General features: G+C 68.9%; 53 protein-coding genes and 2 tRNA genes (2 of these 55 only partly in view). 19 read left to right on the top strand and 36 right to left on the bottom strand.

All coding sequences use genetic code 11. The features are described from left to right. The 4 genes from rsmA to metG form a co-directional block, all read right to left on the bottom strand. A protein-coding gene (gene rsmA, locus FGL98_RS02415; protein ID WP_222431983.1) for a 16S rRNA (adenine(1518)-N(6)/adenine(1519)-N(6))-dimethyltransferase RsmA crosses the window boundary here: on the bottom strand, positions 1-636 show its 5' portion. It extends 237 nt beyond the left edge of the window; 636 of the gene's 873 nt are visible here — the first part of the coding sequence; it begins with the start codon at positions 634-636; the stop codon falls past the left edge of the window. Between the two features lie 195 nt (positions 637-831). Then, positions 832-1,668 carry a resuscitation-promoting factor gene (locus FGL98_RS26680; RefSeq protein WP_146315058.1) on the bottom strand — a complete coding sequence of 279 codons (837 nt, stop codon included), beginning with the start codon at positions 1,666-1,668 and terminating at the stop codon, positions 832-834. A 244-nt stretch (positions 1,669-1,912) separates the two neighbouring features. Further along, positions 1,913-2,770, bottom strand: coding sequence for a TatD family hydrolase (locus FGL98_RS02405; protein WP_146315057.1), 858 nt, complete (start codon positions 2,768-2,770; stop codon positions 1,913-1,915). Continuing rightward, positions 2,767-4,668: a methionine--tRNA ligase gene (gene metG, locus FGL98_RS02400; RefSeq protein WP_146315056.1), complete on the bottom strand. Its 1,902-nt coding sequence runs from the start codon at positions 4,666-4,668 to the stop codon at positions 2,767-2,769. Before metG ends, FGL98_RS02405 begins: the two co-directional genes overlap by 4 nt. 430 nt (positions 4,669-5,098) lie before the next feature. On the opposite strand from metG, the gene FGL98_RS02395 reads away from it, so the two are divergent. Then, entirely contained in the window at positions 5,099-5,698 is a 600-nt protein-coding gene (locus FGL98_RS02395) for a DUF4126 domain-containing protein (protein ID WP_146315055.1), read from the top strand. Then, a complete protein-coding gene (locus tag FGL98_RS02390) occupies positions 5,679-6,029 on the top strand; it encodes a hypothetical protein (RefSeq protein ID WP_146315054.1) in 351 nt (116 codons plus the stop codon). The genes FGL98_RS02395 and FGL98_RS02390 overlap by 20 nt, the downstream gene beginning before the upstream one ends. A 9-nt stretch (positions 6,030-6,038) precedes the next feature. On the opposite strand, the gene rsmI is transcribed toward FGL98_RS02390, so the two are convergent. Next, positions 6,039-6,911, bottom strand: a complete 873-nt coding sequence (rsmI, locus tag FGL98_RS02385) for a 16S rRNA (cytidine(1402)-2'-O)-methyltransferase (protein ID WP_146315053.1) — start codon at positions 6,909-6,911, stop codon at positions 6,039-6,041. Between the two features lie 128 nt (positions 6,912-7,039). On the opposite strand from rsmI, the gene FGL98_RS02380 reads away from it, so the two are divergent. After that, positions 7,040-8,692 (top strand): dolichyl-phosphate-mannose--protein mannosyltransferase, encoded by a 1,653-nt coding sequence (locus FGL98_RS02380; protein ID WP_146315052.1) that lies wholly within the window; start codon positions 7,040-7,042, stop codon positions 8,690-8,692. A 129-nt stretch (positions 8,693-8,821) separates the two neighbouring features. On the opposite strand, the gene FGL98_RS02375 is transcribed toward FGL98_RS02380, so the two are convergent. Beyond that, positions 8,822-10,444 (bottom strand): PH domain-containing protein, encoded by a 1,623-nt coding sequence (locus FGL98_RS02375; RefSeq protein WP_146315051.1) that lies wholly within the window; start codon positions 10,442-10,444, stop codon positions 8,822-8,824. A gap of 13 nt (positions 10,445-10,457) precedes the next feature. Beyond that, the gene (locus FGL98_RS02370) at positions 10,458-10,940 is read right to left on the bottom strand and encodes a PH domain-containing protein (RefSeq protein ID WP_146315050.1); all 483 of its coding nucleotides are present in this window, start codon (positions 10,938-10,940) and stop codon (positions 10,458-10,460) included. A gap of 154 nt (positions 10,941-11,094) precedes the next feature. Here FGL98_RS02370 and FGL98_RS02365 point away from each other — a divergent pair, with 154 nt between their 5' ends. After that, the gene (locus tag FGL98_RS02365) at positions 11,095-11,553 is read left to right on the top strand and encodes a DUF2269 family protein (protein WP_146315049.1); all 459 of its coding nucleotides are present in this window, start codon (positions 11,095-11,097) and stop codon (positions 11,551-11,553) included. A 39-nt stretch (positions 11,554-11,592) separates the two neighbouring features. Here the strand turns inward: FGL98_RS02365 and lhgO are convergent, their stop codons facing one another. Continuing rightward, a complete protein-coding gene (lhgO, locus tag FGL98_RS02360) occupies positions 11,593-12,852 on the bottom strand; it encodes an L-2-hydroxyglutarate oxidase (RefSeq protein WP_146315048.1) in 1,260 nt (419 codons plus the stop codon). Positions 12,853-13,062: 210 nt separating this feature from the next. Between lhgO and FGL98_RS02355 the strand changes: the two genes are divergently transcribed. The 3 genes from FGL98_RS02355 to FGL98_RS25730 all read left to right on the top strand — a co-directional run bounded on the left by FGL98_RS02355 (position 13,063) and on the right by FGL98_RS25730 (position 14,992). Continuing rightward, positions 13,063-13,491: a CBS domain-containing protein gene (locus FGL98_RS02355; protein WP_146315047.1), complete on the top strand. Its 429-nt coding sequence runs from the start codon at positions 13,063-13,065 to the stop codon at positions 13,489-13,491. A 227-nt stretch (positions 13,492-13,718) separates the two neighbouring features. Then, positions 13,719-14,717, top strand: coding sequence for an ABC transporter substrate-binding protein (locus FGL98_RS02350; RefSeq protein ID WP_222431975.1), 999 nt, complete (start codon positions 13,719-13,721; stop codon positions 14,715-14,717). Then, positions 14,714-14,992, top strand: coding sequence for a hypothetical protein (locus FGL98_RS25730; RefSeq protein ID WP_222431974.1), 279 nt, complete (start codon positions 14,714-14,716; stop codon positions 14,990-14,992). Before FGL98_RS02350 ends, FGL98_RS25730 begins: the two co-directional genes overlap by 4 nt. Positions 14,993-15,064: 72 nt before the next feature. On the opposite strand, the gene FGL98_RS02345 is transcribed toward FGL98_RS25730, so the two are convergent. The 13 genes from FGL98_RS02345 to galU form a co-directional block, all read right to left on the bottom strand. Then, on the bottom strand, positions 15,065-15,805 hold the full coding sequence (locus tag FGL98_RS02345; protein WP_146315046.1) for an ABC transporter ATP-binding protein: 741 nt from the start codon (positions 15,803-15,805) through the stop codon (positions 15,065-15,067). After that, positions 15,802-16,698, bottom strand: a complete 897-nt coding sequence (locus tag FGL98_RS02340; protein ID WP_146315045.1) for an ABC transporter ATP-binding protein — start codon at positions 16,696-16,698, stop codon at positions 15,802-15,804. Before FGL98_RS02340 ends, FGL98_RS02345 begins: the two co-directional genes overlap by 4 nt. After that, positions 16,688-17,674 (bottom strand): branched-chain amino acid ABC transporter permease, encoded by a 987-nt coding sequence (locus tag FGL98_RS02335; protein WP_246136332.1) that lies wholly within the window; start codon positions 17,672-17,674, stop codon positions 16,688-16,690. Before FGL98_RS02335 ends, FGL98_RS02340 begins: the two co-directional genes overlap by 11 nt. Before the next feature lie 19 nt (positions 17,675-17,693). Then, positions 17,694-19,082 (bottom strand): branched-chain amino acid ABC transporter permease, encoded by a 1,389-nt coding sequence (locus FGL98_RS02330; RefSeq protein ID WP_246136331.1) that lies wholly within the window; start codon positions 19,080-19,082, stop codon positions 17,694-17,696. Between the two features lie 166 nt (positions 19,083-19,248). After that, entirely contained in the window at positions 19,249-19,902 is a 654-nt protein-coding gene (locus tag FGL98_RS02325; RefSeq protein ID WP_146315043.1) for an FMN-binding negative transcriptional regulator, read from the bottom strand. Positions 19,903-20,137: 235 nt separating this feature from the next. Next, positions 20,138-20,210 (bottom strand) — tRNA-Ala (locus FGL98_RS02320). Positions 20,211-20,282: 72 nt separating this feature from the next. Beyond that, on the bottom strand, positions 20,283-21,248 hold the full coding sequence (locus FGL98_RS02315) for an aldo/keto reductase (RefSeq protein ID WP_146315107.1): 966 nt from the start codon (positions 21,246-21,248) through the stop codon (positions 20,283-20,285). Positions 21,249-21,293: 45 nt separating this feature from the next. Further along, positions 21,294-22,235, bottom strand: a complete 942-nt coding sequence (locus tag FGL98_RS02310; protein WP_146315042.1) for a hypothetical protein — start codon at positions 22,233-22,235, stop codon at positions 21,294-21,296. 141 nt (positions 22,236-22,376) lie between these two features. Beyond that, on the bottom strand, positions 22,377-22,991 hold the full coding sequence (locus FGL98_RS02305) for a GNAT family N-acetyltransferase (protein WP_146315041.1): 615 nt from the start codon (positions 22,989-22,991) through the stop codon (positions 22,377-22,379). After that, complete coding sequence (locus FGL98_RS02300; protein WP_146315040.1) at positions 22,988-23,461, bottom strand: MogA/MoaB family molybdenum cofactor biosynthesis protein; 474 nt, start codon at positions 23,459-23,461, stop codon at positions 22,988-22,990. The genes FGL98_RS02305 and FGL98_RS02300 overlap by 4 nt, the downstream gene beginning before the upstream one ends. After that, the gene (gene moaC, locus FGL98_RS02295) at positions 23,454-23,945 is read right to left on the bottom strand and encodes a cyclic pyranopterin monophosphate synthase MoaC (protein WP_146315039.1); all 492 of its coding nucleotides are present in this window, start codon (positions 23,943-23,945) and stop codon (positions 23,454-23,456) included. The genes FGL98_RS02300 and moaC overlap by 8 nt, the downstream gene beginning before the upstream one ends. Next, on the bottom strand, positions 23,938-25,191 hold the full coding sequence (locus tag FGL98_RS02290; RefSeq protein WP_146315038.1) for a molybdopterin molybdotransferase MoeA: 1,254 nt from the start codon (positions 25,189-25,191) through the stop codon (positions 23,938-23,940). Before FGL98_RS02290 ends, moaC begins: the two co-directional genes overlap by 8 nt. Next, entirely contained in the window at positions 25,191-26,144 is a 954-nt protein-coding gene (galU, locus tag FGL98_RS02285) for a UTP--glucose-1-phosphate uridylyltransferase GalU (RefSeq protein WP_146315037.1), read from the bottom strand. The genes FGL98_RS02290 and galU overlap by 1 nt, the downstream gene beginning before the upstream one ends. 111 nt (positions 26,145-26,255) lie before the next feature. Between galU and FGL98_RS02280 the strand changes: the two genes are divergently transcribed. Both FGL98_RS02280 and FGL98_RS02275 read left to right on the top strand, forming a co-directional pair. Further along, on the top strand, positions 26,256-26,855 hold the full coding sequence (locus tag FGL98_RS02280; RefSeq protein ID WP_146315036.1) for a 5-formyltetrahydrofolate cyclo-ligase: 600 nt from the start codon (positions 26,256-26,258) through the stop codon (positions 26,853-26,855). An 85-nt stretch (positions 26,856-26,940) separates the two neighbouring features. After that, positions 26,941-28,530 carry a potassium/proton antiporter gene (locus tag FGL98_RS02275; RefSeq protein ID WP_246136330.1) on the top strand — a complete coding sequence of 530 codons (1,590 nt, stop codon included), beginning with the start codon at positions 26,941-26,943 and terminating at the stop codon, positions 28,528-28,530. Between the two features lie 13 nt (positions 28,531-28,543). Here the strand turns inward: FGL98_RS02275 and FGL98_RS02270 are convergent, their stop codons facing one another. Together FGL98_RS02270 and FGL98_RS26675 are read right to left on the bottom strand one after the other, a co-directional pair. After that, positions 28,544-28,882 (bottom strand): type II toxin-antitoxin system PemK/MazF family toxin, encoded by a 339-nt coding sequence (locus tag FGL98_RS02270; RefSeq protein WP_146315035.1) that lies wholly within the window; start codon positions 28,880-28,882, stop codon positions 28,544-28,546. Then, positions 28,882-29,007: a hypothetical protein gene (locus tag FGL98_RS26675; protein ID WP_281289141.1), complete on the bottom strand. Its 126-nt coding sequence runs from the start codon at positions 29,005-29,007 to the stop codon at positions 28,882-28,884. The genes FGL98_RS02270 and FGL98_RS26675 overlap by 1 nt, the downstream gene beginning before the upstream one ends. A 102-nt stretch (positions 29,008-29,109) precedes the next feature. Here FGL98_RS26675 and FGL98_RS02265 point away from each other — a divergent pair, with 102 nt between their 5' ends. The 4 genes from FGL98_RS02265 (at position 29,110) to FGL98_RS02250 (ending at position 31,567) form a co-directional block, all read left to right on the top strand. Beyond that, positions 29,110-29,493 (top strand): FmdB family zinc ribbon protein, encoded by a 384-nt coding sequence (locus FGL98_RS02265; RefSeq protein WP_146315034.1) that lies wholly within the window; start codon positions 29,110-29,112, stop codon positions 29,491-29,493. Between the two features lie 98 nt (positions 29,494-29,591). Beyond that, positions 29,592-30,413, top strand: coding sequence for an S-methyl-5'-thioadenosine phosphorylase (locus FGL98_RS02260; RefSeq protein ID WP_146315033.1), 822 nt, complete (start codon positions 29,592-29,594; stop codon positions 30,411-30,413). Then, positions 30,410-31,096 carry an SAF domain-containing protein gene (locus FGL98_RS02255; RefSeq protein WP_146315032.1) on the top strand — a complete coding sequence of 229 codons (687 nt, stop codon included), beginning with the start codon at positions 30,410-30,412 and terminating at the stop codon, positions 31,094-31,096. The genes FGL98_RS02260 and FGL98_RS02255 overlap by 4 nt, the downstream gene beginning before the upstream one ends. A gap of 99 nt (positions 31,097-31,195) precedes the next feature. Then, entirely contained in the window at positions 31,196-31,567 is a 372-nt protein-coding gene (locus FGL98_RS02250) for an MscL family protein (RefSeq protein WP_146315031.1), read from the top strand. 209 nt (positions 31,568-31,776) lie between these two features. Here FGL98_RS02250 and FGL98_RS02245 read toward each other — a convergent pair whose 3' ends face one another. From FGL98_RS02245 to FGL98_RS02230, 4 genes are all read right to left on the bottom strand, one after another. Next, positions 31,777-31,995, bottom strand: coding sequence for a hypothetical protein (locus FGL98_RS02245; RefSeq protein WP_146315030.1), 219 nt, complete (start codon positions 31,993-31,995; stop codon positions 31,777-31,779). Further along, positions 31,995-35,882, bottom strand: coding sequence for an AAA domain-containing protein (locus tag FGL98_RS02240; protein WP_146315029.1), 3,888 nt, complete (start codon positions 35,880-35,882; stop codon positions 31,995-31,997). Before FGL98_RS02240 ends, FGL98_RS02245 begins: the two co-directional genes overlap by 1 nt. A gap of 25 nt (positions 35,883-35,907) precedes the next feature. Next, positions 35,908-36,666 (bottom strand): VWA domain-containing protein, encoded by a 759-nt coding sequence (locus tag FGL98_RS02235; RefSeq protein ID WP_146315028.1) that lies wholly within the window; start codon positions 36,664-36,666, stop codon positions 35,908-35,910. Positions 36,667-36,872: 206 nt separating this feature from the next. Beyond that, positions 36,873-37,097 carry a hypothetical protein gene (locus tag FGL98_RS02230; RefSeq protein WP_146315027.1) on the bottom strand — a complete coding sequence of 75 codons (225 nt, stop codon included), beginning with the start codon at positions 37,095-37,097 and terminating at the stop codon, positions 36,873-36,875. A 197-nt stretch (positions 37,098-37,294) separates the two neighbouring features. Here FGL98_RS02230 and FGL98_RS02225 point away from each other — a divergent pair, with 197 nt between their 5' ends. Beyond that, entirely contained in the window at positions 37,295-38,578 is a 1,284-nt protein-coding gene (locus FGL98_RS02225; protein ID WP_246136329.1) for an AI-2E family transporter, read from the top strand. A 31-nt stretch (positions 38,579-38,609) separates the two neighbouring features. Here the strand turns inward: FGL98_RS02225 and FGL98_RS02220 are convergent, their stop codons facing one another. From FGL98_RS02220 to FGL98_RS02195, 6 genes are all read right to left on the bottom strand, one after another. After that, positions 38,610-40,112: an aldehyde dehydrogenase family protein gene (locus FGL98_RS02220; protein WP_146315026.1), complete on the bottom strand. Its 1,503-nt coding sequence runs from the start codon at positions 40,110-40,112 to the stop codon at positions 38,610-38,612. Continuing rightward, positions 40,109-41,755 (bottom strand): GMC family oxidoreductase, encoded by a 1,647-nt coding sequence (locus tag FGL98_RS02215; RefSeq protein WP_146315025.1) that lies wholly within the window; start codon positions 41,753-41,755, stop codon positions 40,109-40,111. Before FGL98_RS02215 ends, FGL98_RS02220 begins: the two co-directional genes overlap by 4 nt. A 92-nt stretch (positions 41,756-41,847) precedes the next feature. Beyond that, the gene (locus FGL98_RS02210) at positions 41,848-43,002 is read right to left on the bottom strand and encodes an acyl-CoA dehydrogenase family protein (RefSeq protein ID WP_146315024.1); all 1,155 of its coding nucleotides are present in this window, start codon (positions 43,000-43,002) and stop codon (positions 41,848-41,850) included. A 2-nt stretch (positions 43,003-43,004) separates the two neighbouring features. Next, the gene (locus FGL98_RS02205; protein WP_146315023.1) at positions 43,005-43,898 is read right to left on the bottom strand and encodes a CoA transferase; all 894 of its coding nucleotides are present in this window, start codon (positions 43,896-43,898) and stop codon (positions 43,005-43,007) included. After that, positions 43,885-46,071, bottom strand: a complete 2,187-nt coding sequence (locus FGL98_RS02200) for a 3-hydroxyacyl-CoA dehydrogenase NAD-binding domain-containing protein (protein WP_146315022.1) — start codon at positions 46,069-46,071, stop codon at positions 43,885-43,887. Before FGL98_RS02200 ends, FGL98_RS02205 begins: the two co-directional genes overlap by 14 nt. Positions 46,072-46,097: 26 nt before the next feature. Next, the gene (locus FGL98_RS02195; protein WP_146315021.1) at positions 46,098-47,318 is read right to left on the bottom strand and encodes an acetyl-CoA C-acetyltransferase; all 1,221 of its coding nucleotides are present in this window, start codon (positions 47,316-47,318) and stop codon (positions 46,098-46,100) included. A gap of 207 nt (positions 47,319-47,525) precedes the next feature. Between FGL98_RS02195 and FGL98_RS02190 the strand changes: the two genes are divergently transcribed. Beyond that, positions 47,526-49,376, top strand: coding sequence for an AMP-dependent synthetase/ligase (locus tag FGL98_RS02190; RefSeq protein ID WP_146315020.1), 1,851 nt, complete (start codon positions 47,526-47,528; stop codon positions 49,374-49,376). A gap of 71 nt (positions 49,377-49,447) precedes the next feature. Here FGL98_RS02190 and FGL98_RS02185 read toward each other — a convergent pair whose 3' ends face one another. Next, positions 49,448-50,545 carry an alpha/beta hydrolase gene (locus FGL98_RS02185; RefSeq protein WP_222431972.1) on the bottom strand — a complete coding sequence of 366 codons (1,098 nt, stop codon included), beginning with the start codon at positions 50,543-50,545 and terminating at the stop codon, positions 49,448-49,450. On the opposite strand from FGL98_RS02185, the gene FGL98_RS02180 reads away from it, so the two are divergent. The 4 genes from FGL98_RS02180 to dprE2 all read left to right on the top strand — a co-directional run bounded on the left by FGL98_RS02180 (position 50,544) and on the right by dprE2 (position 54,206). Next, the gene (locus FGL98_RS02180) at positions 50,544-51,284 is read left to right on the top strand and encodes a MerR family transcriptional regulator (RefSeq protein WP_222431971.1); all 741 of its coding nucleotides are present in this window, start codon (positions 50,544-50,546) and stop codon (positions 51,282-51,284) included. The genes FGL98_RS02185 and FGL98_RS02180 overlap by 2 nt on opposite strands. Before the next feature lie 162 nt (positions 51,285-51,446). Continuing rightward, positions 51,447-51,519, top strand: a tRNA-Arg gene (locus FGL98_RS02175). 552 nt (positions 51,520-52,071) lie between these two features. After that, a complete protein-coding gene (gene dprE1 / locus FGL98_RS02170) occupies positions 52,072-53,448 on the top strand; it encodes a decaprenylphosphoryl-beta-D-ribose oxidase (RefSeq protein WP_146315017.1) in 1,377 nt (458 codons plus the stop codon). Then, positions 53,445-54,206, top strand: a complete 762-nt coding sequence (gene dprE2, locus FGL98_RS02165) for a decaprenylphospho-beta-D-erythro-pentofuranosid-2-ulose 2-reductase (protein ID WP_146315016.1) — start codon at positions 53,445-53,447, stop codon at positions 54,204-54,206. Before dprE1 ends, dprE2 begins: the two co-directional genes overlap by 4 nt. Positions 54,207-54,251: 45 nt before the next feature. Here the strand turns inward: dprE2 and FGL98_RS02160 are convergent, their stop codons facing one another. Next, entirely contained in the window at positions 54,252-55,172 is a 921-nt protein-coding gene (locus FGL98_RS02160) for a decaprenyl-phosphate phosphoribosyltransferase (RefSeq protein ID WP_186525930.1), read from the bottom strand. Further along, a protein-coding gene (locus FGL98_RS02155) for a phosphodiester glycosidase family protein (RefSeq protein ID WP_186525929.1) crosses the window boundary here: on the bottom strand, positions 55,144-56,170 show its 3' portion. The gene runs 200 nt beyond the window's last position; the window shows 1,027 of its 1,227 coding nt (coding positions 201-1,227); the start codon falls outside the window, past its right edge; its stop codon occupies positions 55,144-55,146. Before FGL98_RS02155 ends, FGL98_RS02160 begins: the two co-directional genes overlap by 29 nt.

Below are 56,170 nucleotides of genomic sequence, written 5' to 3'. Positions count from 1 at the left end.
GACCAGGCCGGAGTCGACCTTGGGCGCCGGCCAGAAGACATTGCGACCCACCCGGTCGGCCAGCCGCACCTGCGCATACCACGCGGCCTTGACGCTCGGGACGCCATAGATCTTGCTGCCCGGGGTCGCGGCGAGCCGTTCGGCGACCTCCAGCTGCACCATGACCAGCACCCGCTCGATCGACTCGAACCGCTCGAGGAACGACAGGACCACGGGCACCGACACGTTGTAGGGCAGATTGGCCACCAGCGCGGTCGGCGGCGGCCCGGCGAGCTCGGTGACCTGCAGGGCGTCGGCGTGCACGAGCTCCAGCCGATCGGCGGACTCGGGGGCGTGCCGGGCGACGGTGTGCGGCAGCTCGCCGGCCAGCACCGGGTCGATCTCGATCGCGGTGACTCGACCCACCCGTGGCAGTAGGGCCAGCGTGAGGGATCCGAGGCCCGGGCCCACCTCGATGACGTGGTCGTCGGAACCGACCTGCGCCGCGCGCACGATCTTGTGCACGGTGTTGGCGTCGATGACGAAGTTTTGACCCCACCCCTTGGTCGGGCGGAGGCCGAGGCGTGCCGCGAGCGCCCGGATCTCGCCGGCCCCGAGGGTCGGCGAGATCCGCGCCGGGTCGCCCGCGTGCGGCATACGGCCCGCCTCGGATCCTTTCGAGGAGTCCGCGGGCTGCGCGCTCGAGGACTCGTCACAGGTCATGACGTGCACCCTATAGCCGCGCCCGCTCTGCCCCAACCCGCCGAGAGGCATACCTCCACACCGAGCGGCCCACCTATTTTGTATGCCGCTCGGTGGGTTTGCTTACCTCTCGGCGGGCGGGTTGCTGGATCAGGCAGCGCCGGCGCAGCCCCACGGGCCCAGCCCACGCTGGTCGTAAAGATGGTTGGCGATCGTGATCTGCTGACCACGCGAGGCCAGGTCGGCCCGCGCCGCGAAGCGCCCGCCGCCGTTGGCGATCCAGGTGCCCAGGTCGAACTGCAGGCCGCCGTAGTAGCCGTTGCCGGTGTTGATGTGCCAGTTGCCACCGGACTCACAGGCCGCGATCCGGTCCCACATCGCGGCGCGAGCAAGATCCAGGCCACCGTTGCCGCTCGTGGGCGGGTTGGACGTCGGGGGGTTCGTGGTCGGCGGCGCGACGGCCTTCTTGGTGCCGATCACGATGATCTTGCTCACCGGCGACTTGGTGGTGACGCGCTTGAGGACGGTGTAGCGCTGCACCTGGTTGTTCACCAGGATCTCGCGCAGGGTGACCGTCTGGGCACCGGTGACGCCGGGGCGCTGGACCTTGCTGGTGCCGTTCGCCATCGATGAGTCGTAGTGGCGCTCGACGCCGAAGTCGAGCAGACGGCTCTGCGTCACGACGCGGATCGTCGCGGTGGGGCGGGCCTCGTCGCGCGAGACCTGCTTCGCCGCTGCCGCGCGGGTCTGCGCCGGGGTTACCTTGTGCGTGGCCTTCTTGGCCGCCTTCTTGGTGGCCTTCTTCGTCGGAGTGGCCGACGTGCTGTGGGTGGTGCTAGGGGCGGCCGAGGCACTCGTCGAGGGTGTGGCCAGTGAGGTGCCGGCTGCACCGGTGCCCGACTGAGTGCCACAGGCGGTCAGGGCGCTGCCTGCGAGGATGATCGCAGCAGCCGCGATGGTCCGGCGGTGCTTGAGCGTTGAAGTCACGGGTTCTCCGATGTCGTGCTGTCCCGGCTCGGTCTCGTGACACGTCAAGCCTGCGCAATGCAGGCTTTCGATGGGCGCTTTCCACAGTGGTCGCGCCGGGCTCCACGGGGTCAGGAGCCCATCCAAGAGTTGACCGCTCTCGGGTTGAACTCACCTACCGTGATGGATCAATACCCCAAAGGTCAAATTTTGGTAACGAACGGGTGTGTCTCCGCTGTGAATGTGCGGACCGCTGTGACCGAGGTCACCAGGGTCCGTAGACCCGCTCACTGTTGTCCGAAAGGGCGGTGCACAGCTGCGGCACGGCGACCCCCAGGACCCCTGCCATTGCCCGCACCGTGACCGGCACCAGGTAGGGCGCGTTGGGGGCGCCGCGGTGCGGTGCCGGCGTGAGGTAGGGCGCGTCGGTCTCCACCAGCAGGTGCTCCAGCGGCGTCACCGCCAGCGCATCCCGCAGACCGCGCGCGTTCTTGAAGGTCACGGTGCCCGAGAACGACAGGTAGTAGCCGCGCGCAACACATTCGCGCGCCATCTGCAGGTCACCGGAGAAGCAGTGCAGGACCGTCTTCGCCGGTGCGCCCTCCTCCCGCAGGATGCGCAGCACGTCGTCGTGGGCGTCACGGTCGTGGATCTGCAGCGCCTTGCCGGTGCGCTTCGCCAGGTCGATGTGCCAGCGGAATGAGTCCTGCTGCGCGGCAACGCCTTCCGGGCCTGTGCGGAAGTAGTCGAGTCCGGTTTCACCGATCACCCGGACGCGGTCGTGCGCGGCCAGCTCCTCGATGCGCGCCCGCGCCTCAGGGACGTCCCCGCGCTCGTCGTGACCGGGTGCCTCGTTGGGGTGGATGGCGATGCCGCCGAGCAGCTGCGGGTGCCGGTCGATCGCCTGCACCGTCCACTCGGCGCCGGCCAGGTCGCAGCCGACCTGCACCATCCGATCGACGCCTACCGCGACCGCCGCCTCGATGGCCAGCGCAGGATCGACCGGGTTGGCGCCGTCGCGGGCGATGTCCAGATGGGTGTGGTTGTCGACCACCGGGATCGGCAGCCGGTCTGGCGCCGGCGGCGGGCTGCGATGCCCGCCGCTGTCACGCTCCGTGCTCACCGATCCACCGTGCTGTCCTGCTCGGAGTCCCCGCGAAGCGAGGACTTCGTGGGGTTTAGCCGTGCACGCTCCTCGTCGACCACCGACGGGTCGAGCTTGGTGAAGACCGGTGTCGGCTTGGCGATCGGTGTGCCGATGATCACATCCACGGGCCCCCAGGCGGGCGTCTTGGAATACTCCCCCGTGATGATCGGGTAGGACCGCGAGTCGTCGTCGAGGTCGCGCACCCGCTCCAGCCTTGGCATCGGCATGAACTGCCCCTCGGCGCCGAGGGCCGCCGCGATCTTGTTGGCGCTGTGCGGCAGGAACGGCGCCATCATCCGGTTGAGGTCACTGACGGCCTGGACCAGCGTATGCAGCACCGTCGCCAGCCGCTGGCGCTGGTCGTCCGCCTTCATCTTGAACGGTTCGGTGTCCGAGACGTACTTGTTGGCCTCGCGCACCACCCGCATCACCTCGGCGAGCGCCGCCTTCTGCCGGTGCCGCTCGATCAGCGCGCCTACGGTCGCGAAGGCGCCGTGCACCTGGGCCAGCAGCGCCTCGTCGATCGGCTCGAGCTGCGCCGGCTGCGGGATCTGACCGAACCGGCCGGCGATCATCGACGCCGTGCGGTTGACCAGGTTGCCCCAGCCCGCGACGAGTTCGGAGTTGTTGCGCTGCACGAACTCGGCCCAGGTGAAGTCGCTGTCCTGGTTCTCGGGACCGGCGGCGCTGATGAAGTAGCGCACGGCGTCCGGGCCGTAGCGGGCAACCATGTCCTGCACGTAGATCACGTGGCCGCGGGAGGTCGAGAACTGCTTGCCCTCCATGGTCATGAACTCCGAGGCGACGACCTCGGTCGGCAGGTTCAGCACGCCATACGGGCCGGGCTGACCGCCCTTGTCGCCGCGGCCGGCGTAGGCGAGCAGCTCGGCAGGCCAGATCTGGGCGTGGAAGGTGATGTTGTCCTTGCCCTGGAAGTAGTACGACCTGGCTACCTCGGGCGTCTCCTCGGGGTCCCCGGGAAGTATCGGAGCGGAGCCTGCGGAGCGGAGAACTTCCTGGGGCGTATTCCACCAGTCGCGCCACCGCTCCGGGTCGCCGGTGCGGCGCGCCCACTCGATCGCCGCCGACAGGTAGCCGATGACCGCGTCGAACCAGACGTAGAAGCGCTTGGACTCCCAGCCGTCCACCGGGATCGGGATGCCCCAGTCGATGTCGCGAGTCATCGCTCGCGGGTGCATGTCCTTGGCGAGGTTCTTGGCGAAGTTGATGACGTGCGGGCGCCACAGTCCGGTGCCGTCGACCTCATCCAGCCAGCGCTGCAGCTCGCCCGCGAGCGCCGGCAGGTCGAGGAAGAAATGCGTGCTCTCGACGAACTTCGGGATCTCCCCGTTGATCTTGCTGCGCGGATCGATCAGGTCGCTCGGGTCCAGCTGGTTTCCGCAGTTGTCGCACTGGTCACCGCGCGCCTCGCCAAACCCGCAGATCGGGCAGGTGCCCTCCAGGTAGCGGTCCGGCAGAGTGCGACCGGTCGACGGGCTGATTGCCGCGAGGGCGGTCCGCTCGACCAGGTAGCCGTTCGCGTGGATCGTGCGGAACATCTCCTGCACGACCGTGTAGTGATTGCGGGTCGTGGTGCGGGTGAACAGGTCGTAGGACAGGCCGAGATCGGTCAGGTCCTGCGCGATGACGGCGTTGTACTTGTCGACGACCTCCTGGACGCTCAGGCCCTCCTGCTCGGCAAGGACCAGGATCGGGGTGCCGTGCTCGTCGGTGCCGCTGACCATCAGCACGTCGTGGCCCGCCATCCGCATGTAACGACTGAAGACGTCGGACGGCACACCAAAACCGGCGACGTGGCCGATATGGCGCGGACCGTTGGTGTATGGCCAGGCGACAGCGGACAGAACCTTCATGACCAGCAATCCTAGGTGCGAGCCGATCGCCGGATCGACCGGATATCCCTCGCACCCCCGAGACGTCACGAATCACACCCGAGAAGTCACGAATAGCACCCGAGCGGGCACAAATAGCACCCGAGTGGTCACGCACTGACTATTCGAGTGCTATATGTGACCTCTCGCGGGTTATCTGTGACCTCTCGCGACTCGGGTATGCAGGTGCGAGCCGATCGCGCAGGCCGCCACGCTCGGTGGGTTCCACGACCAGTCCCATCTGCACCGCCACTTCACTCGGCTGCTGTCGGTGATCCCGGCGACCTTTCGGAGGACGGACAGCCCCTGACCGGTGCCGGTGTCGATAGCTCACGTCTCGGGGGTTCGCACCTCACCTCTCGGGGGTTGGGTCTGCAACGATGCACCTCACCCGACCTGCATGGAGGACACCATGTTCGCTGCACTCACCGGCGCCGGCCTGTCCGCCGCAGCCGGGCTCAACGCCTACATCCCGTTCCTGCTGGTGGCGCTGCTCGCTCGGTTCACCGACGTGATCAACCTGCCCCCGGCATACCACTGGATCGAGTCGCCGTGGGCGATCGGCATCGGCGTCCTACTGCTGGTCAGCGAGCTCGTACTGGATAAGATCCCGGCCGTCGACAGCGTCAACGACCTGGTCGGCACGGCCATCCGGCCGGCGACGGGCGGCCTGATCGGGGCAGCGACCCAGTCCGCGGGCACCTTGGACCACAGCTCGTTCATGCAGCAGCACGTCTGGATCGGCGCCGTCGGCGGCCTCGTCATCGCCGGGCTCGTGCATGGGGCCAAGTCGGCCGCGCGGCCGGTCGCCAACATCGCCTCCTTCGGCGTCGCCGCCCCCATCCTGTCGACGGTGGAGGACACCGCATCCATGGGGCTGAGCCTGATCGCGGTGTTCCTGCCCGTCCTGGTGATCCTCGCCCTGATTGCGCTCGCGTGCGCGTCATGGACCATCATTCGTCGAGTGAGGACCTACGCCAGGAACCAGAGGTATGTCGAGAATCTCCCGTAAGCAGCGCGACTGGATCAAGGCGGCCGTGACGCTCGTCGTGATCGCCGTCGTCGTTGGCTACTGGTGGCACGTCGAGCACCCCGCCGGCATCCAGAGCCCCGGAATGACCGGTGGCACCGTGGTCAAGACGCAGCCATCCGGCAACCGGCTGAAGCTAACCGTCGACTACACGGTCAACGGCACCAAGCACCAGACCACCGGTGAGGTCGGCGCCGTCCGGTTCCACTCCGACGGCAAAGTGGTCTGGGTCTGTTACAACCCGCAGTCTCCCGGCGACACCGGCAAGACCAAGCTGCGACTGCCCACCGACCCGCTCTGCGACCAGACCTAACCGCCGACGTCAGCCCGCCGTATGCCGTGCCGCCAGCGCCGCGTCGTACAGCGTCTTCTTCGCGCATCCGGTCGCCTCCGCGATCTCCGCGCAGACCTGCTTCATCCGCTCGCCGTCGGCCACCCGCTCAAGGACCTGCGGCACCAGCTCCGCCACGGAGCCGCCCGCGGCACTCGCACCCGAGACCACCACGGTGATCTCGCCGCGCGCACCCTGGGCAGCCCACTGGGCCAGCTCGCCGAGCCCGCCCCGGCGCACCTCCTCGTAGGTCTTGGTGAGCTCTCGGCATACGGCGGCTCGGCGATCCGGCCCGAATGCGGTGGCCATCGCCGCCAAGGTGCTCGCCAGGCGATGCGGCGCCTCGAAGAAGACCATCGTGCGCCGCTCGGTCGCCAGAGCGCCCAGCGCCCGACCGCGTTCACCCGGCTTGCGCGGCAGAAAGCCCTCGAAGCAGAACCGGTCCACCGGCAGCCCGGACACCGCGAGCGCCATGAGCACCGCGGACGGCCCCGGCACGCAGGTGACCCGCAGGTCGCGCTCGGTGCAAGCGACCACCAGGCGGTATCCCGGGTCCGACACGGACGGCATACCGGCGTCAGTCACCAGCAGGACCCGCTCCCCCGCGGCAATGCGGTCCGCCAGCTCCGGGGTGCGCCTGGCCTCGTTGTGCTCGTGATAGCTGAGCATCGTCCCGCCCACGGTCACGCCGAGCGCGTCGCAGAGCCGTTTGGTGCGCCTCGTGTCCTCGGCCGCCACCACATCGGCGCCGGCCAGCTCCTGCGCCAGCCGCGGCGCGGCGTCCAAGGGGTCACCGATCGGGGTCGCCGCCAGGACGAGCACACCCTCGCTCGCGGTCGGCTCTTCCAGGCGGGGGTCGGTCATGTCGACACTGTCGCATGCGGCGGCGATCGCCCGCCATCTGACATCCGGGGCGCTGCACGCCGCCGCCACGGGTTGCTCGGATAACCTGAGCCCCGGCCACGACCAGCAGACGCCAGAGGGGGACCCGCGTGACAGCCACGCTGACGCGTTCTGCGTCCGGTGCGCAGCCGGGCGCGGAGACCTCCATCCGCAGCGAGCTGCGGCATCGCCTGCTGGGTAGGCCGCGTTCCGCGCAGGAGAAGCTGTGGGCCTGGCTCGGCCCGGCACTGGTCACCGTGATCGGCGGGGTCCTGCGGTTCTGGGACCTCGGGCGCCCCCACCAGCTCATCTTCGACGAGACGTACTACGTCAAGCAGGGCTGGTCGCAGATGCTCTACGGCTACGCCAGGAAACCGCCGAACGCGGTGGAGAATCCCGACTCGCTGTTCACCATGGGCAACTTCCACATCTATGGCAGTCAGACCGACTTCGTGGTGCACCCGCCGGGCGGCAAGTGGCTGATCGGCTTCGGGGAGCACCTCTTTGGCATCAACAGCTCGTTCGGCTGGCGTTTTGCGGTCGCCGTGTGCGGCACCATCGCTGTATACCTGGTCGGCCGCGCCGCGTGGCACCTGTTCCGGTCCGCGCTGCTGGCCACGCTCGCCGCGCTGCTGCTGTGCGTCGAGGGTGAGGCATTCGTCATGTCCCGCACCGGGATCCTCGACGAAATGGTGATGTTCTGGGCGCTCGCCGCGTTTGTGGCGCTGCTTGCCGACCGCGACAGATCGCGGCGCATCCTCGCCGACAAGGTGGCGGTGCTGCGGTCCGCCGGCACCTGGGCGCGGCATGACCTGGCCGGCCCGTGGCTCGGCATACGGCCCTGGCGCATCGTGGCGGCCCTTTGTCTCGGCGCCGATCTGGGCACGAAGTGGTCCGGCGGCTACTTCATCGTGGTGTTCGGCCTGATGACCGTGTGGTGGGATCTGGGCGCGCGGCGCGCGGTGGGCGCCCGACACTGGATCGCGGCGACGTTCCTCAAGGACTCGCTGCAGGCCCTGGCGACCATCGTCTGCTTGTCGATCGGCGTCTACATCGTGACCTGGTGGGGCTGGTTCGCCAGCTCTGGGGCCTACGACCGCACCTGGGCGAAGTCGCACCCGGCCGTGCTGAGCTCCGGGCTGTCACCGGACAGCTCGTGGTTCGGCTGGCTGCCCGACTCGATGCGCTCCCTGTGGGAGTACCAGATCCAGATGTACCAGTCGGCGGCCAACATCACGTCGACCCATCCCTACATGTCGAACCCGTGGGGGTGGATGCTGCAGACCCGCCCGACGTCGTTCTTCTACGAGAGTCCGACGAAGGGCCACGAGGGGTGCACCGTCGCCCAGTGCAGCAAGGCGATCACCTCGCTCGGCACCCCGTCGATCTGGTGGCTGGGCACCATCGCACTCGTCTTCCTACTCTTCCACTGGGTGCTGCGGCGCGACTGGCGGGCGGGCGCCATCCTCGGCGGGATTGCCGCCGGCTGGCTGCCGTGGTTCGCCTACCAGGAACGCACCATCTTCACCTTCTACACGGTCGCATTCGCCCCGTATGTCGTGCTCGCCTGTGTCTTCGTGCTCGGCCTGACCCTGGGACCGGCGCACGCCACGCCGCGTCGGCGGCAGATCGGCGCCGCTCTAGTCGGGGCGTTCACCATCCTCACCGTCGCGCTCTTCGTGTTCTTCTGGCCGATCTGGACCGCGCAGGTCATCCCCTACAGCCAGTGGCAGTGGCGTATGTGGTTCCCCAGCTGGGTCTAGCCCCACCGAGAAGTCACGAATCGCACCCGAGTAGTCACTAATCGCAGCGTTGCCGTGCGGAAGTGACCTCTCGAGGGTTGCGAGTGACCTCTCGGCGGTTGGGAGTGACTTCTCGGGGGTTGCGAGTGACTACTCGCGGAACTGGGCGACGTAGCCGGGCAGGATCTGCTCGGCGAGGTCGACCGCAGCGTGCGACGGCACGTCCAGCACGTCATACCGCTGGCGGCCCGCGGCGGTCGCCAATTGCACCGTGGCGACCCCCGCACGTCGCTGGAAGAACGAGGCCCGGATGCCGACCGCCACCGCCCCGTCACGCTCCACCACGCTCGTGCGCCGGGTTATCGCGCCGGAACGGGCCACCAGGAAGCGGGCGGTGATCGCGTGACCCAGCGCGTTCGCGCGCGAACGGCCGAGCGCGATGCCGAGCAGCAGCGGCAGCACCGCAAGCGCGCCGATCCAGGCCCGGCCGACCATGAACGCCAGCGCGATCAGCGCAACCGCCGGCACCGCGCACGTCCCCAGTGCACGCGTATACCGCCGCTGTGTCGCCGCCGCACCGTGCGACTGCAGCGGCGTCGCGAGCGCACCCGGGGTGCCGAGCACCAGGTCGGCCGTGCGGCATACGACATCCCGCGGCGACGACGGTGCAAGGGTCGAGCTCATCCCGCGGCCCTCGTCCTTGACGCCGGTCGTGATCGCCCGCAGCGTCGCGCCCCGCGCCCAGCGCAGCGGCACCGCCTCGTGCAGCTCGACTCCCCGCAACCGCCGCTTCTCGAGGGAGGTCGCGCGGGTCGTGAGCAACCCACGGCTGGTGTGGAACGACCCACCGGCCTCGTTGTGTGCCAGCCGAAAACCCCAGAACGACAACACATATCCGCCGACCGACAAGATCACCATGACCAGCAGCAGAACCACGATCCCGACGATCACCGCGAGCGCGACACCCAAGCCCTCCAACGAGCTCCACGTGCTCTGCACCTGCGCGTTGTTCTCCACGTTCAGACCCGAGTCACGGATGATCTGCCCGCCGACCGCAAAGATCGCCAGCGCCGCGATCAGCCCCGCCGGACTGAACGGCGCATATCGGATCCACGCCGGATCCAGCGCATAGATCAGCTCGTCCTGGCTTGCCCGGTTCTTCACCAGCGACACGCCCTCTGCCGTGCCGTCACCGACCGGCGCCGCCGCACCGTCCGCGGCGGGGCCGGGATCGCTTGTGGGGGCGCCCGCTCCCCGTCGATGCAGCAGGTCCTCCCGCAGCGCGGCGGCATGCGGCGCGGACAGCCCGTCGAGCTTGAGCTCGGACTCCCCCGCGCCGGTGCCGATCTTGACCTCCGCCAGGCCCAGCGCACGGTGCAGGATCGTCGCGGTCACGTCGACCGAGCGGATGCGGTCCATCGGCGCCGAGATCGTGGTCTTGTTGAGCAGACCTCGTCGCAGCTGCACCTGCGCCTGGTTGAACCGATAGGTGGTGGTGAACCAGCGCAGCAGTCCGAGCGCCACCGCAACGCCGGTACCGATCAGGCTCCACCAGTTCTGTCCGCCACCAGCGCTTCCCGCGATCAGCAGACCGATCAGCACCGGCAGGAACCGGATGACCTCGCGCACGGGGTGGACCAGCAGCATGCGAGGGCTGAGCCGCCGCCACTGCTCGTCGGCCGGGAAGTCCTGCGCGACCTCCGCCATGACCTCCGCGCCCAGTGCCGGCTCGCCGTCAACGCCGGCCTCCGTCCGCGGGTCTCGATCGTTCATGTCGGGGTGACGTTCATGTTGCGTCGTCCGCACCGGTCGCCGTCGCCGCGGTCAGCTCCTGCACGACCCGATCGGCGGTCTCCCGGTCGAGCCCCTCGATCTTCATCTCGCCCTTGGCGGATGCGGTCGTCACGGTCACGGTGGACAGCTTGAACAGCTGAGCGATCGGGCCGCGCTCGGTGTCGACGGTCTGCACGCGCGACAGCGGGGCGATGCGCAGTTCCTGAACGATCCAGCCTCGCTTGGTGTAGATCGCCGTCGACGTGACCTCCCACCGGTGGACTCGGTAGCGCCAGATCGGGATGACTCCGACGCCGACCACCAGCACCAGTGCCACCGCCAGGAAGGCGAGCCACCTCCACTCGCCGGTCAGCCGGCCGACGCTCGAGCCGGCTGTCGCCGCGGCCAGCAGGATCACGCCGAGCACACCATACTGCGTGGCCCAATACGTCCTGGCCCGTGATGACACCAAATTCGCGGGGTCGCGCAACTCCATAGCGATACCTTCTCACGATGCGCCGACCGAGGGCGTCGTCCAGGAGCATGCCGCGCGGCGGGCGTCGTGCGCACCGCACCTCATGGTCGTCCCGCCGGGCCACGCGGAGCGGGAGACTGCGCCGCCCTCCTCGAAAAGTCCTCAGGATAGCCTCGTGGCCGTGTTCAAGATCATGCTGCTCCTGCACCTGCTCGCCGCCATCTTCGCGATCGGTCCGCTGGTCCATGCCGTGACCACTGCCGCCCGCGGGCTGCGCACCGGCGACGCCGCCGCGACCGCCTCCTCCGCGCGGATGGCGACCATATACTCCTACGCGTCCCTGCTGGTCGTGATCTTCGGCTTCGGGCTGATGTCGGCGAAGACGCCCTACCCGCCACACAAGGCCGTGGCGAGTTTCGGCGAGACCTGGATCTGGCTGTCCGTGCTGCTGTGGCTGATCGGCGTGGCCATCAGCCTCGCCGTGACGGTGCCCAGCCTGCAGAAGGCCACCGTCTCAATCGGCGACGGTCAGGCCATCGACTCCCTCAAGGGCAAGGTCGCGGGCAGCGGCGGCGTGATCGGCATCATCTTCGTGGTGATCGTCGTGCTGATGGTCTACCGGCCCGGCAGCTAGACCCGCCCCGTCGAGGGGTCTCAAACCTGCCCCGTTCGCTTATGGCGACTCCGAGCCGAACGCTTCGATCAGCACGCGTAGGTTGGGCGCCGGCGTGCCGTCGTAGGCTTCCCGCGCCAGCGCGGCGACGTAGCGCCCGATCAGCAGGCTGGACGTGGCCGCGGGTGACGGCGCGTTGAGCACGTGCACCGCCCGCGGCGAGGTGCGCACCACGAAATCGTCCACCAGCCGCCCGCTGTCGTCGACCGCCTGCGCACGCACGCCGGCACCGTCGCGGTGCAGGTCGCCACTGCGCACGCCGGGCAGCATCGCTCGCACGTCCGCGACCAGCATCGGCTTGGCCAGCGAGCGCAGCATCTCGCGGGCACCGTCGCGCCAGTAGGACCGCGCCAGCCTCCGCATCGCGGGATCCCGCACCCACTGGGCGGTCGTCCCCGGATCGATGTCACGCCAGCGGTATCCGGCCCGCGAGAACGCCGGCACCGCGTTCGGTCCGACATGCACACTCCCGTCGATGCCGGGTGTGATGTGCACGCCGAGAAACGGCAGCTCCGGGTCCGGCACCGGATAGATCGGCCGGTGCACGGTCGTGCCGGCGCGCTGCGCGAGGCTGGAGTACTCCCCCCGGAACGGCTGCACGCGCACACCGGGGTCGGTGCCGCTCATCCGGGCCACCAGATCCGACGCAAGCCCGGCACAGTTCACCAGCACCGCTGCCTCGAGCTCGTCCTGTTCGGTGCGTATGACGATGCCGTCGCCGCGGGTCTCGATGGCCAGCACCCGAGCACCGAGCCGGGCGGCCCCGCCCTGCTCAGCCAGCTCCTCGGCATACGACCGGGTCACTGCACCGAAGTCGGTGATGGCGGTGTCGGCGACGTCCAGCGCGGCGATCGCCCGCACACTCGGCTCGAGCTCGCTCACCTCCGCGCCGCCGATCTCGCGCAGCGTCACCCCGTTCTGCCGGCCGCGGCGGGCCAGCTCGGCGATCGGCGCGAGCTGTGAGTCCGCGGTCGCCACGATCAGCTTGCCGGTCCTGGCCACCGGCAGCCCGTGCTCCTGGCAGTAGCGGATCATCAGCTCACCGCCCACGCGCGCCATCGCGGCCTTCAGACTGCCGGGCTCGTAGTAGATGCCACTGTGGATCACGTTGCTGTTGTGCCCCGACTGATGCGCGCCCCACCGGCGCTCCGCCTCGAGCACCGCCACCGAGGTATGCGGGAGCGCGGCCAGCAGCGCGCGCGCCGTCGCCAACCCGACGATGCCGCCACCGACGACCACGATGTCGTGACGCTCAGACACTGGTGCACCTCGACTCACGTGACATGCCGTCCATCTTTCACCCTCGGGTCGTCGACGGCCCGGCGCACCATAGTCCGTGCGTGTACCAAGTCGATGCATCGGAAAGGTTCCCTGCGGTGGTGCCCCCGGTTAGTCTGCGATGACAACGTCCGCACGGCGGGCCGGTGCCCTCATCGGCCGGGAGTGTGTCCGGACGGAAAGGAGACCGACATGCGCCTCAACGAGATCCTCCGCTCCAAGGGCGGCCAGGTGGTCACGATCACGCCGGATGCAGCCATCTCCGAGCTGGTCGACCTGTTCGCGCGACACAACATCGGCGCCGCGATCGTCAGCCAGGACGGCAGCGCGATCGACGGGATCGTGTCCGAACGCGACGTCGTGCGCTCGCTGCGGGCGGGCACGGATGTGCTGCAGAACCGGGTCGACACGATCATGACAAGCACTGTCTTCAGTGCCAAGCCGACAGACACCGTGGACGAGCTGGCGCGGGTGATGACCGAGCACCGCATCCGCCACGTCCCGGTCCTCGAAGGCGATCGGATCGCCGGCATCGTGAGCATCGGCGATGTGGTCAAGTCCCGCATCGGCGAGCTCGAGTTCGAGCGAAACCAGCTCGAGGGCTACATCGCGGGCAGCTGATCGGCGGGTCGCCGGCGGACGTTCCTGTCGTGGGCTCGGCTCGGGCTGCGCCGGGCAGTATGCGCGATGTCAGCCGGACTGGCCCCCGTATTGCGGCAAGTCGCGACTTGCTCAATCCTGCCTACGGGGAGCGGATCTGGCTGCTAGCGTGGCGCGCATCACACTGCCAACGGTATCGGTGGGGGTCGTCACACCCTCATGTGCGTACCCCCTTGGAGGAGGGAATCATGAGAGCAGGCAATACCCTTCGCGGAGTTGGGCTTTTCGCGGCCGCCCTGATGGCTGCCACCGCGTGCGGCTCCGACGACTCCAGTAAGAGTGGTCAATCCGCCGGCGGATCCACCGGATCGGACGGCGGCGGTCAAGAAGCGCTGAAGCTCGGCTACGTTCTGCCGGAAACCGGTGACCTGGCCTATCTCGGACCGCCACAGATCAAGGCGGCCGAATACGCACGTAGCGTGATCAACGACAACGGTGGTGTGCTCGGCAAGCAGATGCCCAAGCTGGTCGGCGGTGACGAGGCCAACGACGCGGCCATCGCCTCCCAGTCGGCCGACCGGGTCCTCGGTGCCGGGGCGGACGCGATCATCGGCGCAGCCGCCTCCGGCATGTCGCTCGCGATCATCGACAAGGTCACCAAATCCAATGTGGTGCAGTGCTCGGGCTCCAACACCGCGCCTACCTTCACCACCTACAAGGACGGCGGCTACTACTTCCGCACCGCACCGTCCGACGCCATGCAGGGACCGGTTCTGGCCAACCTGATGATCCAGGACGGCCATTCGCGAATCGCGCTGATCGGGCGCGGTGACGACTACGGCAAGGGCCTGGTCAACGCAACGGTGAAGGCCCTGAAGGATGCCGGAGCCCAGGTTGCGACCACGGTGATCTACGACCCGAAGGCACCCAACTTCTCCGCAACCGTCGCGACGGCGAAGGCGGCAAATCCGGATGCGGTTGCACTGGTGACGTTCGAGGAGGGCAAGCAGGTCATCAAGGGCCTGATCGAGAGCGGCATCAGGGCCGACCAGCTCTACGGCACCGACGGCCTACGCAGCGAGGAGCTGCCAAAGCTGGTGTCGCCCAAGAACGCCGGCGTGCTCGCGGGTATGAAGGGGACGGCGCCGGCTTCGGCGGACAACCCGGAGTTCATCAAGAGTCTCAAGGCGTTCGCGCCGGACCTGAAGGGGTGCAGTACGCACCGCAGGTCTACGACTGCGTCATGACCACCGCACTGGCGGCCGAGGCCGCGCACAGCACCGACCCGAAGGTGTTCAAGGACAAGATGAACGAGGTGACCAAGGACGGCACCAAGTGCAACACCTTCGCCACCTGCAAGAAGCTCCTCGACGACGGCAAGGACATCGACTACGACGGCGTCAGTGGCCCGCTGGACTTCCAGGAGTCTGGTGAGCCCGGCAAGACCACGATCGAGGTCTTCGGCTACGACAAGCTGGGCAAGCTCAAGACGCTGAGCACCAAGGAGTCCAGCATCAGCTAGGCACCACCGTATGCCGACGGGGCGCCGCACTCACTTGGGTGCGGCGTCCTTCGTGCTGGCGGGTGCGGCACCTCAGCCGGTGCCGGCCTTGGCCAGGGTCCCGAGGTAGAGCTCGATGACCTTGGGATCGCGCAGCAGCTCCTGCCCGGTGCCGGTGTAGGCGTCTCGACCCTGGTCCAGCACGTAGCCGCGGTGGCAGATCTCCAGGCAGCGCGTCGCGTTCTGCTCCACCATCAGGATCGACACCCCGGCCTCGTTGATGCGGCGGATCGCGTCGAAGACGGTGTCCTGCATGATCGGCGACAGTCCGGCCGACGGCTCGTCGAGGAACAGCACCTGGGGGTCGGTCATCAGGGCTCTGCCCATCGCCACCACCTGCCGCTCCCCGCCGGACAGCGACCCGCACTTCTGGGACTTCCGGTCGGCCAGCAAGGGGAACAGCTCGGTGACGACCGCGCTGCGCTGGTCGTACTCCTTCGGGCGCAGATAGATGCCCATTTCCAGGTTCTCGCCGATCGTCAACGAGGGAAACACGTTGTCGTTCTGCGGCACGTAGCCCAGGCCGTGGGCGACCAGGGTGTGCGCGGGCAGCGAAGTGATGTCCTTCTCGCCCAGGAGGACCTCGCCGCTGCGGATGGGCACCAGGCCGAACATTGCCTTGATCAGGGTGGACTTCCCGGCGCCGTTCGGGCCGATGATGCCGATCAGCTCGCCGCGGTGAACCTCGACGTGGCACCCCCGCAGGATGTCCACATCCGGGACATAGCCGGCCACCAGGTCGCGCCCAAGCAGCAGTGGCATGGGATCGGTCATTGCTCGGCCTCCAGCACGTCATGTTGGTCGCCGGTCCGCGACCCGAGGTAGGCGTCGATGACGGCCTGGGTCGACTGGATGTCGCGCGGCCTGCCCTCGGCGATGACCTCACCCTCGGCGAAGCACACCACCCAGTCGCTGATCCCCATGACGACGTCCATGTCGTGCTCGACCAGGATGATGGTCATCCCGTCGTCGCGCAGCGCCTGGATGTGCCCGAGCAGGGACTGGGTCAGGGCGGGGTTCACGCCGGACATCGGTTCGTCCAGCATGATCATCGTGGGATGCACCATCAGGGCGCGGGCCATCTCCAGCAGCTTGCGCTGGCCGCCGGACATGGAGCCGGCGAACTCGTCCCGCATCCGGGTCAGGTTGAACCGATCCAGCAGCTCCTCGGCGCGCCGCTGGACGTCCTTCTCCTGGCTGCGCCAGGACCGCACGATCGCGGGCAGGAACCGCTCGCCGGACTGCCCGGTGGCCCCGAGCATGAGGTTCTCCAGGGCGGTCAGGCGCATCAGCGCCTTGGTGAGCTGGAAGGTGCGCACCATCCCCATCCGCGCGATCTGGTAGGCCGGTTTGCCGGCAAGCGGGTGCCCCTCGAAGGTCCAGCCGCCCGAGTCGGGCCGGTCGAATCCCGAGACCTGGTTGAAGAAGGTGGACTTGCCGGCCCCGTTCGGACCGATGAGCGCCGTGATGGTGCCGCGCTGCACCTCCAGGTGGTCCACCCGGACGGCGCGCAGGCCACCGAAGCTCTTGGTCAGGTGGTCCACCACGAGGATCGGGTCGGGTTTGGCCGACCCCGGCTCCGCCGGGACCGTCGCCAACGGGCCGGGTCGATGCCCGCCGGCCTCGCCCCCGTCGGTCGACCGGACCCGCGCCGCGTTATCGGACATCGAGACGCATCTCCTTGCTGTTGCCGAGGATTCCTGATGGCCGGAACACCATCAACAGCAACAGGCCCAGGCCCACGAACGCGATCACCAGGGCGCCGATCGCCGAGGACCCGAGCACCTCCGCCGGGATCACGCCGGCGTCGCTCGCGGCGCGCAGGAACGAGCCCAGGAAGGCGAGTATCAGCCAGAAGATCAATGACCCCAGCACCGGGCCGAGGACCCGAGCGGCGCCACCCAGGATCACGATTGCGTAGAGGTAGAAGGTGACCTTCGGGTCGTAGGTGTCCGGGTAGGCCGACTGGGTGTTGATCGCGAGCAGCGCGCCGGCGATGGCGCCCAGGACGCCGCCCAGCACGAGGCTCTGCAGCTTGAACCCGTAGACGTTCTTGCCCAGGCTGCGAGCGGCCAGCTCGTCCTCGCGCACCGCGCGCAGCACCCTGCCCCACGGACTGTGGATCAGCAGATAGACCAGCGCGCACGCCAGAGCCACCAGGCTCCAGCTCACGATCATCACCCACAGGTTCCGGGCCGAGAAGGTCGTGATGCCGAGGTCGAAGTCGTGGTCGGGCAGTGGGCTCATCGCATAGAACGGGTCGGCGAACTGGCGCAGGCCGAAGACGCCGTTGGTGACCGGTTCGGCATACCCCGAGCGATAGACATAGCGCAGCACCTCCCCCGCCGCGATCGTGGCGATGGCGAGATAGTCGCCCCGTAGTCGCAGGGTCGGGATGCCGAGGATCAGCGCGAGCACGACCGCACAGGCGATGCCGATGAGTATCCCTGCCCAGAAGGGCAGCCCGAAGGTGACCACGCCGGCCGCCAGCCCGTAGGCGCCCACGAGCATGAAGGCGACCTGCCCGAAGTTGAGCAGCCCGGTGTAGCCGAAGTGGATGTTCAAGCCGATCGCGGCCAGTGCGTATATGGCCGCCTCCGGCCCGAGCATCCCGGCGATCGCGTCGGAAAGGATCTTCATCATGTCCATGGCGCTCCCCTGCCTACCCGGCCCGCTCGGCACGCCCCAGGATGCCCTGGGGGCGGAAGAGGAGCACGACGATCAGCGCGAGCAGCGCCCACGCGCTCTGCAGCTCGGGCGAGAACCACAGGGTCGACAGCTGCGCCACCAGGCCGACCAGCAGGCTGCCGATGATTGCCCCGTATGCGCTGCCGAGCCCACCGACGATGATCCCGGCGAACATCAGCAGCAACAGGTTGAAACCCATGTTCCAGAACACCGCCTCGGACAGACCGAAGAACACGCCACCCAGACCTGCCAGCGCGCCGCCGGCGACCCAGACGACCAGAATCACCCGGTTGACGTCGATGCCGGAGGCCTCGGCCAGGTCCTTGTTGTCGGCCACCGCCCGGGTCGCCTTCCCGATCCGGGTGTGCTGCAGCACCAGTGCCACGCCCACCAGGATGGCCAAGGAGATCAAGGTGATGGTCAGATCGCGCGGAGTGATCTCGATCGCGCCCAGCCGAATCGAGTCCTGCACGGCGTACTGGTCGTACTGTCGGCGACGGCCGCCGAAGAACGCCAGGACCACATGCCGCACGAACAGGGACAACCCGATCGAGATGATGAACATCTGGATCAGCCCGGCGCCCCGCTTGCGCAGCGGACGCCAGAGCACCAGCTCGAAGCCCGCGCCGAGCGCCCCGACCGCGATCATCGCGACCACGGCGGCCGCAGCCAGTGGCAGACCACCCGATCCGGTGGACATGATGAACGCCACGACGGCGCCCATCATGACCATCTCTCCGTGCGCGAAGTTGATCAGCCGGGTGGTGCCGAAAACCAGCGACAGGCCGACGGCGGTGATCGCGATGATCGAGCCGTACTCGATGCCGCCGATGAGCAGCTGCATCGCCCGGGACCCGAATCCGCTGGTCCGATCACCACCGGAGGCCTCGGAGGTCGGTGCGGCGGAGGCGGGCGCGCTGGTCGCACCGGGGGTGGACTTCTCCTGCGGCGCACCCGCGGCGGCGAGCCCGAAGAGGACCGGCTGGTCCTCCCCGGTGCTGACGTCCACGTGACCGAGCGTCTCGCCGCCCTTGGTGCGCACCTGCAACCCCTTCGGCAGCGTGCCGACATCCAGGGCGACCACGTAGGTGCCGTGGCCTGGCACCGGTATCTTCCAGCTGCCCTTGTTGTCGGTGGTCGCCGAGCCCACCTTCTTGCCGCCGCGCGTGACGGTGATCGTGAGCCCGGCCAACGGCTTTCCGGCGGGCGAGCGCACCGTGCCGAAGATCGACTGGCTCGTGGAGTCCTTCGCCGCGACCGGAGAACTCGCGTCGTCCATGCCGGCCGCCGACACGGCAGCGCCCGATGACACGAAGAGTGATGCCATGCACACGGCGACGGCCACCATGAGTCGTCTGAGCACGCTGTCCTCCAAGATCCATTGCGCACGCCAGTCCCGGGAGCCTAACCTCAACGGGCCGTCGTCGCTGCCGCATCACGGATATTCGCCAGAATCGTCCATCGATGGAGGAATGCCTCAACTCATGGGCACGGCAAGGAAACTCGGCGTCGGACACCACGCCGCGCGGCTATTCGACTCGCGACGCCCTCAGGATGTCTGCCATCCGTTCGGCCACTTCGAGCGCCTGGGCGTGGTCTGCGTCGGAGAGGTCCTCAGCGCGTAGGCCGTCGACGACGCCCTGCCGGTCCGCCTCGGACCGGTTCTGGCTCAGCTTGGCCTTTCCCTCGACACGGGTGACCGTGACCTCGATGCCGACGATGCCGCCCAACTGACCGTCGATGTACTGCGCCGGCGCATCGGTCACCTGCCACGGCTGGTCGCGGCCACCCTCATAGGTGTCGGTCAGCTCGGTGACCGCCGCCCGCAACCACTCGCGGTCGTGATGCACCGTGACCGTGCCGGTGAGGTGGACGGCGCTGTAGTTCCAGGTCGGCACGACCTTGCCGTGCTCGGCCTTCGCGGCATACCAGGACGGGGAGATGTAGGCCTGCGCACCACCGACGATCAGCAGCGCCGGGGTGCCGTCGATTATCTGCTTCCAGTGCGAATTGGCCTTTGCCACGTGCGCAATCACCTTCTGGCCGCGCCACATCACGGGCACCGACGTTGCCATCGGCACTCCGTCCTCCCCGGTGGTCACCAGCCACGCAGTGCGGGCGGCGGTCACCATCGCCCGCACGTCGGCTTCGTCAGATACGACGTTGAACGGGGGTGTGTACATATTTTCCAACCTAGCCGGGATCGGCCGGAGGTCAGCGGCCGCCTCGCGCGTGGCGCCGGGTCGTCGACCGCACCGCCAACAGGACTCGACGTGGTGCCGGCCCGCAGATTCGCGACATGTGGCGGCGCCAGGCTGCCGAGTCCTGTTCGCTCGGCGTGGGCCCACTCGATTCGCTGAGTCCCCGTAGATGTCGGGAAGGGCCAGGCAAACTACACCTGGCCCTTCCCGACATCTGTGGAGCTGAGGGGAATCGAACCCCTGACCTTCTCATTGCGAACGAGACGCGCTACCAACTGCGCCACAGCCCCAGAAGCGTGAGCAACAATAACACCGCACCCCGCTCGGCTCCGAATCGGCGTCGGAATGCAGCGCCGGGCGGCTCAGTCGCGCAGGTCGGCGGCCCCGCAGACGTCATCCAGGTCGGCCAGGTCCTGCGCGGTCGGCTGCCACCGCAGGGCCTCGGCGTTCGCGCGCACCTGGTCACCGGACGTGGCGCCGGAGATCACCGATCCCACGGCCGGCTGCGCCGCCAGACCGGCGATGGACACCTCGAGCAGTGACAGCTCACGAGCCGTGGCGTATGCCGTGAGCGCCTCGATCCGATCCCAGTCGGCACCTTCCAGCCATTGGGCTCGGGCCGGGTCCAGCGCGGCCCGTGAGCCTTCCGGCGGCGCCTCACCGCGGCGATACTTGCCCGCGAGCAGGCCGTACTCCAAGGGGAAGAACGGCAGCAGCCCGAGACCGAACGTCTCGGCGGCCGGCACCACCTCTGCCTCGACCGTGCGATCGAGCAGCGAGTAGCGGTTCTGCACCGAGATGAACGACTCCAGCCCCGCGGTCTGCGCCGTCCAGGACGCGTCCGCGATCTGCCAGCCGGCGAAGTTCGAGCACCCGACGTAGCGCACCTTGCCCTCCCGGACCAGGTCGGTCAGAGCACTGAGCGTCTCCTCGATCGGGGTGATCGGGTCGGGGGCGTGCAGCTGGTAGAGGTCGATGTGGTCGACCTGCAGCCGGCGCAGGCTCGCCTCGACCGCGCGGCGCACATACCGCCGCGAACCGCGCACACCGTGATCGGCGCCGAGGGTGCCGCGCATGTCCATGCCGAACTTCGTCGCAACCACGAACTCGTCCCGCTGCCCCTGCAGCGCCTCGCCGATCATGGTCTCGCTGGCACCCGGCTCCACGCCATAGGTGTCGGAGGTGTCCAGCAGCGTCACCCCGACGTCGCGGGCGGCGGCCAGGATGTCGCGCACGCCCTCCTGGTCGACGCGGCGGCTGAAGGCGTTGCAGCCGACTCCAACAGCGCTGACCATGAGGCCGGAGGCCCCAAGCGGGCGATACGTCATCTGCGTCATACCGGCAGGCTATCTCGCAGGTGTGCCGGGTGTGGCTCAGCCGGCGCGGAAAACCGAGGGCAGCTCTTCGAGGTCCTCGTCCAGCGCCAGCCCGTCGAAGGGCAGCTCGTCGATCGGGGTGTCGGCGTGCCGGGCGGCGGTGCTCTGCGAGCTCTCGGGCAGCGACGGCGCGGTGGGCTCCGCCTTCGCCTTCATCGTGTAGGTCGGGCGCGGCACCGGGACGGGCGACCAGGAACCCTCCACCTGCTCGGCCTGCGGGGTCGGCTTCGCGGTGGCGGACGGGGCGGGCTGCGCATTGTCGAAGACCAGGTCGCGGCTGGGCATCGCCACCCGCTGGGCGCCGCCGAGCTGCGGGCCGCTGTGAACAGCCGGGCGTTGGACGGGACGCGTCGTCGACACAGTGGCCTCGCGGTCCTCGCCGCGGGCGGACTGCTCGGCAACGGCCTCCTTGCGCAACCAGGCGAAGACCCCGCCGACCAGCACCAGGCTCACGACCGGGCTCCACCAGGGAAGCATCCCGAACGGCGCAAGCACCACGGCAAACGCCAGCAGCGCGAGCGAGGCGAGCAGCGCGATCCCGCGCACCCGGCGGGAGTTCAGGGCGGCGAGGGCACGGATGACGTGGCTGCCGACACGCACCGGCGCCGAGACGGCGTCGAGCTCATGGACGGGCTCGTCGATGGGGGTGCGGGTCTGCTCTGTCGGGGTGTCGCTTGTCATGACGGATCCTGCTCGCAGAGAGGTACGCGGCAGCGGAGTGCTGACCTGCGCGGGCGTCGTAGTCGAGCTCTTCTTCACGGCGACCGTGTCGTCGTGCGCCGGGGCCGTGCCACGGTGCTCCAGCACCCGCATCGCCTCGGAGAACTGGTCGACCGATCGTGCGGTGACCAAGGCCTCCCTGCGGCGAATCCAGTGCTGCAGCAGATAGGCAGCCCAAACGGCGACAATGAGAACGAAGATCAGGCTGCTCGGGTGCACAGGCAAAACGCTAACCGTTCTCTTCGACGACATGTCGGACGTAGTCGGCGTGTCACGCAAGTGACTCAGGTGAGTTTGGCCCCACGAAGTGCTGGGCCCGCCGTGGACGGCCGCACGCACGACCTCGGAATGCCGCGAATCTCACTCCCGCGTCAGGCGTTCCAACCGCTGCACAGCGCTCTCGCGCTGCAGGTCCTCCACCGTGATCGCAAACGTGCGGTGGTCGTGCCAGGTGCCGTTGATGTGCAGGTAGGCCCGACGCACTCCCTCGTCGCGCAGCCCCAGCTTGTCGACAACGCGCAGGCTCGCCGGATTGTCCGGCCGGATGTTGACCTCCACCCGGTGCAGGTCGCAGCGACCGAACGCGTGGTCGATCAGCATGGCGAGCGCGAACGGTGTGATCCCCTGGCCCGCAAGGCGCTTGCTGATCCAGTAGCCGGCAGCCCCCGACATCAGCGCACCGTGCACGACGCTGAACAGGTGCATCTGGCCGGCCAGTGCGCCGTTGACCTCGACCGCGAACGGCAGGGCCAGACCATCCCGACCCTCTCGGTCCTGCTGACGGACCAGCTGCGCGAACGACAGCCGTTGGCTCGGCGTATGCGGTGAGGTCGAGTCCCAGGGGCGCGTCCAGTCGGCGTTGTCCGCCCGCAGAGCGAGGAACTCCTTGCGGTCGGCGCGAGCTCGCAGCGGCCGCAGTCGCACCGTCGAACCCGCCCACTGTCCTTCGACGCTCACCGGCCAGGTCGCGCTCAATGGTCGCCACCGGCCAGCTGTGAGAGGGCGTGCTCCACGACGGGTTCGAGCACTGCGAGTGCATCGCGCACGCCACCAGTGGATCCGGGCAGGTTGACCACTAGCGTGCGCCCAACGCATCCCGCGAGTCCGCGGGACAGCACCGCGGTCGGCACTCCCTTGGCGGCACCGGCGGCACGGATCGCCTCGGCCAGGCCGGGCACCACCCGGTCCAGCAGCGGCCGGGTCTGCTCGGGGGTCCGATCCGTCGGAGTCAGCCCGGTGCCTCCAGTGGTCAGCACCAGGTCGACGCCGGAGGCCAGCGCCGAGCGCAGAGCCTCCCCCACCGGATCACCGTCGGACACAACGGCCGAATCCTCGACCTCGAAGCCCCACGACCGCAGCGCCGCCACGATCACGGGTCCGGACCGATCGGCATACGTGCCGGCGGCAGCCCGGTTGGAGCAGGTGATGACCGCGGCCCTACGCATGCGGTTCGGCCCAGTCGCCGGATCGCCCACCGGACTTGGCCGTGACCCGCACGTCGGTGATGCGGGCGTGCTTGTCGACGGCCTTGACCATGTCGATGAGCGCGAGGGCCGCAACGGTCACACAGGTGAGCGCCTCCATCTCGATGCCGGTCCGGTCGGCGGTGCGCACCTCCGCCTCGATGTCGACGCCGTCATCGGCGACGGTCAGGTCCACGGACGCCGCGTGCACAGCCACCGGGTGGGCCAGCGGCACCAGTTCGGGGGTGCGCTTCGCGCCCTGGATGCCGGCTATCCGTGCCACAGCGAGCGCATCCCCCTTCGGCACGGTGTCGTCCCGCAGAGCCGCGATCGCCTGCGGCGAGAGCAGCACTCGCCCGGCGGCACGCGCGACGCGGGCCGTGATCCGCTTGGCGCTGACGTCCACCATGTGCGCGCTGCCGTCGCTGCGGACGTGAGTCAGATGATCGGTGGTCTGCTCAGGCATTTCGAGGCCCCCGCGAAGTATCGACGAGAGCTTGCGACCGGGGGCCCTCGTCGGGATGAAACTCGATGACCTCCAGCACCTCGCCCTCGCGCACGACCCTCAGGTCGGCCGGCACGAACGCCAGGCCCTCCGCGGTCGCCAACCCGCCCATCAGGTGCGAACCTGGACCACCCGCCTGCTCGATGCGACCGTCCGGACGCATGCGGATGCGCGCCACCTGAGTGCGCCCCGGCGCCGCGGGCTGCCATCCCCTGGCGACCTCGCAGCGCACCGTGCGCGCATCGACGGGCCGTCCCGCCATCTTGCGCAGGGCCGGAGCAACGAAGACCAGGAACGACACGAACGAGCTCACAGGGTTGCCTGGCAGCCCGAAGACCGGTGTGCCGCCCAGAGACCCGAACGCCTGCGGCTTGCCCGGCTGCATGGCGACCTTGACGAACTCCAACGACTGGTCGTCCTCGAACGCCAGGCGCAGTGGCTCGAACGCGCCGGCGCTCACCCCACCGGACGTGATGATCGCGTCGGCGGCATCCGCGAGCCCGTGCAGCATGGCGCGGGTCGAGGGACCGGAGTCACCGACGTGCTGCACGGCCACGACGTCGAACCCGGCCTGCACGGCGAGCGCGGCGAGCATCGGCCCGTTGGAGTCGGTGACCTGACCGTGCTCGAGCTCGGAGCCTGCCGGTCGCAGCTCGTCGCCGGTGCTGACGACGGCCACCCGTGGCCGTGGCCGCACCCGCACGGACTGCACACCGGCGGACAGCAGCACCGGCACGTGCTGTGCGGCGAGCTGGGTGCCGGCCGCAAGGACCACCTGCCCCGGTTGCACGTCCTCACCCGGATACCGCACGGATGCACCGGACTCGACGCGTGCATCGATGCGCACGTCCGTCGTGCCGCCATCGGTCAGCTCGACCTGCACCACGGAGTCGGCACCGTCGGGCAACGGCGCACCGGTCATGATCCGCCAACAGGTCCCGGGCTCGAGCCGGAGCCGGCGGGTGTCACCGGCCGCGATGTCACCGCTGACCGGCAGCGTCACCGGCGCGTCAGAGACGTCGGCGGCGCGCACGGCATACCCGTCCATGGCGGAGTTGGTGAAACCCGGAAGCATCGCGACGGCGCGCACCTCGTCCGTCGTGACCAGGCCCAGCAGCTGCCCGGCGTCCAGGACGCTCACCGCGACAGGTGTCAGCGGAGCGACTGCCTCGAGCAGCCGCTCCTGGTAGGCGGGGACGGTGAGCACTAGCGCGCCAGATCGGCGTGACGGGTCAGGGTGCCGTCACTCGCTTCCTCGGACCGCGCCCAGCTGAGCAACCACGCGTGGAAGTCGGCGCCCAGCTCGCGGTGGCGGGTGCCGAGCAGCACCATGGCCTTGAGGTAGTCGAGCCGATCGCCGGTGTCGTACCGGTTGCCGCGGAAGATGACTCCGGTGACACCGCCGCCCTCTCCGTCGGACGCAGCCTGCTCGACCAACGCGTCGGTCAGCTGGATCTCGTGGCCGCGGCCCGGCGGGGTCTTCTCCAGCACGGGGAAGATCGACGGGTCCAGGATGTAGCGGCCGATGACCGCCAGGTTGCTGTTGACCTCACCGGGATTCGGCTTCTCCACCAGCGACGTGACTCGCACGACATCGCCGTCCCCCTCGATCGCCTCGACCTGCGCGCAGCCGTAGAGGTGAATCTGGTTCTCCGGCACCTCCATCAGCGCGACAACCGAGCCGCCGTAGCGATATCGGGCCGCGATCATGTCCTCCAGCAGGTGGTCCTGCTCATCGATGAGGTCGTCGCCGAGCAGCACCGCGAACGGCTCATCACCCACGTGCGAGCGGGCGCACAGCACCGCATGCCCCAGGCCGAGCGGTTCGCCCTGCCGAATGAAGTGCACGTTGCCCAGGTTGGCCGACTTGTGCACCCGTCGCAGCCGGACCTGGTCCCCCTTGCGCTCCAGCGCCTGCTCCAGCTCCCAGTGCCGGTCGAAGTGGTCCTCCAGTGCGGCCTTGTTGCGCCCCGTGACGGTCAGTACGTCGAGGATCCCGGCACGGGCCGCCTCCTCGACGACATATTGGATGGCCGGTTTGTCGACAACGGGCAGCATCTCCTTGGGGATGGCCTTGGTCGCCGGAAGGAAGCGGGTGCCCAGCCCTGCGGCCGGGATCACGGCCTTGCGAACCGGAGCCCTGAACGGTTCATTTCTCATGTTCGAAGGTTATCTGCTGTAGCGCGCTGTGCGACGGCGGATGGCAAAGACCTGCGAGGATCTTGCGCATGGCGATCGAGCGTGCGGCGGCCCGGATGGAGGTGTCCAGCGATGTGGCGTGATCTGCCCCAGCACAAACGCGCCGCCCGATCAGTGATCCGCGCGGCCCGGCGGGCCCGCGCCGAGCGGCATGACGCCGACCGCCGGAAGTCCGAGAGCGACCGGCTGGCAGGTGCGCTCGCCGATCGCCTGGCCCGGCGAGGCGGGGCACCCGGTGTGCTCGCGGCATACCGCTCCCTGCCCACGGAGCCACCGTCGGACGGGATCATCGAGACCGCGAATCGGTTGGGCTGGCTGGTGATCCTGCCGGAGTTGCTGGCCGACAAGGATCTGACGTGGACCCCACATGACGACCCGGGCCGTGACCTGGGCACCGGCGCGATCCGTGACGCGTCGGTCGTGGTGGTCCCCGCGCTGGCCGTCGATCGGCACGGTATGCGGCTGGGTCAGGGCGGCGGAAGCTATGACCGCGCGCTGGCGCGCCGGTCCCCCGGCTCCTGGATCGTCGCGGTCGTGCACGACGACGAGCTGACGCAGGAGGTGCCCTGCGAGTCGCACGATCTGCCGGTGGACGCCGTCCTGACACCGCAGCACGGGGTCATCGACCTGCCCATCCGGCGGAAGGTGCAGCACGAGGGTGGGCTGACCTGAAAAACTACTGGGGCCCCGCGACGGACCGAGCGGCGAAGGAGCGGACTTCGTGGGGTGAGGCTCGATCCCCGGAGGGAGTGCACCGATGACCGGCTTCATTGGCATGCATGCCCTGCAGGAGGCTCAGCCGCTGGTCGGCAGCGGCTTCACTCCCACCGATCTGGCGCGCGCGCTGCTCATCGGCGCGGCGGTGCTGCTCGTGTCGGTGGCCGCGGTGCGCCTGGCCAACCGGTCCGGACTGCCCACCCTGCTCATCTATCTCGGCATCGGCGTCGCCATCGGCGAGGCCGGGCTCGGCATCACCTTCAGCGACCCGACCCTCACACAGGTCCTGGGCTATGCGGCCCTCATCCTGATCCTGGCCGAGGGTGGCATCACCACCAACTGGCAGACGATCAAACCTGCCGTCCTTCCCGCGGCGATCCTGTCGACGCTCGGGGTGCTCGTGTCCGTCGGTGTGGTCGGCGTCGGCGCCTACCTGCTGCTCCCGAACCTCTCCTGGCAGGTGTCACTGCTCCTGGGCGCGATCGTCAGCTCCACCGACGCGGCGGCGGTCTTCTCGGTGCTCCGGCGCGTGCCGCTGCCGCCGCGGCTGACCTCGGTGCTCGAGGCGGAGTCCGGCTTCAACGACGCGCCCGTGGTGCTGCTGGTGATTGCGCTGGCCCAGGCGGGCGCGCCCGGCGGTGCAGACAACGCGTGGTGGGTCGTCGTGGTGGAGGCAGTCATCGAGCTGGCGGGCGGCGCCGTCATCGGCCTGGTGCTCGGCTATGTGCTGGGTCGGCTGATGAAGTCAGCCGCGCCCGGGTCATCCGGTCTGTTCTCGATCGGCGTGCTGTCCGTCGTCGTCCTGGCGTACGCCGTGGCGGACCTCGCCCACACGAGCGGGTTCATCGCGGCCTACCTGTGCGCTCTGATGCTCGGCAACCTGCACCTGCCACACTTTTCGGCGGTCCGCGGGTTCGCGCAGGCTCTTGGTTGGCTCGCGCAGATCGGGCTGTTCGTGCTGCTCGGGCTGCTCGCCTCCCCCGTCCGGCTGATCCACCAGATCTGGCCGGCCGTGGTGATCGGCCTCGTCCTGCTGCTGCTGGCGCGCCCTGCCTCGGTCCTGCTGAGCATGTCGTGGTTCGGGTTCTCGTTGCGGGAGCAGGCCTTCTTGTCCTGGGCCGGCCTGCGGGGCGCCGTGCCGGTCGTCCTGGCGACGGTGCCGCTGACCGTGGGCACGCCGCATACCGAGTGGATCTTCGACCTGGTCTTTGTGCTGGTGGTGGTCTTCACCCTGGTGCAGGCACCGACCCTGCCGCGGCTGGCGGCGCTCTTGCACATCGTCGACGAGTCACACACGGTCGACCTCGAGCTGGAGGCCACCCCGCTCGAGGAGCTGAATGCCGACGTGCTGCAGGTGCGCATCGGGGACGCGTCGCGGCTGCACGGGGTGGCGGTGCACGAGCTGCGCCTGCCCGAAGGCGCCAATGTCACGCTGGTCGTGCGGGAGGGCAAGGGGTTCGTGCCGCAGAACCGCGACGTCATGCGACACGGCGACCGGCTCCTGGTCGTCACCACGGCCGGGGCCAGGGGGGCCGCGATCCGGCGCATCCGGAGCATCAGCAAGGCGGGCCGCCTCGCCGGCTGGCGCCGCGATCCGCAGCCCGCACCGGATGACGACCAGGCCAGCTGACGCGGCCCCGGGACTACCCGATCAGCAGCTGCCCGAGGACCTGCCGCACCTCGCCGAGCTCGTCCTGAGACAGCGTGATCTGCGGCGCGTACCGACGGAACCGGTCCGCGGAAACGGTGCGAATCTGCTCGGTGATGACCCAGCCGCCGCCCGCGGCAATCTTGACCCGATGCAGCCAGCGCGACCGTTCGACGGTGGTCAGCGGCAGCACACTGACCAGTCGGCTCATGGTCAGATCAAGGTGGAAGCGCGAGGAGCCCACGAGTGCCGGGCGGCCCTTGCGCTGCTCTCGTCCGCGGACGGCCTCGAAGTCGACGAACCATACCTGCCCGGGCTCGATCGGCGGCCGCATCACTCGTTGCTCCGCACCCACTCGTCGCCGATCGGCGCATCCGCGTCGGCGAGCTCGTCCTGCTCGATGCGCATGACTCGCGCCCTGGTCTGTTCCCTCACTCGCAGCATCGGTGAGTTTGCCACGGTGTAAACGTGCCCATCTACAGCTGAGTTTGTCGTGCTCCGAACCGGCCACCTGGTGGATCGAGTCGCAGGCGGGCCGCCAGACGTCGTACAATCTGCGCCGTGCCCACCTACGCTTATGCCTGCAAGGACTGCGGGCACCGTTTTGACATCGTCCAGGCCTTCACCGATGACACGCTGAGCTCGTGCCCGGAGTGCGGCGGCACGCTGAAGAAGGTCTGGGGGTCGGTCGGCGTCGTCTTCAAGGGGTCCGGCTTCTACCGCAACGACAGCCGCAGCACGACGACCAGCAGCAGCCCGGCGGCAGAGAAGTCGGGCAAGACCGATTCGGCGGGCAAGTCGGATTCCGGCAAGTCCGACGCCGGCAAGTCCGACGCCGGCAAGTCCGACGCCGGCAAGTCCGACTCGGGCAAGAAGTCCGACTCGAGCTCGTCGAAGTCCATCGGCTCGAGCTCGTCGTCCTCGGACTCCGGCTCTGCCGCGTAGGGACGCCCCTCCACATCCCGGTTCCGGTGCGCTCGCCGGTCCACATCGTGCACACGGTCCTGCTCGTCCACGGGTGACCGCTGGCTATGGTCACCCGTATGAGCACTGCACAGATCGGCGTGATCGGCGGGTCGGGCTTCTACTCCTTCCTGGACGATGCGGAGCGGGTGCGCGTCGTCACCCCGTTCGGCGAGCCCAGCGACGACATCATGATCGGCGATGTCGACGGCCGACGGGTGGCCTTCCTGGCCCGGCATGGTCAGGGGCACCGATTCCCGCCGCACCGGGTCAACTACCGGGCCAACCTGTGGGCGCTGCGCTCGGTCGGGGTGCGCCAGATCATCGCGCCCTGCGCGGTCGGTTCCCTGCGACCCGATCAGGGACCGGGCACCGTCGTGGTCCCCGACCAGGTGGTCGACCGGACCTTCGGGCGCGCCCACACCGTGTATGACGAGGTCGGGCCGGTCGTCCACGTCTCGTTCGCGGACCCGTACTGTCCGCGCGGGCGCGGCGTGCTGCTGGAGTCCGCCCGCACCCGGATCGACCGAGTCGTCGACGGCGGCACGATGGTCGTCATCAACGGTCCGCGCTTTTCCTCCCGGGCCGAGTCCCAGTGGCACCAGGGCGCCGGATGGCACGTCGTGGGCATGACCGGGATGCCGGAGGCCTCGATCGCGCGAGAACTGGCACTGTGCTTCACCACCGCGTGCCTGGTCACCGATCACGATGCCGGCGTCGAGGGTGGCCCGTCGGTGTCGCACGCCGAGGTGATGCGGGTCTTCGCCGACAACATCGACCGGCTGAAGGCCGTACTGCGTGATGCCATCGGGCGACTCCCGGCGCACGAGGACGACCAGAGCGCATCGTGCCCCTGCCGCCGCGCCCTCGACGGGCAGGCCCTGCCGCTCACGTTGCCGTGAACCGGCTGGACCGGCTGCTGCCCGATGGCTGGCAGGGCCGCAGCCGGGAGGCACGCTGGCGCCGGTCGCGCGCCCGACGGGTGCTGGCCGCGGGGGTGGCCGCCGGCGCCGTACTGGTCGGGTGGAATGCCCTCGCACCACGTGCCTCAGCCACCAGGTCGATCACCGTCGCGATCCATGACCTCCCCGCCGGGCACGTGCTGACCCGCGCCGACCTGACCACCGCGCAGTGGCCGGAGTCCGTGCAGTTGCCCGGCGCGATCACCGCGCGAGCCGCCGCCGGTCAGGCGCTGACCGCGCCGGTGGGCCACGGCGAACCGGTGACCCGCAGTCGGGTCAGGGCCGCGCGGACCTGGCCGGGCGCCTCCGCCGGTCAGGTGCTGGTCGGTGTGCCGGTCTCGAACCCCACCGTTGCCGCCGTCACCCGACCCGGGGACCACGTCGACGTCTTCGCCGGCGGCAAGACCAGCCCGATCGGCACGGATCTGCTGGTCATCTCCACCACCCGGCATGCGGCGGGCGCGACCGACCGCTCTCCCCTCGTCGGCGCTGGCGGCGCGGAGTCGCCGCCGGCCCTGCTGGTGGCCTGCTCCGTCCAGACCGCCGCCCGCCTGGCCCAGGCGACACAGCTCACACCGGGCGGCGATAAGAACATCTTTCTGGCGTTGCATCCGGCTCCGTAACACAAGAGTGACCCCGCCGTGGGTGTTTTGGTTCTCGCAATGTCGAGGATTTCGGCTAGGGTCATCCCGATTGCACACATCATCGAAAGGAACACGCCCATGAAGGGCTTCAAGAACTTCATCATGGAAGGCAATTTGGTTGAACTGGCCGTTGCCTTCGTCATGGCGGCTGCGTTCGGCACCGTCGTCAAGGCCTTCGTCCAGATCATCCTGGACCTGATCGGCAAGGCCGGCGGCACCCCGAACTTCTCCGGTTACCTCCCGGGCGGCGTGCACGTCGGAGCGTTCATCACTGCAGTCGTCGCCTTCATCATCCTGGCAGCCGTGGTCTACTTCTTCGTGGTCAAGCCCTACGAGGCTGCAAAGGCTCACTTCTCCAAGGAGGAAGATGCGGAGGCCACCGAAGTCGATCTCCTCACCGAGATCCGCGATGCACTGCGGGGCGGCGCCGCACCGCAGCAGAAGTTCTAATCCTGCGGACAATCTGAGCGTCTCGCTCAACGCACGGGCATCCCGCCCGGAAATGGCATGAACATTTCCGGGCGGGATTCCCGTTTCTTTGCCTAGATTCAGGTAAGGAATAGCACCTGAATCGGGTGCCGGACGACTATCTTCCGATCACGCACATTCGGCACTCGCCAACAGGGAAATGTCGGCAATTCGAGGAGTTGTGCGCAGCGCTACTCCCAGTGCGGAGGGCGCTGCTCCTGCCACCACCGGTCGCGCTCCACCGCCTTGGTGCGTGGGTCGTCGGTGCCACCGGCGCCTGCCCAGTCGGCGTCCGTCGTCTCGGCCTCGTCGAGACGCTGCAGCGCCCGCTGCGGATCTCCCCCGGTCGCGGGCCGACTCACTCGACGGTGCCGACGCCGTCGTTGCCCGGCCAGTTCATCCTTCGGCATCAGCCGTCCCGGTGCCCCGCCGCACGTGCACAGGAGGCGGAGTGCACCGCCGACACCAGCCGTGACAGCTCCTTCGCCGGGTCGCGGAAGAGGTCGCGGGTCCAGGCGCGCTCGCACGTCCAGCCCAGCCGCTGCAACTGCTGCACCCGCAGCCTGTCCCGGTCGCGCGTTGCTTCCATCGCGCCGTAGGCCGGGCCGTCGGTCTCGATGGCGACCAGCAGGGAGCCCGGCCGCCTCGGGTCCTCGACCGCAATGTCGATGCGGTGCCGCCCGGCGCCGTGGCCGGTGCGGACCACCAGCCCCTCGGCCCGTAGCCGCCTGGCCAGGTCCGTGACGAGGGGGGTCACCGCGGCCACCTCGGCCGGCGGCAGGGTCGGCCGGTCGAGCACACTGCCGGTGGACGCCATCCGACGTCGACGTCCGCTCGGACCCACCAGCGGCGCGCCATCCGGCCGGCGGTCACCTCGACCGGTCTCACTCACCGCCTCGGGCCCGCTCGACGCCTCCTGCCGATCCATCGGGGCGACACCGCCCGCAACCCGCCGTGCGGAGCCGCCGGACGCGGCATACAGCAGGAAGTCCCGCAACATGGTGGCTCCGCGAGAGCGCAGCCGGCTGGGGTCGAGCTCGCCACCGGAGAACGACGACACGACCACCATCCGGCGGCGCGCACGCGTCATGGCGACGTTCAGCCGACGCTCGCCGCCTGCGGCGCTCAGCGCTCCGAAGCGGTGCTGCACCTCACCACCTGGCCCACGGCCGTAGCCGACCGTGAAGATGATCGCATCACGCACGTCACCCTGGACCTGGTCGACGCTCTTGACGAAGAAGGGTTCTCGTCGGTCGTCGCCGACGGCCTCGAGCAGATCGGGCTGACCGGCGAGCGCCGCACGCAGCGCGTCCTGGATGCGCTGCGCATGCCGCACGCCGAGGGTGACGACACCAAGTGACTCGCCGGGCTGCTTGCGCAGGTGGTCGAGCACCAGCTGCACCACTCGGTCGACCTCCGGCGCCGCGGACTCGCCGCCGGTGCTGCTGCCGGAAACGACGTCGAGTCGCAGGACGCCGTCATCGGCGGTGCCGGGGAAGGTCTCCAGCACGGTGGCATACATCTGGGCGTTGGCGAAGGCGATCAACCGCTCGTCGTGCGAACGATAGTGCGTCGCCAGTGATCTCACCGGCACCAGCGGCCTAAGCACGTCGAGCAGGGACTCGGGCTCGGTGCGCGCCAGCAGTTGCTCGTCGTCGCCCGCGGTCATCCGCAGGGGCGCCGGCGGCAGCTGTTGACTGTCGCCGAGCACGACGACCTGGCTGGCACGGGATATCGCGGGGATGGCCGTGGCCAGGTCGACCTGCGAACCCTCATCGAAGATCACGACGTCGAACCACATCCCGGCCGGCACGTGCACCGGCACCTCGAGGGGGCTCATCGCCCAGCACGGGGCGAGGGCACCGACGATCTCGGGAACCGCGCCCAGCAACTCACGTGGGGTGGTGTAGGCCCGCGACGCCGCCTCGTCGCGCAGCACCTCGCTCTGGTCGGGCAGGTCCCGGTCGGTCCGCTGGGCCTGGCGCACCAGGGCATCTCGCACCTGCTGCGCCGACCGGCGGACCTGCGCCGTGTCATCGTCGAGGTAGTCCCCGGCGATGCGCCGCAAGGTCGCCCCGTCGTGCTCCTCGTAGACGGGATCCGTGCCGCCGACATGCCCCAGCAACGAGGTCCACCACACGAACTCGAACTCGGCCGCGACCTGCTCGGCACTCAGGTGCCGTGCAGCGACATCGTCGATGAACGGGCCGAGCCCGTTGGCCCGCAGCTTGTCGAGCGCACCAATCACCTCGGGCACCTTGGCGAGCCGATCGGGCGCGCCCGCGAGGGCAGTCAACCGGCGCTCCAGCACGTCGAGGTCGGCATCGAGCAGGTCACCTCCCTCGGCGGTGCCGGTCAGCCGCGCGCCGAGCCACTCCAGCTCGAGCCGCAGCCGCTCGTGGCTCTGGGCGATCTCCGGCAGGTTCACCGGGGCGGCCGGCCTGGAGCCGGCGCCGGCCGCATCCCGCCAGCGTGCTTGTTGTGCCGCGGCGCGCACCAGCACGCCGTGGATGCCGCGCGGCGGCGGGCCGGGCCGCAGCAGCGACTCGGCCTGCTTGCGCAGTCGGCGACGCTCCAGACTGCCCTGGTCGATGTCGTGCTCCGTGCGGTAGTCGCGGCCGCCGGTGGCCGCGGCCAGGTCGGCGATCGGCGCATCGAACACGGCCGGCCGGAAGGTCTCCAACGTGCTGTGCACCTGGCCCATGAGCTCCAGTTGCTCCTCGGCCCGCCGCATGGTGTGTGGCGCGGGAAGTCCGACCGTGTCGCACAGCTCCTCGAGCACCCGACGGTGATCCTTGAGCCCACCGCCGGCGAGTCGTTCGACCAGCTCTCGCGTACGGCCGCCCTGATGCTCGCCGACGACGCGGGCACCGAACCAGGGGTCCGGGTCGCCGCCGACGGTCCACGCGCCCATACCGGCGGTTTCGTGCAGGGCGGTGCGCAGCTCGTCGCGGCGGGCCCGCGAGATGCCGGCAAGGTCGTCGCCACGCAGCCGCACCCGAGAGCGCGGCGCGGGCTTGCGTTCCTCCAGCTCGCTCACGCGAGACTGTGCCTCGTCGAGCGAGATGCCCCACGGACCGCGCACCCGGTGCATGGCCCGCGCGTGCGCCTGCAGCTGCTCCCGGCGGGACACCAGGTTCGACGGGGCCTGGTTGCCCATCACCGGTGCGGCGCACCGCTCGTCCAGCAGCCGCACCAGATAGCCGGCGAATCGGCCCGGAGCGGCATGCTCGGCGTACAGGTCGAGCAGCAGGTCGCCCAGCCCGGCTTGCTCGAGCCGCTCGCGCACGCCATCGATGGACGCGCGCTTGTGCGCGACGAAGAGGGTCCGCCGGCCGTCGGCGGTCAGCGCCGCGACAAGGTTGGCCGCGGTTTGGGTCTTGCCGGTGCCGGGCGGGCCCTCGACCACCATGTGCGCCCCGGCGCGCACGCCTTCGACGACATCCTGCTGCTCGCGGTCCGCGTCGACCGCCAGGTGCTCCCGGTCCAGGTCGACCACCCCGGTCTGCGGCGGTTCGGCGCCGACCTGCTGGGCCGCCTCCGGGTCACCGGCCAGCGCTGCCACGACGTGGTGCGCGGCCAGGCCGTCTCGCTGGTCGGCCAGGTCGCGCACCAGGGGCAGCTTGACGGTCGCGAAGAGCCCGACGACCAGTCGCGGGTCGATCCGGAAGTCCGCCACGTCCGCACAGGCTTGCCGAACGGCCTGAAACGCGGCAGCCGGGTCGGACCCGCTGCCTCGGGAGGCCAGGGCACAGATCTGCGCCGTGTCCAGTGAGATGCCGCACTCGCTGGTCAGGTACGCCACGAGGGCCGCGTTGACCTCGAGCCGGTCTCCCAGCTCGATCGCCAGGTCCCGGCCGTCCCTGCCGGTGGGGCGAATCACGCACGGTCGCAGCAGGACCGGGGCCACCGGGGTGCGCGAGGAGCCGGGGATGCGCCACCGGGCCATCCCGGAGGCGAGGTAGCAGGTGGTGATGCCGCGCTCGGCATACAGCTCGCCCGCCTTGTCGCGGATCGCTCGAGCCCGCCGGGTGGCATCCGTGAGCATCGTCGGCTGCCGCACCAGCTCGGACAGCGGGGCCGCGCCGGCGGAGAACAGCTTGGCCTGCCCGGCCGGGTGCGCGCCGGTCAGGTCGAGGGTGGTGTCGGGAAGGTCTCGAAACCAGAGCAGGGCGTTGCGGCCGCCGAGGTCACTCAGGTGCCGCTGCCAGGTCGTGACGCTGCGAGCGACCCGATCCGCGCGTGACACGTTCGCCCCCTGGGCCTCCAACTGCACTGGTTCGGTGGAGGTCGTCATCAGGCAAGGCTAACCGGCCGGGCCATCAGTTGCGATGCAGGAAGGCGTCGATGAACACGGAGGTGATCTGATCCGCACTTCTCGGCCGGTAGGACAGGCCATTCGTGGTCGTCGCGATCTGCTGCAGCGCGGCCGGGTCGGTGCCGTCGCCGATCGAGATGGTGACGATCTTGACCGGTTTCTGCGGGTTGTACGCGGTCTTCAGCCTGGTCAGCAGCTGGCTGAGATCCAGGCCGCCGTTCGGGTCCTCGTTCTTGCCGTCGGTGAGCACCACGACAGAGTCGACGAACGCGGGGTCGTAGGTCCTGCTCACCTCGGCGTAGGCGGCCCACACCGAGTCGTAGAGGGCGGTGTCGCCGTTTCGGGCGACCAGCTTGGGCATCTCGCCCACCGCGCCCACCAGGGCCTGCCGGAACGTGTTGGACCGGCCGGGCGGGCCGACCGGGTGGATGCCCTTCGACAGCGGCTTCCAGTCCTTGCCGGGTCCGCGCAGGTTGGTCGAGAAGGCCCACGCCCCGATCTCGGTGCTGCGCGGCATGGTGCTGAGCGCACCCAGCTCGAGGCCCCGCAACACGTCGATGCGGCTGGTGCCGGGCCTGTTCGGGTCCATCTGGTCGCTCATGGACCCCGAGACATCGACGAGGACCAGCATCCTGGCGTCCTTGGCCAGGTTGTGCCAGGTCCAGAGGGTCGCCACGGACGCCTTGCCGTCCGGTGTCCGCGCCAGGGCGACCGCCGTGCGCAGCGGACTGCCCGGCCGGCTCAGCGGCGGCCGGTGTGCCACCGGTGGGCACCCGGAATCCCGCCCGGTGCAGGGTGGCCTGGCCCGAGGTGGAGGTCAGGGCATATTGCAGCGCGTTCATCGCGCCGGCCGGCGCCGTCGACCCCTTGACGGGAGTGACCCACTGATACTGCAGCTGCGGCGTCGCCGGAGCGGGCTGCAGCGCGCTCAGCGGCGTCTTGGGGTGGGCCGCGTTGAAGCTCACCAGCTCATGCTCGGACACCGGGAAGAGCCGGGCGGAGTCGGGCGAGTCGGTGGCCTTCGCCTCGAGGGTCTGCAGGCGGCTTGTCGCACTCGCCGGCGGTGCTCGGGCCGCCGCCGGTCAAGGCCTTGGCACCGGCCACGCCCGCCACGATCAGGACGCAGACGGCACCGGCCGCCACGGCATACCGCCGATTTGTGCGCAACGACGCGGTCTCGGTGTGTCTGCCCATAGTGGCCGGTAGGTTACCGGCCAGTTCGCCCCCGGGGCCAACCGTTCGAAGAACCTGCACAACTTAACCGGCCTGTCGGTGCCTGAGAGGCCACGCAACCTGATTGGCTGAGCCTGCGGACGTATGCCGTCAGCACCGCTCGCAACGCCCGTCGACGCGGTGTCACCGGCACCAAGAGATCCTAGGAGGGACACCCGATGACCTGGTTCTGGCAGCGCACGCCGACGCAGGAGTCCACGCCGCCCGCCGGCCCGAAGGCGCGCAAGGACCACGGCCAGGGCCCGCCCTCCGTGCCGCATCCGGCGAACCTGGCCATGGACCGGAGCAAGGTCATCAGCCACGGGTTGCGCTGGACCGCCAGCTGGTCGTTGCGCACGATCGTCATCCTGGCCGCCCTGTGGGGGGTCCTGCAGGTGCTGACCTTCTTCTGGTCGGCGCTGCTGCCGGTCGCGCTCGCCCTCGTCGTGTCAACCGTCCTGTGGCCGCTGGCGCGCTGGCTGCGCTCGAAGGGTTTCCCACCCGCGCTCGCCGCGGTTGCCTCGATGGTCGGCGTCTTCCTCGTCATCGGCGGTCTCATCGCGGCGATCGCGCCGTCGGTCAGCTCCCAGTGGAGCAACCTGACCGACAAGGCCATCTCCGGCGTCGACCAGGTGCAGACCTGGCTGCAGGGGCCGCCGTTCCACGTCAGCCATCACCAGATCAACAGCTTCGGCCAGACGATCACGGACAAGATCCAGCAGAGCGGCAACCAGATCGCGTCCGGCGTCTTCTCCGGCGTCTCGGTCGCGGGTCACGTGCTGATCGACCTGATCGTCACGCTCGTTCTCACGTTCTTCTTCATCAAGGACGGCCCCCGGTTCCTGCCGTGGCTGCGGCTGATCACCGGCCGGCACGCCGGGGCGCACCTGACCGAGGCGCTCTCGCGTGCCTACGCCACTCTGGGCGGATTCATTCGCACCCAGGCCATCGTGAGCGCCGTCGACTCGACCTGCATCTTCATCGGGCTGGTCGTCCTGGGGGTGCCGCTCGCCGCGCCGCTGGCGATCATCACGTTCTTCGGCGGGTTCATCCCGATCGTGGGAGCGTTCGTCGCCGGTGTCCTCGCGGTGCTGGTCGCCCTCGTCACCAAGTCGGTGACCACCGCGATCATCGTGCTGATCATCATCGTGCTCGTGCAGCAACTGGAGGGGCACATCCTCTCGCCGCTGCTGCAGAGCCGTTCGATGAGCTTGCACCCCGCGCTCGTGCTGCTGTCGATTGCCCTTGGTGGTGACGAGTTCGGCATCATGGGAGCGTTCTTCGCGGTGCCGGTGGTCGCGATAGTCGCCGTGCTGCTGCGCTATCTCGGCGAGCAGATCGACCTGCGCACCGGCGACCTGCAGCTGGTCGAGGTGGAGTCGATGACGCCGGAGGGGCAGTATGCCGCCGCGTCGAGTGTGCGACGCGGGCTCGAGATGCGGGCGCACGACCGGAGCGACTGACACGGCTGCCACTCCCCGGTTGGGTGCGGGCTCAGCGGCGGCGGCGCCCTGCCTTGGCCGGCAGGAGGTTCTTGCCGCCGTGCAGCACCATGATCAGCTGGGCGAAGGCGGTGTCGGCCTTCTCCGTGCGAGCGAAGGTCGTCAGGGCCAGTGCCGGAGAGAAACGTTGCCGCGCAACGGCCTTGGCATAGGTGAACTCCCGCAGACCGTCGGCGCCATGAATGCGTCCGAACCCCGAGTCCCCGACGCCGCCCATCGGCAGTGCCGGAATCGCGGCAAAGGTGATGATGCCGTTGATCGCGGTGCTGCCGCAGCGTAGCCGGTGCGCCAGCTCAGGTCCCCGCGCCGCGGAGAAGACGGTGGAGCCCAGCCCGTAACGCCCGGCGTTGGCCGCCTCGACGGCCTCGTCCATCGACGACACCCTCGTCACGGTCACTGTCGGCCCGAAGGTCTCCTCAGTGACCGCTGTCGAGTCCTCAGGCACGTCAACGAGGATCGTCGGGGCCACGAAGCGCTCCCCCACGGCCTCCGCGCCGCCGAGGACCGCGCGTCCGCCCCGGCGGAGGGCGTCGTTCACATGATCGCGAATGACGTCGATCTGCTTGGGCAGCGTCATCGGGCCGTATTGCGCGTCCTGTCGGTCGCCGTGCCGGATCTCGCGAGCGATGGCGGTCAGCCTGGCCAGAAAGTCGTCGTAGACCCGCTCGTGCACATAGATCCGCTCGACGCCGAGGCAGGTCTGGCCGGCATTCGAGAAGGCGCCCCAGGCGGCGGCCTCGGCGGCGGCGTCCAGGTCGGCGTCCTCATCGACGAGCAGCGCGTCCTTGCCGCCGGCCTCGATGATGACCGGGGTCAGGGTCTCGGCGCAGGTCGCCATCACCTTCTTGCCCGTTGCCGTCGACCCGGTGAAGGCGAGCTTGTCGACGCCGGCCCGGCACAGGGCCGCTCCGACGTCACCACCGCCGAAGAGCACCTGCACCAGGTGACGGCCGGGCAGGACCTGCTCCATCGTGTCGGCGAGCCACCGTCCGGTGGCGGGAGTCAGCTCGCTCGGCTTGAAGACCACCGTGTTGCCGGCCGCGAGGGCGTAGCCGATCGAGCCCATCGGGGTGAAGACCGGATAGTTCCAGGGGCCGATGACGCCGATCACCCCGAGCGGTCGACGCTCGAGGCTCGCCGCCTGGTTGATCATGAGCGCCCCGCTGAACACCTGTTTGCGGCCGAGCACCTTCTCCGCATGCCGGGTGGCCCAGGCCAGGTGCTCGATCGCCAGACCGATCTCCAGCTGCGCATCCGCAATCGGCTTGCCGGTCTCGTCATGGACGATCCGGGCAAGCTCGGGCACACGGCGAGCGAGCAGCCCGCGCCAGCGATCGAGGACCTCCTTGCGCCCGGCGAAACCCAGCCCTTCCCACCAGTCGACCTCCTCCCGGGCACGCGCCACGGCCTCGGCGACGCGCGATGCGTCGTCGACCGGCGGGCTGGCCACCACGTCGCCGGTGGTCGGGTTGATGGACTGCAAGGTAGTGCTCATCGAGATGCTCCTGCCGTGGCCGCCGTGCGGGTCGTCGGTCGCGCCAGTGCGATCTGCGGAAGCGGCGCGCGCCCACGGATCAGGTCGGCGGCACGTTCGGCGATCATGATGGTGGGTGCGTTGGTGTTGCCGCGCGGGACCTCCGGCATGACGGAGGCGTCGACCACCCGCAGACCGTCGATGCCGTGCACTTTCAGCTGCGCGTCGACGACCGCGTCGGGCCCGGTGCCCATCGCGCAGGTGCCGACCGGGTGGTAGAGCGTCTGCGTCGTGGCTCGAATGTGCGTTTCGAGGTCCTGGTCACTGACCCGCCTCCCGTCGTCCGCGCTCGGCATGAAGGCCGGCCCCAGCATGCGTGCCAGCGGCCCGGACGTGGCGATGTCGAAGGTCTGCCGCACGCCGAGCGTGATGGCATCGAGGTCCTCACCCCGGTCGTAGTAGGCCGGGTCGATCTCCGGGTGCCACCGCGGGTCCGTCGAGCGCAGGCGGATCTGGCCGCGGCTGGCGACGTTGATCAACGTGGTGCCGACGGTGACCAGGCGCTGGTTGGACTCGCGCTCGGCATTGTCCCAGTAGCCGGTCGGGGCGATGACGGACTGCAGATCCGGAGCCGGCAGATCCTCGCGGCTGCGCCAGAATCCGCCTGCCTCGGCGAGATTCGAGACCAGCGGTCCCCTGCCGAGGAACTTGGCTCGTGCAAGGTTCGCCGGAGTGTTGAGATCGAGGAGGTCGGTCGTGCCCGTCGTCTTCCAGATCAGCGGGACCAGCGGATGATCCTGCAGGTTCTGGCCCACGCCGGCAAGGTCGGCGACGACGTCGACCCCCGTCTCGCGCAGGTGCGCGCCGGGGCCGATGCCCGAGAGCATCAGCAGCTGGGGCGAGTTGATGGCTCCGCCGCACAGCAGCACCTCGGCCTCGGCGTATGCCGTGTGGTCCTCGCCCTGGTGACGATAGGCGACACCGACGGCGCGACCGCCTGCCATGACGATTCTGGTCGCCAGCGCATCGGTGATCACCGTCAGGTTCGCACGCCCACGCGCCGGCTGCAGATACGCCTTCTCGGTCGAGCAGCGGCGCCCCTTGTGGCAGGTGACCTGATACTGCCCGGCACCTTCCTGCTCCGCGCCGTTGAAGTCATCGGTGCGTCGCATCCCGGACTCGACCGCCGACTCGACCCATGCATGCGACAGCGGATGAGTCGTGCGTCGGTCCTCGACGCGCAGCGGACCCTGCGTGCCGTGGTAGGGACCGCTCAGACGCGAATTGTGCTCCGCCTTGATGAAATACGGGAGGACATCCTCATACGCCCAACCCTGCGCACCGTAGGTGTCACGCCACCCGTCGAAGTCGACGGGGTTCGCCCGGATGTAGATCATCGCGTTCATCGAGGAGCACCCGCCGAGTGCCTTCATCCGCGGCCATGAGCCTCGGCGTCCGGCCAGCTGCTTCTGCTCGGTGATCTGGTAGTTCCAGTCCCATTTGCTGCGCCAGGTGGTGTAGAACGCTGCCGGGATATTGACCTCGTCGACATCCGAGGAGGGTCCGGCCTCCAACAGGGTCACGGTGGTGGCCGGGTCCTCGGTGAGGCGTGCGGCCAGCACCGCACCCCCGCTTCCGCCGCCGATGATGACGTAGTGCGACATGTGTCCTCCGGGAGGTGACGCACCGTGGTCCACGGCGCGATGGTCGGTCCTGGGCAAAGCGCGATACTGGGCAGCGGAGATCTCGCCCGTGACTACAGGGTGCGGGCGATGAGCTCCTTCATGATCTCGTTGGTGCCTCCGTAGATCTTCTGCACGCGTGCGGCGGCGTACGCCCTGGCGATGGGGTATTCGAGCATGTACCCGTACCCGCCGAAGACCTGCAGGCAACGGTCGATGACCTCGCACTGCTTCTCCGTGGCATACCACTTCGCCATGGACGCAGTCGACGCGTCGAGCTCGCCCAGAAGGTGCTGCTGGATGCAGTGATCGACGAGTGTGCGCACCGCGCGGGCTTCGGTCGCACACTCGGCGAGCACGAAGCGGGTGTTCTGGAACTTCATCAGCTCCCGGCCGAATGCCTGACGCTCCTTGGCGTATGCGACGGTCTGCTCGACCGCGACCTCCATGCCCTTGGCCGCGGCGACCGCAATGATGAGCCGCTCCTGCGGCAACTGCTCCATCAGCTGGATGAACGCCTGACCCTCTTCGCCGCCGAGCACATTGTCCTTCGGGACGCGCATGTCCGCGAAGAACAGCTCCCGGGTGTCCTGGCCGGGCATCCCGATCTTCTTCAGGACCCGTCCGCGCTCGAAACCGTCGAGACCGTCGGTCTCGGCCACGACGAGCGACAGGCCCTTGCCGCCCTCGTCCCCGGTGCGGGTGACGATGATGATCAGGTTCGCGTGACTTCCATTGGTGATGAACGTCTTTGAACCGTTGATGACGTAGTGGTCGCCGTCGAGGCGGCCGGACGTGCGCAGATTCTGCAGATCAGATCCGGCGCCGGGCTCGGTCATGGCGATGGCTCCCACGAGTTCGCCGGTGGCCAGCTTCGGCAGCCACCGCTGCTTCTGCTCCTCCGTCCCGTACCTGTAGATGTACGGCGCGACGATCGTGCTGTGCACGCTGTAGCCGAAGGCGTCGTCCCCTGCTGCGGCCTGCTCCTCCATGACGACGGCTTCGTGGGCGAAGGTTCCGCCACCGCCGCCGTATTCCTCGGGAATCGCCATGCACAGCAGGCCTGCCTGCCCCGCAGCGTTCCAGAACTCACGGTCGACCTGATGCTGCTCCGCCCAGCGGTCGTGGTTGGGGACCGACTCCTTCTCGAAGAACGTGCGAGCGAGATCGCGCACATCGTCGAGCTCTTCGGTCATCCACGGTGAGCGGTAGGTGCTGGTCAGTTGCATTGTCAGTCCTCGTCATTCTGCGTCGTGGAGTCTGCGGCCGGGGCCTGCGGACCGCGCACTGCGGCGATCGGCAGGCCGTGCTCGCGACCCCAGGTCTCCCATTCGTCGGCCGTGCGCCTGCTGAACGCCGCCTCGAGGTCCTCCCGGCTCCCCTCGACTCCAAGCTGCTCGGTCAGGTTCTTCCAGAAGTGGCTCTCGATTGCGGCGAGAGCGATGAATCCCGCTGCCGTCGGGTAGATCCCGTAGGCGGGAAGGCCGCCGCCGAGGAATCCACCCGACGCGGTCATGCCGTGGACCCTGGGCTGTGCCATCGACTCGGCGACGTCGCTCAGCGCGACCTCGCGATGCGCGCCCTCACCGGTGCTAGCGCGCTGCAGCAGCGTCGCGAGCCCGTCGGCGACCGCCCGCTCGGCGCCGGCCAGGTCGGCAATGAGCACGGCAGGCATCTGCGGTGGCTGCAAGGTGCCGACACTCGCCTGATAGGTCAGATCGTGTCCCGCGACCTCGGCCTGCTCGCCCGGATGACCGACGATCGACACGGCGCACAGCTGCGGAGCCCGCGCGTGCAGCGTCGGCCAGTCGAGTCCGAGTCGGGCGAGCGCCGAGGGCCGGCTGGACGTGACGAGCAGGTCGGTCTGGCTCAGCAGAGTCCAGAGCTTCTCCCGCTCGGCACCGTCCTTGAGGTCCAGGGTCACGACGTCCTGCCCGTCGACCAGTTGCGCATAGTAGGCAGCGGCGCCGAAGGCAAGCGGGTCGCCGTTCGGCGGCTCGATCTTGGTGACGTGGGCGCCGAGGGCACACAGCCTGGCTGCGGCCGCCGGACCAGGCAGGTTGATCGCCAGGCTGACGACCCGAACGTCAGCCAGGGGAAGGTCGCTCACCCTAGAAGCTCTCATCCGAAGCTGCTTTCGCGACGAGCCAGTCGCTGGGCTCGAAGCGGGGACCGTAGGCCTTCGCCAGTTCGCGGGCCCGTGCCACGAATCCGGACAGGCCGCCCGCGTAGCCCTCCATGAACTGCACGGCGCCGCCGTAGAGCGGCGGGAAGCCGATGCCGAAGATCGACCCGATGTTGGCGGCCGCAGCGGAGTCGATCACACCCTCTTCGAAGCACTTCGCGGTCTCCAGGGCCATGACGAACAGGTAACGGTCCTCGATGTCGCGCAGCGGCATCTCGAGCCCGGCCTTCGTGTAGTGCTCACGCACACCGGGCCACAGCTTCTTGGGACCATCGCTCGGGTAGTCGTAGAACCCCGCTCCCGCGGCGCGACCCTTACGGCCGAACTCGTCCACCATCTGGTCGATCAGGGCGCTGCCCGGCTGGTCGGGCAGCGCCTCGCCGGCTGCCTTCGCCGCCTTCTCTGCCTCGGCACGCACGTGCTGAGGCAGTGTCAGGGACACCTCGTCGAGCATGGTGAGCGGCGCTGCAGGGAAACCGGCCATCGTCGCGGCGCGCTCCACGGTCGCCGGGTCCACGCCCTCGCCGACCAGTGCCACACCCTCCATGATGAGGGTGCCGAAGACACGGCTGGTGAAGAAGCCGCGGCTGTCGTTGACGACGATCGGGATCTTGCCGATCTGCTGCACGAGGTCGATGGCGCGGGCCAGCGCCGCATCGGAGGTCTGCTTGCCACGAATGATCTCGACGAGCTTCATCTTGTCGACCGGCGAGAAGAAGTGCAGACCGATGAAGTCCGCGGGGCGTGAGACGTTCTTGGCGAGCGAGGTGATCGGCAGCGTGGAGGTGTTCGAGCACAGCAGTGCGTCGTCACCGAGCACCTGCTCCGCCTCGGTGAACACCTTCGCCTTCAGGTCGCCGTCCTCGAAAACAGCCTCGATGACCGCGTCGCAGCCACGAAGGTCGGCGGCATCGGCGGTAGGCGTGATGCGAGCCAGGATCTCGTCGCGGCTCTCCTGCGTCATCCGGCCCTTGGCGACCTTCTTGTCCAGCAGCGTGCTGCTGTAGGCCTTGCCCTTGTCGGCGCCCTCGGCAGAGACGTCCTTCAGGACGACGTCGATGCCTCGGGTGGCGCACGCGTAGGCGATCCCGGCACCCATCATTCCGGCCCCGAGCACTCCGACCCGGCCGACCTTCGACGGCTCAATCTCCTTGGGCCGCAACGCACCCGAGTTGATCTTCTGCAGGTCGAAGAAGAACGCCTGGATCATGTTCTTGGCGATCGGGCCGGTGACCAGGCCGGTGAGGTAGCGCGACTCGATCCGGCTGGCGGTGTCGACATCCACCTGCGCGCCCTCGACGGCAGCCGACAGGATCGCGCGGGGGGCCGGGTAGGCGGCACCCTTGAGCTGCTTGCGCAGATTGGCGGGGAAGGCCGGCAGGAACTGGGCCAGCTTGGGGCTGGCCGGCGTGCCACCGGGCATCCGGTAGCCCTTGCGGTCCCAGGGCTGGGTGGCCGCGTCCGCGTCGTCCTTGTGGGCCAGCACCCAGGCTCGCGCTGCCGGCAGCAGCTCGTCCTGGGTCTCGACGACCTCGTCGACCAGGCCCTTCTCCTTCGCCTGGACCGGGCCGCGCTGCTGACCCTGCAGCAGCCAGTCCATCAGTGCCGACTGCAGTCCGAGCATCCGGACGGTGCGGGTGACTCCGCCGCCACCGGGGAGCAGCCCGAGGGTGACCTCGGGGAAGCCGAACTTCGTCTTGGCGCCGTCGACCGCGATGCGGTGGTGCGCGGCCAGAGCAATCTCCATGCCGCCACCGAGCGCGGTGCCGTTCAGGGCGGCAACCACGGGTTTGCCGATCTGCTCGAGTCGACGCAGCTGCGACTTGATCTTCTCGATCTCCTCGAAGAACGCCTTGGCGTCGTCGGGCTGCACGGCCTGCAGCTTGCTCAGGTTGCCCCCGGCGAAGAAGGTCTTCTTGGCGCTCGCGAGCACGACACCGGTGAGCTCCTCGCGCTCGGCCTCGAGGCGGTCGATCGCGGCGCCCATCCCGGCTGCATACCGCTCATTCATGGTGTTGGCGCTGGCCTGCGGGTCGTCCAGGGTCAGCGTCACGATGCCGTCGGCATCCCGGTCGTAGCGGACAGCGGTCTGCTGGTCAGTTGTCTGAGTCATTGAATTTCCTTGAAGTCGTTGGGTGTTCAGACGCGCTCGACGATGGTGGCGATACCCATCCCGCCGCCGACGCAGAGGGTGGCCAGGCCGCGGCGCAGGTCTCGACGCTCGAGCTCGTCGACCAGGGTGCCGAGGATCATCGCGCCGGTTGCGCCCAGCGGGTGGCCCATCGCGATCGCGCCGCCGTTGACGTTGACCCGGTCGTGGGAGATGTCGAGGTCGCGCATGAACCTCATGGGCACGGCGGCGAAGGCCTCGTTGATCTCGAGGAGGTCGATGTCGGACGCCTTGAGGCCGGCCTTGGCGAGTGCCTTGAGCGCAGCCGGCTTCGGGCCTGTCAGCATGATGGTCGGGTCGGCCCCACTAACCGCCACCGCGAGCACCCTGGCTCGGGGTCGCAGACCGAGGTCCCGGCCTACCTGCTCGGTGCCGATCAGCATGAGCGCTGCGCCGTCCACAATGCCGGAGGAGTTGCCGGCGTGGTGGACGTGCTCGATCTGGTCGACCCAGTGGTACTTCTCCAACGCGACCGCGTCGAAGCCACCCATCTCACCCATGTCCTTGAACGACGGCTTCAGGCCGGCAAGTGACTCCGCCGACGTGCCCGGGCGGATGGTTTCGTCGTGGTCCAGGACGGTCAGACCGTTGCGGTCGACAACCGGGACGATGGAGCCCTTGAAGTAGCCGGCCTCCTGCGCATGCGCGGCGCGCGCATGCGACTGTGCCGCGAACTCGTCGACGTCGGTGCGGCTGAAACCCTCGATCGTGGCGAGCAGGTCGGCGCCGATGCCCTGCGGGATGAAGTCGGTGGCGATCGCCGTTGCGGGATCCGCCGCCCACGCTCCACCGTCGGAGCCCATGGGCACCCGCGACATCGACTCGACGCCGCCGGCGATGATCAGGTCTTCGAAACCGGACCGGACACGGGAGGCGGCCTGATTGACCGCCTCGAGGCCGGAGGCGCAAAAACGGTTGAGCTGCACCCCGGCGACGGTCTCGGGCAGGCCGGCCGCGAGGGCGGCCGTCTTGGCGATGTCCTGGCCCTGGTCCCCTACCGGACCGACCACGCCGAGCACGATGTCGTCGATGCGCGCCGGGTCGAGCTCCGGGTTGCGCTTGCGCAGCTCATCGATCAGCCCGACCACCAGATCGATGGGCTTGATCTCGTGCAGTGAGCCGGTCTTCTTGCCGCGACCTCGCGGCGTGCGGATGGCGTCGTAGACGAGCGCCTGGGGAATCTCAGCCATGTTCAAAGCTCCTGGGTTTGCGTCGGTGCTCCGCAGCCGGGGCATCCGACGGCGTGCGTCGGCTACCCCACAGTAACACTTACAGTGACACTGTCAATGGCGCTAGGGTGACCGCACACCGCGGACGACGATCACGCTGGTCCATAACAGCAATGATGGCCGCGAGTGGTCGTGTCCAGACCCCGACCTGACAAGGAATCTCGCCAGATGAGCACAACCACCGGGCAGCACCCCGTCGAGCACATCCGAGCGGAGGTCATCGATCAACGACAGCGGACCGTCAGCGAGCTGTTCCGGTGGCGCACCCGGCAGACGCCCGACCGACCGGCGTTTCGCTACCTCGTCGGGTCGGCCTGGGAGTCGGTCACCTGGTCGCAGACGAAGGAGCAGGTCTACGCCCTTGCCGCGGGCTTGATCGACCTGGGTCTCGAGCTCGAGGATCGAGTGGCCATTGCCTCCAGCACGCGGTATGAGTGGGCCGTTGCCGATCTGGCGATCATGTGCGCGGGTGCGGCGACCACCACGGTCTATCCGACGTCGATCGCCCAGGACGTGACGTTCATTGTGCGCGACTCCGGCTGCCGGGTGGTCTTCGCCGAGGACGACGCCCAGATCGCCAAGCTGCGCGAGCACCGCGACGAGCTGCCGGAGGTGGCCCAGGTGGTGACCTTCGAGGGCACCGCGGATGGCGACTGGGTGATCTCGCTGAACGACCTGCGAGCGCGCGGGCTGCGCCGGCTCGCGCGGGAGGCGAACCTGGTCGACGATCGCATCGACGGCACGACCGAGGAGCACCTCGCCACCCTCATCTACACGTCCGGCACCACCGGCCGGCCCAAGGGCGTGCGCCTGCCGCACAGGTCATGGACCTATGAGGCGGCGGCCTGCGCCGCCATGGGCATCCTGCGCCCGGACGACCTGCAGTTCCTCTGGCTGCCGATGGCCCACGCCTTCGGCAAGATCCTGCTGCTCGTTCCGTTGCAGGTGGGCTTCGAGACCGCCATCGACGGGCGGGTCGACAAGATCATCGACAACCTGCCGGTCATCCGGCCCACCTTCATGGGTGCCGCTCCGCGCATCTTCGAGAAGGCCTACGGCGGGATCGCCACGATGATGGCGGACGAGGGCGGCGCGAAGGCCAAGCTGTTCGACTGGGCCAGTGGCGTGGGCGGTCGCTGGGTCGACGCGCAGGAGGCGGGCAGGCGGCCGGGGCCGGGACTGAAGGCCCAGCACCTCCTCGCCGACCGGCTGGTCATGGCCAAGGTCCGTCAGCGGTTCGGCGGCCGGGTCCGGTTCTTCCTGTCCGGATCCGCGATGCTCAACACCGACGTCGCCCGCTGGTTCGCGGCGACCGGGATGTTCATCGCCGAGGGCTACGGGATGACCGAGTCGGGTGCCGCGAGCACGGTGACTCGCATTGATCGGTTCCGGATCGGCAAGGTCGGGTGGCCGCTGTCCGGCACCGAGGTGCGGATCGCCGACGACGGCGAGGTGCTGATCCACGGGCCCGGTGTCATGTCGGGCTACCACAACAATCCCGAGGCCACCGCCGAGGCGCTGGACGAGGACGGCTGGCTGCACACCGGTGACATCGGCGAGATCGACGACGACGGCTTCCTGCGCATCACCGACCGCAAGAAGGAGCTGTTCAAGACATCCAACGGCAAATATGTCGCACCGTCGCTGATCGAGGCGAAGTTCAAGGGGATCTGCCCCTACGTCAGCAACTTCCTCGTGCATGGCCCGAACCGCAACTTCGTCTCGGCCCTGGTGACCCTGGACGCCGACGCGATCACCGGCTGGGCGGCGAAGCAGGGTCTGGCCCATGGGTCGTATGCCGAGATCGTCACCTCGCCGCAGGCACGTGAGCTCGTGCAGTCCTACGTCGACACCTTGAACGACGGCCTGAACCGGTGGGAACAGATCAAGCGGTTCACCATCTTGGGTCGAGACCTGACCGTCGAGCACGGCGAACTCACCCCGAGCCTGAAGCTGCGACGCAAGGTCGTCGGTGAGACCTTCGGCGCCGAGTTGGACGCGCACTACGCCGATTCCTGATCGCGAAACCCTGAAGGAGCGGGTGCCGGCAGTCGCCGACACCCGCTCCTTCTGCTTCCTGGGTGGACGGATCAGAGGTCGGGCATGCCGAACCCTGTGCACGTCGGCTTGAAGCTGCTCGAGCCGTTGTTCAGGAAGTTCATCGTGAGCTGCAGTGTCGGGTCGTCGAGGGTCAGCCCGATGTGACCGGTTTGGTCGGCCGGGCAGTAGTTCTGGATGGTGACGTTGGTCGCAGGCGCCGGCAAAGCCCCATTCGTGTAGGGCGTCAGCAGTTCGTCCTGCGTGGTCAGGATCGACAGGTACTTCGGTCCAGTGGGCAGCGGAACGGCGTCCAGCCCCTTGAGGTAGGCGCTGCCGACCAGTTGGTCCCGCACACCCGGCATATCGAGCGTGCCGAACGCGAGACCAGGGAAGCCTGCGACACCCATGGCGCTGGCGAGCGAGGTGAACCCGTCAACGGTCGTCCCATTGCTGCTCTGGGACCAGCCGACGTAGTGCGCGACCTGGGTGTTGCCGCCGTAGCGCTTGATGTAGTCGATTGGCAGCAGTCCGCCCTGTGACCACCCGACGAGGTCGACTTTGGCCGCGCCCGTCGAGGCCCGCACCTTCGTCACGAAGTTCGCGAGCTGCTGGACCGATGTCGGCACGGGGGCCAGTCCGGAGGCTCGGCCCAGGGACAGGGCGTCGAAGCCGTAGTTGAGGGAGTACACGCAGTAGCCGGCGTTCTTCAGCGCCGGCGCGGTCTTGACGAAGGTCGAGCCCATGTTGTCCAGCGTCCCCGGCACCAGGATGACCGGGTTCGGGTGGATCGCGGTGGGCTTGCAGGACCAGTCGTTGCCCCCGGCGAGGGCGTTCGGGGCGGCCACGTAGTTGACGAGCGCGTTGGCCAGATTGCCTTCGGGCAGGGTGGCGGCGTGCGCCGGCGCGGCCGCAGTGGCCAACATGCCACCCGCTGCCATCGCGGCGACTGCCGCCGTGCGGACGGTGGCTTTGCGAGACATCTTGCGCTTCAAGGGAACCTCCGTGGGTTCGTTGCTCTCGAGGTGATGCGTGCACATCCCGGACCGGGTTCCGAGGTGACGCGGATCACCATAGAGTGACAGCAACAGTGTCACTGTTGCAATAGTCGTCTCATTTTTAGCCGCGACCTGTGCGACGATGTCGCTCATGTCGCAGACTCCGATGCCCGAGCTCACACTCAACGAGCTCGTCGCACGGTCCGGCCTCGCAGTCCGGACAATTCGGTTCTACACGGGCCGCGGAATGCTGCCCGCACCGATCCGGCGCGGCCGGTCGGCCTACTACACCGCCGACCATCTCGCACGTCTCGAACTGGTGCGTGAGCTGCAGGCCCACGGATTCACCCTCGCCGCCATCGAGAGCTATCTGGCCCGGATCCCCCAGGACGCCAGCCCCGAGACCATCGCGCTGCATCGCACCCTGCTGGCCCCGTGGATGCCCGACCTTCCGGAGATCCTGGCTCTTCCTCAGCTGGAGGAGCGCGCCGGACGCTCGCTGAGCCAGGACGACCTCGACACGCTGCAGGCCCTCGGCATCGTGCAGCCCGAAGGCGATCGCTACCACGTCGCCGTCGCCCACCTGTCCGTCGCGGTGTCCATCCTCGACCTCGGGCTGCCGAAGTCGGCCGCTGTCGCGGCGCAGGCCATCTTCACCGCCCACGGTCGGGCCATCGCGGACGAGCTGACGGAAGTGTTCCGCACACTCGTGTGGCCCGTATACAAACAGGCGGATGTGCCCGCCGATCAGCTGCGCGAGACGGTCGAACGCTTCAAGCCCCTGACGATCGCCGCGCTGGTCACGGCCTACGAGACCGCGGTCAACGAGACCAAACGCGAGGCCGCTGCCCGGCGCACGTCCGACGACGCGGACGGGATCACCACCGCCTGAGTGGCCGACCGGGATGCCAGGGTGCCCGCCGCGCTCGGGTACGGTATATCTCGCGTCCGCGCTCGCACGCCACCACCTTCGTGGCCCGGTGAGTGCTGATGCACGCAGACCGGGAAAGCACCACTCGGGAGCCTCAGGTCTCCGGGGCGCCAACCAGTCTCCGCCCTCGTAGCTCAGGGGATAGAGCACCGCTCTCCTAAAGCGGGTGTCGGCAGTTCGAATCTGCCCGAGGGCACACACAAAACCGCAGGTCAGCGGCTTGCGCGGGACCATCGACGTAGTGGCCGGAGCAAAGCCCCTCGGTTTGCCGACTCGGACACGGGACCAGCCCTGTGGAAGCTCACACGCTGTCGAAGCCATGCGCCACGGTGGGCTGAGCGATTCGCACGAGCAGCAGCCGTCGCCATGCCGTGCCGAGAGTCCACTGCACAGCGTCGGTGCGGTATTCGAAAATCGGTCAGCGCCGACCACACCTCGGTACGTGACTCGGACCCGCCAGCGGCCGCTGGCGTGGTGGCCAATCACGCCGACTCCTTCGGGTCCGGTGGCCAGACGACCAGATGATCGCCATCTAGAAGCAGCGTCTACCGGTCTTCACTGCGGGCGCGAACCGGACGGCTCGGGTCACGGTGTGCACGGCAGTGTTCTGGCTGCCGGTGATTGCCAACCCCACGGCTGCCTTGAGCTCGCGCCAACTGCGGGCGAAGGGATGCGCGCGGGCGATGCTCGGAGAGCGAATGGTGTGGCGTGGGCGAGCAGTGCGAGCTGCGTCGTTTACAGTGTCGGTATGACTTCGGCCCGTGCCGGTGACCCGGCTCGGGCCGGTGTACGCAGGAGCCTGACGGGCTGGGGCCGTACGGCCGCGTCGGTGGCCGACGTGTTCACCGTCGACGATGATGAGCAGGTCGCAATGCTTGTCGGCAGCGCGGGTCGGCGAGGGGTACTTGCCCGAGGGTTGGGCCGCAGCTATGGGGACGCCGCCCAGAACGCGGGGGGCCTGGTGCTCGATATGACCGCTCGGCGGGCGATTCTGCAGGTCGACGAGGCGACCGGGGTCGTGGAGGTAGAGGCCGGCGTCAGCATGGACCAGCTGATCCGTGAGCTGTTGCCGCTGGGGTGGTTCGTCCCGGTGAGCCCGGGCACCCGGCAGGTCACCGTCGGCGGCGCGATCGCCGCGGACGTGCATGGTAAGAACCATCATCGGGATGGGAGCTTCGGGGCTCATGTGCAGGAGTTGACGCTGGTCACCGGAGATGGCCGGGTGCGTCGCGTCGTCGCGGGCGAGCCGCTGTTCTGGGCCACCGTCGGTGGCATGGGTCTGACCGGGGTGATCTTGCGTGCCCGGATCCGGATGAAGTGCGTGCGCACGTCCACCCTGCTGGTCGACACGCGGCGGTGCGCCAACCTGGACGACGTGCTCGCTCAAATGGAAGACGATGACCGGTATGACTACTCGGTCGCGTGGGTGGACTGCCTGGCCCGTGGTGCAGCCCTCGGACGGTCGGTGCTGACTCGCGGCCGGTTCGCGACGGTCGATGAATTGCCCGCTCCCCGCCGGGATCACCCGTTGACCTTCACGTCCCGCACTCGGCTGGCGGCGCCGCCCGGGTGGCCGAATGGGCTGTTGAACCGGTACAGCGTCGGCGCGTTCAACGAGGCGTGGTTCCGAAAGGCGCCCAGGGCACGGATGGGGCAACCGCAGTCGGTTGGCGCATTCTTCCATCCGCTGGACGGTGTCGCCGGGTGGAACCGGATCTATGGCAGCAGCGGGTTCCTGCAGTACCAGGTGCTGGTGCCGCTGGACTCGCCCGACGCCATCCGTCAGGTGGTGGCGTCGTTCAGTAGCAATGGGCTCGCCTCGTTCCTGTCCGTCCTGAAGCGGATGGGGTCGGGCAACCCGGGGTACCTGTCATTTCCGCGGCCGGGATGGACGCTGACCCTTGACATCCCCGCGGGCGACCCCGCGACAGGCATGCTGCTGGACCGGCTCGATGAGAAGATACTCGAGGTCGGGGGGCGGTCCTACTTCGCGAAGGACTCCCGGATGACTGCCCGCAGCGCTCACGCCATGTATCCGCGACTTTCCGAGTGGCGCGAGGTCCGGGACCGGTTCGACCCCAACGGTGTGTTCACCTCCGACCTCGCACGAAGGGTGCAACTGTGAAGGATGCGATGCAGAACGTTCAACGTGTGGTCGTGATCGGTGGGACCTCGGCGATCGCGTTGGCAACCGTGCGCGAGTGGATGAGCCAACGCCCGGGCCTGCAGGTGGTGCTAGCCGCGCGACCCACGCCGGCTCGTGCGGACGTCGCGAACGAGCTGCGCGGCGAGGGCGCCGTCGTCAGCGAGCACGACCTTGAGCTGACGGACCCCACCCTTGCCCGAGCGCAGATCGAGACGGTTTTTGCAGGAGGCCCGGACATCGATGTGGTGCTCGTGGCCGCCGGAGTGCTGGGTGATCAGGAAGCGGCGTGGACAGACGTCGATGCGGCGCTGCGAATGACCGACATCAACTACCGCGGCGCGGTGCTGGTCGGGGTGCTGGCCGGCCGGCGGTTGCGCGAGCAGGGCCACGGCGCGATGGTCCTGCTCTCGTCGGTTGCCGGGGAACGGGTCCGGCGCTCAAACTTTGCGTATGGTGCGAGCAAGGCCGGCGCGGACGGGTTCTACCTCGGGCTGGGCGAGGCACTGCGCGGTGACGGGGTGCACGTCCTGGTGGTGCGGCCGGGGTTCGTGCGATCCCCCATGACCGAGGGGCTGCCGTCGCCGCCGCTGTCCCAGGATCCGTCGCAGGTTGCCCGGGCCGTGATCGACGGGCTGGCCCACGGGCGGCGCATCGCGTGGAGCCCGCCCGCGATGCGCTGGGTGATGGCCGGGTTGCGTCACCTGCCCTATCCGCTGTTCCGGCGACTGCCCGTCTGAACCAGCCCTTATCCCGTGCCGCGAGGGGAGTTCGCGACGCTTTCCCTATACGTAGACCGCGGCAACCAGCAGCACCAGCCAGACCACTGCCGTACCCAGCAGCATCCGGTCCCCCAGCACGATCTCCTCGGGTTCCCCTGCCCCTCCGGCGTCCACGATCACCGCATACCGCAGCAACACCACGACGAACGGCAGAATCGACACGACGCTCCAGGTGGCGCTGTCGGTGCCGGCGGCCACGGTGAACGACCACAGCGCGTAGGTGACCAGCAGGGCTGCCGCGGCGAGCGTCCACACGAACCGCAGGTAGCTGGCGCTGTACTGGCGTAGCACCGGGCGCCCCGCGGACAGGCCCCGCTGCACCAGGACCAGTTCGGCATACCTCTTGCCCGCAATGACGAACAACGCACCGAGGCCCACGGTCAGCACGAACCACCGAGACACCGGCACCTGCGCCGCGATCCCGCCGCCGATCGCGCGCAGCAGGAACCCGATGACGACGAACACCAGATCCAGGACGGTCTCGTGCTTGAGCCGCGCGCAGTACAGCATGGAGCTGGCCAGGTAGAGCACCACGATGCCCGCCAGGGCCCAACCGCCGAGGGCGGCGACGCCCACGGCAAGGACCGCCAGGATGGGCACCGTGTTCCGCGCGACCGGCACGGGCAACCGGCCGCTGGCCAGCGGCCGGTTGCGCTTGATCGGGTGAGCGCGGTCCAGCGACAGGTCCAGCAGGTCGTTGACCAGGTACACGGCAGATGAGGCCAGAGTGAACGCGACCAGTGCGATCAGGAGCCGTAGCAGGACGGCTGGGTGGGTGATGACTCCGGCGGCCATCGGGGCGATGAGAACCAGCAGGTTCTTGGTCCACTGCCGAGGTCGCGAGCACGACAGCAGCGCGCGGGCGGCCGAGCGGCGGGAGCCAGGGCGCTGCCGCTTAGCGCGCAAAGACGCCGACGAAGTCACGGGAGGAGGGTTGTAGGTAGCGCACCAGGCTCGGCATCGTGTCGGTGCCGAGCCGGTGCGGCACGGCACCACCGGATGTGGTGTGGGTGTAGGTCAGGTAGTTGGTCCACTCGGGGTTGATGTCCAGCTCCATCGCGTTGATCGCGCCAGCGCGCTGCAAGATGGTCGCCAGCGTCTGCACGTTCAACGCGGGGCCAACGACGAACACGATGGACCCGTCGGCCCGGACCCCGATCCCGGTACGCCAGACGAAGTCCTTGTTGCCGACGGTCACACCCCAGGTCTTGGTGTTGGCGCTGGAGACCAGCGGGGAGATCTTCCCGCCCTGTATGAGCAGGCTGAGGTTCTGCCGTACTGCCACGACCTGGTGGCCCGGCGGACCACCCGGCCACGCCTTGACGGACAGGTGCCCGTCCTTGGACAAGACCATCGATGCGGCACCGCTGCGTAGCCGTTTGATGGTCCGGCCGTTTTGCCAGTAACCACCGTGAGAGTCGCCCATCTGGAATCCCGAGTTGAACGTCGCCAGTACGGACTTCGCGTCCGCTCCCAGCAGTTGATCTGGTGCGGTCATCGGCGGGCCGGGCACCTGGTACCCGGGAAACAGCTTGAACCGCAGCAGGCTCGGGTCCATCCAGACCACATCCACCAGGTAGGAGGTGTGGGTCGTGTCCGGTCGTAGGAACGCGACGCGTGCCGCGGTGTGCTTGCCGACTCCGAATAGGGCCTGCCACTGCCCCTCGCGCGCCAGTCGGGACGGTGCCAGCGGTCGGATCGGGGCCGGTGGCGCGGCCAGACGTGGGCCACGCTGTGTTGTTGACCCCGTCGAGGACCCACCGGCGGGGTCGACCGGGTGGACCGTGGGGACACCACCGACCACGCTGCCGCCTGTTGCCGGCTTGTTCATGGCGTACTGCTTCTGCTCCAGCGTCGTGACAGCCCACCCCAGGTGGTGCGTGCGACCCCATTCCGCCAACCGTGCCGCCGTCGAGTCCGTT

Source organism: Leekyejoonella antrihumi, from assembly GCF_007845645.1.
GTDB classification, from domain to species: domain Bacteria; phylum Actinomycetota; class Actinomycetes; order Actinomycetales; family Dermatophilaceae; genus Leekyejoonella; species Leekyejoonella antrihumi.
The sequence above is the reverse complement of the archived record's forward strand: the minus strand, read 5'-3'. Positions and strand labels throughout refer to the sequence as shown.

What these genes read in the sequence shown, in the direction of transcription:
- metG (WP_146315056.1), bottom strand. Translation starts at nt 4,668, where the DNA reads ATGAAGGTTCTGTCCGCTGTCGCCTGGCCATACACCAACGGTCCGCGC.
- FGL98_RS02395 (WP_146315055.1), top strand. Translation starts at nt 5,099, where the DNA reads ATGTTCGCTGCACTCACCGGCGCCGGCCTGTCCGCCGCAGCCGGGCTC.
- FGL98_RS02390 (WP_146315054.1), top strand. Translation starts at nt 5,679, where the DNA reads ATGTCGAGAATCTCCCGTAAGCAGCGCGACTGGATCAAGGCGGCCGTG.
- rsmI (WP_146315053.1), bottom strand. Translation starts at nt 6,911, where the DNA reads ATGACCGACCCCCGCCTGGAAGAGCCGACCGCGAGCGAGGGTGTGCTC.
- FGL98_RS02375 (WP_146315051.1), bottom strand. Translation starts at nt 10,444, where the DNA reads ATGAACGATCGAGACCCGCGGACGGAGGCCGGCGTTGACGGCGAGCCG.
- FGL98_RS02370 (WP_146315050.1), bottom strand. Translation starts at nt 10,940, where the DNA reads ATGGAGTTGCGCGACCCCGCGAATTTGGTGTCATCACGGGCCAGGACG.
- FGL98_RS02355 (WP_146315047.1), top strand. Translation starts at nt 13,063, where the DNA reads ATGCGCCTCAACGAGATCCTCCGCTCCAAGGGCGGCCAGGTGGTCACG.
- FGL98_RS02350 (WP_222431975.1), top strand. Translation starts at nt 13,719, where the DNA reads ATGAGAGCAGGCAATACCCTTCGCGGAGTTGGGCTTTTCGCGGCCGCC.
- FGL98_RS25730 (WP_222431974.1), top strand. Translation starts at nt 14,714, where the DNA reads ATGACCACCGCACTGGCGGCCGAGGCCGCGCACAGCACCGACCCGAAG.
- FGL98_RS02345 (WP_146315046.1), bottom strand. Translation starts at nt 15,805, where the DNA reads ATGACCGATCCCATGCCACTGCTGCTTGGGCGCGACCTGGTGGCCGGC.
- FGL98_RS02340 (WP_146315045.1), bottom strand. Translation starts at nt 16,698, where the DNA reads ATGTCCGATAACGCGGCGCGGGTCCGGTCGACCGACGGGGGCGAGGCC.
- FGL98_RS02335 (WP_246136332.1), bottom strand. Translation starts at nt 17,674, where the DNA reads ATGATGAAGATCCTTTCCGACGCGATCGCCGGGATGCTCGGGCCGGAG.
- FGL98_RS02325 (WP_146315043.1), bottom strand. Translation starts at nt 19,902, where the DNA reads ATGTACACACCCCCGTTCAACGTCGTATCTGACGAAGCCGACGTGCGG.
- FGL98_RS02315 (WP_146315107.1), bottom strand. Translation starts at nt 21,248, where the DNA reads ATGACGTATCGCCCGCTTGGGGCCTCCGGCCTCATGGTCAGCGCTGTT.
- FGL98_RS02300 (WP_146315040.1), bottom strand. Translation starts at nt 23,461, where the DNA reads ATGCGTAGGGCCGCGGTCATCACCTGCTCCAACCGGGCTGCCGCCGGC.
- moaC (WP_146315039.1), bottom strand. Translation starts at nt 23,945, where the DNA reads ATGCCTGAGCAGACCACCGATCATCTGACTCACGTCCGCAGCGACGGC.
- galU (WP_146315037.1), bottom strand. Translation starts at nt 26,144, where the DNA reads ATGAGAAATGAACCGTTCAGGGCTCCGGTTCGCAAGGCCGTGATCCCG.
- FGL98_RS02280 (WP_146315036.1), top strand. Translation starts at nt 26,256, where the DNA reads ATGTGGCGTGATCTGCCCCAGCACAAACGCGCCGCCCGATCAGTGATC.
- FGL98_RS02275 (WP_246136330.1), top strand. Translation starts at nt 26,941, where the DNA reads ATGACCGGCTTCATTGGCATGCATGCCCTGCAGGAGGCTCAGCCGCTG.
- FGL98_RS02270 (WP_146315035.1), bottom strand. Translation starts at nt 28,882, where the DNA reads ATGCGGCCGCCGATCGAGCCCGGGCAGGTATGGTTCGTCGACTTCGAG.
- FGL98_RS02260 (WP_146315033.1), top strand. Translation starts at nt 29,592, where the DNA reads ATGAGCACTGCACAGATCGGCGTGATCGGCGGGTCGGGCTTCTACTCC.
- FGL98_RS02250 (WP_146315031.1), top strand. Translation starts at nt 31,196, where the DNA reads ATGAAGGGCTTCAAGAACTTCATCATGGAAGGCAATTTGGTTGAACTG.
- FGL98_RS02245 (WP_146315030.1), bottom strand. Translation starts at nt 31,995, where the DNA reads ATGCCGAAGGATGAACTGGCCGGGCAACGACGGCGTCGGCACCGTCGA.
- FGL98_RS02240 (WP_146315029.1), bottom strand. Translation starts at nt 35,882, where the DNA reads ATGACGACCTCCACCGAACCAGTGCAGTTGGAGGCCCAGGGGGCGAAC.
- FGL98_RS02230 (WP_146315027.1), bottom strand. Translation starts at nt 37,097, where the DNA reads ATGGGCAGACACACCGAGACCGCGTCGTTGCGCACAAATCGGCGGTAT.
- FGL98_RS02225 (WP_246136329.1), top strand. Translation starts at nt 37,295, where the DNA reads ATGACCTGGTTCTGGCAGCGCACGCCGACGCAGGAGTCCACGCCGCCC.
- FGL98_RS02220 (WP_146315026.1), bottom strand. Translation starts at nt 40,112, where the DNA reads ATGAGCACTACCTTGCAGTCCATCAACCCGACCACCGGCGACGTGGTG.
- FGL98_RS02215 (WP_146315025.1), bottom strand. Translation starts at nt 41,755, where the DNA reads ATGTCGCACTACGTCATCATCGGCGGCGGAAGCGGGGGTGCGGTGCTG.
- FGL98_RS02210 (WP_146315024.1), bottom strand. Translation starts at nt 43,002, where the DNA reads ATGCAACTGACCAGCACCTACCGCTCACCGTGGATGACCGAAGAGCTC.
- FGL98_RS02205 (WP_146315023.1), bottom strand. Translation starts at nt 43,898, where the DNA reads ATGAGAGCTTCTAGGGTGAGCGACCTTCCCCTGGCTGACGTTCGGGTC.
- FGL98_RS02200 (WP_146315022.1), bottom strand. Translation starts at nt 46,071, where the DNA reads ATGACTCAGACAACTGACCAGCAGACCGCTGTCCGCTACGACCGGGAT.
- FGL98_RS02195 (WP_146315021.1), bottom strand. Translation starts at nt 47,318, where the DNA reads ATGGCTGAGATTCCCCAGGCGCTCGTCTACGACGCCATCCGCACGCCG.
- FGL98_RS02190 (WP_146315020.1), top strand. Translation starts at nt 47,526, where the DNA reads ATGAGCACAACCACCGGGCAGCACCCCGTCGAGCACATCCGAGCGGAG.
- FGL98_RS02180 (WP_222431971.1), top strand. Translation starts at nt 50,544, where the DNA reads ATGTCGCAGACTCCGATGCCCGAGCTCACACTCAACGAGCTCGTCGCA.
- FGL98_RS02185 (WP_222431972.1), bottom strand. Translation starts at nt 50,545, where the DNA reads ATGAGCGACATCGTCGCACAGGTCGCGGCTAAAAATGAGACGACTATT.
- dprE1 (WP_146315017.1), top strand. Translation starts at nt 52,072, where the DNA reads ATGACTTCGGCCCGTGCCGGTGACCCGGCTCGGGCCGGTGTACGCAGG.